Source organism: Oscillatoria sp. FACHB-1406, assembly GCF_014698145.1.
Lineage (GTDB): Bacteria > Cyanobacteriota > Cyanobacteriia > Cyanobacteriales > Spirulinaceae > FACHB-1406.
In genome coordinates this window covers 56,655-113,261 of sequence record NZ_JACJSM010000004.1, presented here as the reverse complement: position 1 = coordinate 113,261, position 56,607 = coordinate 56,655, and the positions used below count along the sequence as shown (strand labels likewise).

Genomic DNA, 56,607 nt, shown 5'->3' with positions numbered 1-56,607 from the left:
CGGAGATAGGCATCAGCTTAAAATCGGATTTCTGTCATCCTGCACTCTGTTTTTCGTCGCGAGCAACTCGCAATTTTTGGTACAGCAAAGAACTCTTTTCTTGACAGGATTGTTGCAGTCGCCGAAACTCAGCTTCACCTTCTGCCATATACGCATTAACAAACTCTCGATTGGCAAGATAGAAGGCGATCGCGCCATAAACTTGTTCGAGGGAAAGTAATGGAAAATCTCGGGCAATGCTTTCAGGGGATTCTCCGTTCAAAAATGAATACACAACCGAATCGAGAGAAATTCGAGCTTGCAAAAGAAATTTTGGCTTTCTGGCGAGGATTATTGAATTAGAATCTTGAAGAGATTTTTGATGTTTTGAAGAATTTACTACTTTGAATTTGTAGGAGGACAGTACAGAGCAGAATTGAGATAGCTGAAATGTCGAAATTGCAGAAGCTCAAATCCCAAAAGTCGCGCTCGCGTGCATCGAAACGCCTCATTCACATTGGCAATGCAGCGTTTATCCTGCTGTTCGTCTCGATCGCGCTTCTCTATTTGCTGCATCGTTTTACCGCGATTAGGGTTTTGCAGCTTCCTATTATCCCAATTGTTGCATTTTTGGGGGGCGGCGGACTGGTTTGCTGGCTCTGGGCGGAATGGGTAGAGAAACGCGGGCGTAAATTACTCGTTTCCGTTGTCTTAATCGGATTCTTGGGGATGAATGCGATCGCGTTTTTGGGGGCGTACTCGATGACGCATTTCCGTTCCTCGGAGCAGTGGAGTCTCGCTTCTCCTAAGCCAATAAATTATAAGCGTCCGAGCGACTTTGGATTGCCGTATGAGACGAAATATATCGCGATCGCTCGCCAGCAACGCTTGGAAACTTGGTGGATTCCCACGGCAAATGCGCCCTCACGAGGAACGATTCTCTTATTTCCTGGCAATCGCGGCAGTAAGAGTCAGGTTTTGCTGCCCGCGCGCGTTTTACACAATCTCGACTACGATACACTGCTGGTTGATTTTCGCGGAACGGGCGGTTCGAGTGGCAATACAACAACCTTGGGCGTGCGCGAGGGCGAAGATGTGGCGGCGGCGTTTCAGTGGGTTCGGCAGCAAGATGCGCGCCGTCCGATCGCGCTTTACGGCGTTTCGATGGGGACGGCAGCGATTTTACGCGCGATCTCCACCCAAAATATTGCGCCCGATGCGATTCTCCTCGAACTTCCTTATTCACACCTTTTGAATTCTGTCAAGCGTCGCTTGCGATTCTATAATATCCCTACCTTTCCTGCTGCCGAACTGATTGTATTTTGGGGCAGCATCCAGCACAAAATTAACGGTTTCGCCCACAATCCCGCAATTTATGCCAAACAAGTACGCTGTCCTACATTAATTTTGCAGGGCGATCGCGACAAATGGATCGATCGCGCCGAACTCAAACAGCTTGAGGACAACTTACCTTACTCTCACCACTATATTTCCTTCCCTAACGCCGGACATCAACTACTCATCACCGTCAATCCGAAGTTATGGCGGCAAAGCGTCCAACAGTTTCTTGATGGTATCGATTAATCGAGCAAATCGATCGCATCTTGCTCGAAATTCGCGATCGCAACATCGGCATAATCGAGCGTACCGCCTTTCCAACAAATTGCCACTGCGCCCGCTGCACCCGCCTGTTTCGCCATCAGCATATCCAAACTCGAATCCCCCACCATCAGCGTTTTTTCTGCTTCCACTTCCAACAGCGTGCAAGCTTCTAAAAAGAGGGCGGGATCGGGTTTAAATGGCCCTCGAGCGGTTACGCCCATTTCCAATTGAAAATAGCTCGAAAGTTCGTGACGGGCGACAAAACCGCGTACTCTCTCCGGTGCTGCTGCTGAAAGGATTCCGAGCTTCAAACCCGCCGCTTTTAAACGTTGCAAAAGTGCCAAAGTTCCGGGAAACAGCGCCGCATTATCGGAAGTGCGAATAAGTCGGCTATCTGCTTCTGTAATCGCTTCCTGCGCGATCGCAACAGATTTTTCCCAACTGAATCCCATTGGTACAATATAAGCCGCCGCCGCAATAATATTTTCCATGCGACTGCCCACCGCCATCAATCCTTGGCGCTCGAGCGTACCATCTTCTAATACGCCAAACATCGCCAATAAAGATTCGCCCGTACCCGGAACCCGTTCGTCAATTAAACGCGCTCTCAATTGCGCTAGCGCTAACCCAAAATTATTGGAATCTTCTATCGTACCGTCTTTATCAAAGATGACGGCTTGGAGATTAGAGAAAATTTTTTCTCCACAACGAATTGCAATCAAGTAAGATTCCTCTCTAGGCTTAAATTTAATTGTTAAATATTAGAGTATTCTCTAATATAATTAGAATACAACAACTTACCCATTTTTGGTGTTTAATTCTCTTTTCAATTCTTCCCAAAGGGGCGAATTTTCTAAAATTCTCAGAATACCTTGAGGCATAGAAGCTTGGCTTTTTGCGATCGCGGTTTTAACAATTCCCGAAACCACGCGATCGACTAAATCGCTGAGGACAACTCCGCCTATATTCTCCGGCGTAACATTATTGAGTTCCAGGGTTGAAACCGGGGGTAAATCGAGCGAGAGTGGTTTTGTGGCTGGGAAGGCAGCTAAATTGAGATGCGAAGTCACGTTATCAACGATCGCGCGCTCTAACAGGAACTTTTTCCCGCGATCGAGTAAATTGGCTTGTAAATTTCCCTTCCTTTGTTGTCTGGCATTCCCAAAAATAATCAAAAGATTATTTTTCGTAAGTTGTTGTTCGATATTAAAATCAATTCCCCGAATCTGAAAACTTTCTAATTCAGTCGTTTGTGTGAAAAAAGAAGCAGGTTTGGCACGAAGCATTAAACCCGTTGCACTCATAAAATAAGGCGTAGTAAATCCTTCCGGATTATCGAGAGTTAAACGTTCGACATCGAGTTGTCCGTTAAGGATGTTGTAGTGCAAGCGTTCGATGCGAACGGGAACGCCGAGAGAGGTAGCGATCGCACTGCGAAGATTGTGCGCGATCGCGCTATCCAACCGCAGCACAGCAATGCCCAAAACAAGCAGCAGTCCGAGCAGAATAAAGCCGATAATCCTGTAACGCAAGGAAATTTTTCGCATTCTACTATTTTAAGCTTGTTTTCGCTTCAAGTGAACCATTTCGGATAAGTTCTGGTCTAGCGATTGTTCTCGACTTAAATTTTTCGATCTTTTAAACTAAGCATCATAGCCTTTTAGATCGCTATCCAAAGACCAAATGAAAACACGCCGAGCGGGAAGCTTCTTTTTCATTTTCTTCCATTCTTTAATAATAGAAGTGTCGCCCATTCCTGCCCCGCGCATCGCTAAATCGGGAAATTCACTCAACCAATCCCCAATTTCTTCCACCGTCGGAACTTGCATAACCTGCCAAGGCGCGTCTCCTGCGATCGCCATTTGAACTTGCTCGACAAAAAATTCAGCACATCGTCGTCTATCGTAACCGTTACTGAGTTGAGCGATATGATTTCCAGTTTCATAAATAGCGGCCATTGGTAACAAAAGAGTTGTTCCATTTTTAATCAACATCTCTAACTCTTTAATGACTTTTTCTCGCTCTCCATTCCGATGAGGGATATCTAATATATTGCAAAAGATGGAGGTATCAACAATCGCTACAGTCACGGTCTAGCTATTCCCCCCGCAGTCAAAGATGCTAACCACTCCATTGCTTTCTCTTGCTTCTTTTCGGAGCCAACATACCGCTTAATTGAACGTTCTAACAGTCCCGATGTCATCAGATGTCCGAGAGTCCCTCTGGCAATTAATCCTGGATAATCGAGGAAATCTTTTAAACGAAGGAGTTGACTCGACCCATCCTCATTGCTGCGGTAGCAAAATACAGTTTCAGGAACGGCATCATCGGGTAAAGCATCTAGGAGAGCGGGGTTATGACTACTAATTAAAACGCGCAAATTTCGCTGCTTTGCGATTTTAGAAATTCTTGCTAATAAATTCGCTGCTCGACTGGGATGTACCCCATTATCGATTTCTTCAATGACGACCAAACTTTGTTCGGGTGCAGACAACAACATGGCGGCAGTCGAAAGCACTCGTAAGGTTCCATCGGAAAGCAAAGGTGCTTCATAAGGAGTTGAAATTCCCCCAAAAGTTTCAGTCAGCGTTAATAAAACTTCATCCCGTGGTGTTTCGATAAAGCCGATATCCTCAATATCTTGTTCGGGCAGACTGCGGATAAACTCTAAAATGGCTCGCTTAACTTCTGGCTCGCGACAAAGATTATAAAGAACCCCAGAAAGATTTTCGCCATGCTCCCTAAGAAAGCGATCGGTTTTATGACCGTAATCGCGCATGGTACTGGGTTCCAGTTCTAGAAATACAATACTACCGAGCCAGCGTACATATTGTTCTGCAACTTTAGGAATAATTTCTCTACTTTTAGTGTTATTGGGATGAAAGCGAATCTCGCTTAAAAGCTGTGTAAAAATTGCCATTTGACTGCTACAGACAATATTAGGCTTTTTTCCACCCCGAGCAAAATTGTTGTAGGTCACAAAAACGTCACTCCCCGCCCCTTGTGGCGCGCTCGATATTTCATAGAGCGGAACGGTTGAAGTTTGACTAGAAATTGTTTCCTTAATAACTCGGAGATCGCCATCCTTCCCAAGACTCAGATCGATGGAGAAGTCGTGCCATTTTTTAGCTGTCGTTACGCAAGAAAAACCGAAAGATCCGGAGCCTTTATGTCCAAGATTTTTGACTCCTCCCCTCAAGATATTGGTATTGGGTCGGTAAATGCTATTGAGAAATCCTAATCTTTCCCCTACTGCAATTCGGGTTAATAAGCGCAATGCTTCGATTGCATTACTTTTTCCCGATGCGTTAGCGCCAATCAATACAGTGAGGGGAGCGAGGTGCAGCGTTCCGGAGCGATAGCTTTTAAAATTTCTAAATTGTATTTGCGTCAACATGAACGGATTGACTCCACGCGCTCGATATATTGACTATAAACCGATCGTCAATAGCAAAGGAGTAGAACTAGCAACAGAAGTCATCCCGGCAACAAAGACTTGCCGAATGGCGCGATCGCCCCGACCATATTAAATAGCCCGTCTATCCTAATCTGCTGGGGCAGCAATCCGCTTCGCGAAGCCAATCGAGCGCGTCTGTCTCCCGCCCTCCCCCCAACAGCTTAGTCCGTCGCGCTACTTACCTTAAATTGTTCGATTGACTCTCGAGCCAACCATGAATTTAAAAACCGTTTCAACTCAACCCTTCTCCGACCAAAAACCGGGAACCTCGGGGCTGCGAAAATCCGTTCCCGACTTTCAAAAACCCCATTACCTCGAAAACTTCATTCAATCCATCTTTGACAGCATCGACTCCAAAGACGGTTCTACTCTCGTTGTCGGCGGCGACGGGCGCTACTACAACCGCCAAGCCATTCAAACCATCCTAAAAATGGCAGCAGCGAACGGTTTTGGGCGCGTTCTCGTGGGTTGCGACGGCATCCTTTCTACCCCCGCCGCCTCCTGCGTCATTCGCGAAAATCAAGCCATTGGCGGCATTATCCTGTCCGCTAGCCACAATCCGGGCGGCCCCGAAGGCGACTTCGGCGTAAAATTTAATACCAGTAACGGCGGCCCCGCACCGGAAAAGGTGACGGATGCGATTTATGCCCGCAGTAAGGAGATTAACGAGTACAAGATTCTCGAAGCTGCCGATATTAACCTCGATCGCGTCGGTTCCTTTAAACTGGGAACGATGGATGTAGAAGTCATCAACTCCGTAGACTCCTACGCCAAACTGATGGAATCGTTGTTCGATTTTCCCCGCATCCGCGAACTCTTCACCTCTGGTAACTTTCGGATGTGTATGGACTCCATGCACGCTGTCACCGGGCCTTACGCCCATGAAATCCTGGAAGGACGTTTGGGCGCGCCCGAGGGAACGGTGATGAACGGCAAACCCCTTGAAGATTTCGGCGGCGGACATCCGGATCCGAACTTGGTTTACGCGCACGATTTAGTCGAAATTCTCTTTGGTAGCGATGCGCCCGATTTTGGGGCAGCTTCCGATGGGGACGGCGATCGCAATATGATCTTAGGGCGCAACTTCTTCGTTACCCCCAGCGACAGTCTCGCCGTCCTCACCGCTAACGCTACCCTCGTCCCCGGCTACAAAAACGGCTTAAGCGGCGTAGCCCGTTCCATGCCGACATCCCAAGCCGTCGATCGTGTCGCACAACGTTTGGGGATAGACTGTTACGAAACCCCCACCGGCTGGAAATTCTTCGGAAACCTCCTCGATGCGGATAAAGCCACCCTTTGCGGCGAAGAAAGTTTCGGCACGGGTTCCAACCACGTCCGCGAAAAAGATGGTTTGTGGGCGGTATTTTTCTGGTTGAATGTTCTGGCGGTGCGCGGCGATTCCGTCGAAGAAATTGTTAAAGAACACTGGAAAACTTACGGACGTAACTATTACTCCCGCCACGATTATGAGGAAGTGGATAAGGAACGGGCAATGGATTTAATGGCTCACTTGCGATCGCAATTTCCCACCCTTCCCGGACAAAAACTCGGCAACTACGAAGTCGAATATGCCGATGACTTCAGCTATAGCGATCCCGTCGATGGTAGCATCAGCGAAAATCAAGGGTTGCGCATTGGTTTTACTGACGGTTCTCGCATCGTCTTCCGCTTATCGGGAACGGGGACTAAAGGTGCAACGCTGCGCATTTACCTGGAAAGTTACGAACCCGACAGCAGCAAGCACGATCTCGATCCCCAAGAAGCCCTCGCCCCGTTCATTGAAATTGCCGAAAAAATTGCTCAAATTCGTCAGTTTACCGAACGCAACGAACCGACGGTTATTACTTGAGGAAGCGTTTATTATCGCGAGTTAGTTGATGCTTGAATCGGTGGGCAATTTGCCCACCCTACCTCTCTAATATCGCCACAATCGCGCGAGCAGATATTATGTTAGCCGCTTCCAGCGAGTTCGAGCAACTTAAATTTTCGCGTCGTCAAACGATTGGAATTCCGGGGCGCGGCTTTCTTTACTTCGCATCTCCAGAGGATGTTATTCTCAATAAATTACTTTGGGGGCAAGCCAGCCAATCTGAAAAACAATGGCGCGACGTTTTAGGAATTTTGAAAATTCAAACAACTCATTTAGATGTTGATTACCTTTGCGACTGGGGCGAACGATTGGGGGTAAGTAGCAATTTGTTACAAGCTTTCGAGCAAGCAGGTCTTGCGGATTGAAGATAATGATGGGGCTGTTAGACAATCTTGAATATGGGAAGCTAATGCCTCTTCACCGCCACTTGTTTCAAAGCCAAGATTTATTCAGCTATGGAGGATTTTAATAAAGAAGTATAAGAATGGTAATTGAGCCGGAATTCTTTGTAAATCTAAATGTTTTTGTTATAATATAGCAATCCCAAATTGTTTGAAGTCTTTTGGGGCTGATATATCCTTGCTGCGTATGGCGTTCAGCGCTCGCAATTATCACAACCTATTTGGGATTGCTATAAATGAATCATTTTTAAGGAATGTTTGACCGACTTCATTTCACGGTATAGATATTTTACTTGTTGTCATTCTCCAGAAGTTTCTATTTATACCTGAGTTTTTATGCGCTTCTCGATCGGTAATTATTCTTAACATGAGTAACTTTCAGTCTTCTGAAGATTCTAGTATTGTTCCGCAGCAATCATCACAACTTATAGGACTTGATGAATTCAAGTCACTATTTTATCAACTAAATGCAAAACCAGATACCGAAATTCGATTGTTACGAGGTAAGAAAATTTTAGGCTTGCCAGACATTAGAAGTATCAATGAACGGATATCTAGTAAACTCCGCAATCACGAGTTGATTTCGGAAATTGCATCGATCAGTTTTATATTATCTAATAGAAGGATAAAAGATTACTCTACTTGGGCGGAATTTGAACGAGAGAAATGGGATACGGTTAATGAAATTGTTAGGGCTATTACTATTAAGTGGGATATTGCAGTAAAATTACCTCAGTACCAATTACCACAGAGACATTCTTTAAAGATAAGAATTGGGACTGAGATTCCCCCTAAAGATATTTTTCAACTAATTCTTACAAGTGACGACATCACAGAACTAATGGAGATACGAACACCAAGTATATGTAAAGTCGATTTTATAAATGAGATTCTTGCTACCGAGTTACTGAATATCGTTGTCGAATGGTACGAAGGGTTGCAGAATTTGCCTGAAGATAATCCTTTTAATAGTTTTCTTAATAAAAGAGGTGAGTTGCTGAGTGAGATAATTCGATATTCTTTACCAGTAATTTTACTTATAATATTTTATCAAAATTATGATTATTTATTGCCTCCTGCTAGCTTAGAAAATTTAGTTTCTTTGAAAAGTATAACTTTTCTTCTCATTGTAGTATTAGCTATATTTATAACTGGGAATTTTTTAGGTGTAAAACTTGAAAGATATATAGATGAACGTATTTCCCAGTTGGAAGAACATCCTAGATTTTCAATCACAAAAGGCGATTTTAAGGAAGTTGAAGAATTCAAAAAGCGAAACAAAACATTGAAAAATGAAATTTTATGGCGTTTATTCTGGGTGTTGTTTAGTTTGACTGTATCATCCTTAGCGAAGTTTATATTCCAAAATATACAGCAATCACCATCATAGATAATTCATAAGAGGGCATTGCATCGCAATGCCCCTACGAGAGTTTTTTACGAGCAACCTATCATCCCGCCAACTACGCGCCGCCGCGCAATTTATCGAGAACGGTGCGATCTTCCAAGGTTGAAGTATCGCCCGCAATCTCCTGTCCGGCAGCTAAATTACGCAATAAACGCCGCATGATTTTACCCGATCGCGTTTTCGGCATCGCATCGGTAAACCGGATTTCTCCCGGCCGCGCGATCGCCCCAATCTCATTAACGACGTGCTGTTTTAACTCCTTCTCCAACGCCTCGCTTTCCTCGTAATCGCCTTCTAAAGTCACAAAAGCGAAAACTTCCTCGCCCTTCAACTCGTCCGGTTTGCCCACGACTGCGGCTTCTGCCACCGCTGGATGCGACACCAACGCCGATTCGATTTCCATCGTCCCCAGGCGGTGTCCGGCGACGCTAATCACGTCATCCACGCGCCCCATCACCCAAAAATACCCCTCTTCATCCCGGCGCGCGCCATCGCCAGCAAAATAGAAGTATTGCCCGTCTTTCGGGGCGATATGTTCCCAATAAGTGCGACGGAAGCGCTCGTCGTCGCCGTATACTGTCCGCATCATACTCGGCCAAGGATGCTTGATGACCAAGTAACCGCCCTCATTATCAGCGGCGGGATTGCCGTCTAAATCGACCACTTCGGCGAGAATGCCGGGGAAGGGGAAGGTTGCCGAACCCGGTTTGGTGGGCGTTGCACCGGGGAGTGGAGTCAGCATGAAACCGCCCGTTTCTGTTTGCCACCAGGTATCGACAATCGGACAGCGTTCGTTGCCGATGATTTTGTGATACCACATCCAAGCTTCGGGGTTAATCGGTTCGCCGACGGTTCCAAGCAGGCGCAAACTTGACAAATTGCGCGCTTTGGGCAGGTGTTCGCCCATTTTAATGAAGGCGCGAATGGCGGTGGGGGCGGTGTAAAAGATGGTTACGCCGTATTTTTCAATGACATCCCAGAAGCAACCGGGATTGGAGGGACGGGGCGCGCCTTCGTACATTAAGGTCGTTGCGCCGTTGGAAAGGGGGCCATAAACAATGTAACTGTGGCCGGTAATCCAGCCGACATCGGCGGTACACCAGTAAACGTCGGTATCTTTGAGATCGAACGTCCACTTCGTCGTCATGTGGGTGTAGAGGTTGTAACCGGCGGTGGTGTGGACAACTCCTTTAGGTTTGCCGGTGCTACCGGAGGTGTAGAGGATGAAGAGGAGGTCTTCGCTGTCCATCGGTTCGGCGGGACAGTCGGCGGAGGCGTTTAATTTAAGATCGTGCCACCAATGGTCGCGTCCGGGTTCCATGTGGACTTTTTGCCCGGTACGCTGGACGACGAGGACGTTTTTAACGCTGGGGGCGTGGTTGTTGGCGATCGCGAGATCGACTTGTTCTTTGAGGGGAACGGCTTTATCTTTACGGTAGCCGCCGTCTGCGGTGATGACGAGTTTGGCTTCTGCGTCGTTGAGTCTGTCGCGCAGTGCTTCAGAACTAAAACCGCCAAACACGACGCTATGAGCCGCGCCAATTCTAGCACAGGCGAGCATCGCGATCGCGGCTTCGGGGATCATGGGCATATAGATGCCGACGACATCGCCTTTTTGTACGCCTAATTCTTTCAGCACGTTCGCCATTTGGCAAACTTCGCGATGCAGTTGCGCGTAAGTGAGGGTGCGCGAGTCGCCCGGTTCGCCTTCCCAAATGAGGGCGGCTTTGTTTTTGCGCCAAGTGGTGAGGTGGCGATCGAGGCAGTTGTAGGAAATATTCATTTTACCGCCGACAAACCATTTCGCGACGGGGGGCTGCCAATCGAGGACGGTATCCCATTTCTGGAACCAATGCAATTCTTTCTCGGCGAGTTCCGCCCAGAAGGCTTGGGGATCTGCTTTAGCTTTATCGTAGAGTTGTTGGTAATCTTCGAGAGATGCGATCGCGGCTTCCCGGCTGAATTCTTCTGGCGGCGGGAAAACGCGGTTTTCTTGGAGGATGGATTCAATCGTCGGTTGAGACATCGTACTAACTGAGGGTTCTTAAAAGACTGCTAAATCAACATTACACTCTAACTGTTTCCCAGAGCGCGATCGCGCAGGGATCCGCTTTGCGGTGCGCCTAATCTTTGCGTTTCTTTAAGACTGACATAAGCAAGAGTAAATCGCCTGTAGAGACGTTGTATACAACGTCTCTACAGAACCGCTAACTTTAACTCAGTGCCATTCATCCCTACCAAACTGGTACGGTTACAGTGTCGGATAAATAGAGTGTCGATATAGCGTTTTCCCCGCACGTGAGGTACGGCTCCAAAAATCCAACAGGTAGGGGCGAATGGTATTCGCCCTCTTGGGTGTGCCTCTGAAAAGTGTTTGGCGGCAAGCTCAAATCGAGCAGGAGGAATGATGCGCTATGCAGTTGTAATCGAGAAAGGTGCAAGTAGTTATGGTGCTTACGTTCCCGACTTGCCCGGGTGCGTTGCAGTGGGGGAAACTTTATCTGAAGTTCGGGAATTGATTCGCGAGGCGGTTGTGCTGCATTTAGAATTGTTAGCGGAAGAAGGCGAGAGCATTCCCGAACCCCTTTCGCTTTGCGAGTATATAGAGGCTTAATATAGTGGAAAATTGAGAATTGACAATGAACCCGAAAATTTGACGATGAATTAAACTTTCTTCGTTATCCATCGTCCATTATTAATTGTCAACTATTCATCAAGCCCTAGCTCAATCGTTCCGCCGCCACCGCGCTAATATTAAAGTGAGAATCGAGCGCCAACTGTTGCAGACTGGAAACCGGAGTGCTGACATTACGAGCAACGGTACACGCACTGAGTCATTGCTATCGCTGGCTAGTTGTACGAGCAGTTCGGCGGGAGTGCTGGAGTTGACAGCAACGGCATCACGAACAACGGGATTCTCATCTTTCGCTAACTGTTGCAGACTGGGAACTGGAGTTCTGACATTACGAGCAACGGTACAACGCACTGAGTCATCGCTATCGCTGGCTAGTTGTACGAGCAGTTCGGCGGGAGTGCTGGAGTTGACAGCAACGGCATCACGAACAACGGGATTCTCATCTTTCGCTAACTGTTGCAGAATTGGAATCGGAGTGCTTGCATTCCCAGCAATGGTACGACGGACTAAGACATCGCGATCGCTGGCTAGTTGGGCGAGAACTTGGGCGGGAGTGCTGGAGTTGCGAGCAACGGCATCACGAACAACGGGATTCTCATCTTTGGCCAACTGTTGCAGACTAGGAATCGGAGTGCTGACATTCTTGGCAACGGTACGACGGACTAAGACATCGCTATCGCTGGCTAGTTGGGCGAGAACTTGGGCGGGAATGCTAGAGTTGCGAGCAACGGCGTAACGAATTTTGCGGTTCTCATCTTTGGCTAACTGTTGCAGACTGGGAATCGGAGTGTTGACATTCTTGGCAACGTTCCAGCGGATTGAGACATAGCTATCGCTAGCTAGTTGGGCGAGAACTTGGGCGGGAATGCTGGAGTTGCGAGCAACGGCGTAACGAATTTCGAGGTTCTCATCTTTGGCTAACTGTTGCAGACTTGGAATTGGAGTGTTGACATTCTGGGCAATGGTATAACGGATGGAGGCATCGCGATCGCTAGCTAGTTGGGCGAGAACTTGGGCGGGAATGCTGGAGTTGCGAGCAACGGCGTAACGAATTTTGTGGTTCTCATCTTTGGCTAACTGTTGCAGACTTGGAATTGGAGTGTTGACATTCTTGGCAATGTTCCAGCGGATGGAGGCATCGCGATCGCTAGCTAGTTGGGCAAAAACTTGGGCGGGAATGCTGGAGTTGCGAGCAACGGCGTAACGAACAACGGGATTCTCATCTTTGGCTAACTGTTGCAGACTTGGAATCGGAGTGTTGAACTTATAGGCAATGGTACAACGGATTGAGACATCGCGATCGCTGGCTAGTCGTGCGAGAATCTGGGTAGGAGTGCTGGAGTTGCGAGCAACCGCATCACGAACAACGGGATTCTCATCTTTGGCTAACTGTTGCAGACTGGGAATTGGAGTGTTGACATTTTTGGCAACGGCACAACGAACAACGGGATTCTCATCTTTGGCTAACTGTTGCAGACTGGGAATTGGAGTGTTGACATTTTTGGCAACGGCACAACGAACTGAGTCATCGCTATCGCTGGCTAGTCGTGTGAGAATCTGGGCAGGAGTGCTGGAGTTGCCAGCAAGCGCAAGACGAATTTCGAGGTTCTCATCTTTGGCTAACTGTTGCAGACTGGGAATTGGAGTGTTGACATTTTTGGCAACGTGACAACGAACCCAGACATCGCGATCGCTAGCTAGTTGTGCAAGAATCTGGGCAGGAGTGCTGGAGTTGCCAGCAATCCCAACACGAATTGCGAGGTTCTCATCTTTCGCTAACTGCCGCAAGATTTCTAAGGGTATATTGGGATTTCCGGCGATAGCCCTTCTTATCCCATCATCATCAATTAAAAATAACTGTTCTAACGTTAGAGCCGAAGTATTTCGGTTGCTGGCTACCGAATGACAGATTCCAAGGCAGAACCTGCTCTGAGAATTATGGGGGATAATAGCAGAAGCAGAATCGCTAGCCACTTGTGCGAGAATCTGGGCAGGAGTGCTGGAGTTGCCAGCAAGCGCTTGACGAATTTCGAGGTTCTCATCTTTCGCTAACTGTTGCAGAATTGGAATCGGAGTGCTTGCATTCCTAGCAAGGTTCGAGCGGGCTGAGATATCGCGCTCGCTGGGTAGTTGTGCGAGAAGATCGGCGGGAGTTCTGGGGTTGCTTGCGAGCGCACGACAAATGTCGTAGTTCTTATCCTTCGCCAACTGTTGCAGAATTGGAATCGGAGTGCTTGCATTCCCAGCAACGTTACAACGAACCGAGACATCCCTATCGCTGGCTAGTTGTACGAGCAGTTCGGCTGGAGTGCTGGAGTTGCCAGCAATTGCATCACGAATTCTGTAACTCTCATCTTTCGCCAACTGTTGCAGAATTGGAATCGGAGTGCTTGCATTCCCAGCAACGTTACAACGAACCGAGACATCGCTATCGCTGGCTAGTTGTACGAGCAGTTCGGCGGGAGTGCTGGAGTTGCCAGCAATTGCATCACGAAGATCGCGATTTTCGCCGCGATCGCTCATTAATTTCCTCAGAATGCTCGGATGAGTGCAATTGTACCTTGCTACGTTCAGCATATTGAAACGGTTCTGGGGATTTAACAATGGTTGGTAGAAAAGAGCGCAATTCTCGCAAGAAAACAGTTTCAACAGGGTTTTTCTGGGAATTTGGGCGATGGGATCGAGAATTTCCAGGAACAGCAGCGGTAAAACCGGATTTTCTAATACTCGTTCGGGAAATTCAATCGCCAATTTCCATAAAGTATCGAGCGATGTATTCGGATTTCCTGCCACTTTTTCACGCACGAGCGCGTCTTTGCTTTGACTCAACGCTCTTAGCTCCTCCGCCGGTGTTAAAGGATTGCCAGCAATTTCTCGAGCAAGATCGAAGTTTTCCATCCCTTTGTAGTCACTCTGTTTTTCAATTGTAGGCGATACTTCGAGCCTAGTGTACGCTAGAGTTGCGTTTCTTTAAGGTCAAACGCAGCAGCATTCCCGAACCCACTTCACTTCTCTTAAAATCGCCCCTATGAAAAAATTCGACTATTCTTTGGATTTCAAAACCCTTAACTTTCGCGATCGCCCAGAACTTTATATTGTTGGCAAAGGCGAGCAAGGAGTTTTGCTGGTCGAGCCGTATAAAAGCGAGTTACTTCCGCACTGGCGATTTAAAACCCCCGAAATTGCCGAGATTTCGTCCAGCAAACTCTATGAAATGTATTTAGATTACAAACAACAAGGCGATTTCGTCGGTATGGATATGGCGAGAAAATTTATTCAAATGGGCTACACGAGGGCGCGAAGATACGCCAATCATCCAGGGGGACGAAAATACGATCAAGAAAGTAAGGAGTTAATTCCGATCGCGGAAATCGAGCCGGTTAAAGCCGAATCAGCACGAATTTTTAAACTCAAATGGGATGCGATTAGAAGCGATGAGATTTATCAGCAGATGAAACAAGAACATCGGCACAAATACGAGAGTTGAGCGAGCTAATATAAGGCGCATTTAAACTGAACCTACTCAATTCCTCCGTCCCCCGTGCGCTGAGCGAAGTCGAAGCGCTGCCTCCCGTTTCTACAGACTAACTCGGAAGCTACATCTTCCGGTTTCTCTTATTTATATAGCGTTTTTAAAATGGATGAGGTACAAAAATTGAAATTAGATGGGTAGGGGCGAATGGCATTCGCCCATGCGGTGTAACTCACGCAAACGAAAAATGCTATATCAATCGCGATCGCGGTTTACCATCCCTTGCTCGACAGTTTCCATCAATTTTTAGCAACTCGGTTTCTCAATTGTAGAATATCGACTCAAACACGTCTAAAGATTGAGCCGTTACCGCTTGAATCAGAAGCGTTCCTAAAACCTCTAAATCCTCAATTGCACCAATTCGTTCCCGCAATTGCCTCGGAACCTCATTAAAGCGAACTTCCAAGATGCGAAGAATATCTTCTTGTCTTTGCTTTCTCTGCCCTTCTTGAAGTCTTTTTTCCACCTCGGACTGCTCGGTTTCCGTCTCGACAGTCTCAACGACTTCCAAAAGCGCGGATTCAAACACCTCCAAAGATTGAGTTGTTACCGCTTGCACCAAAAGTGAAACACTTAGCCCGCCAGGAACTCAAGTTCCTGTCTAATAGCTGAAACCCGTTGAAACGGGTTGGATACATCTGAATTTCTCAGTCCTATAAAGAGGACTTGAGTTATTAGCGAGAAGAGAATCGATGGGTTTGTTGCGTAAACCTTGGCAATCTGAGGACTTTTTATCGAGGTTATATCGATACTTTACGGTGTACCCAAGCGCGATAAAAGCAAGACCCGAACTCAAATCGTGTAAACCGCATCCCGAATTGCGGTTTTCCCGACTGTCCCGAACTGAGAGCGCTTGGCATCATAAGAAGTGTAAGCAAGGTTAAACGAAACATTACAAGAAAAGGCAATCGGAGGGTTTATATAATGTTATTAGTTCGCCTGCAACCGACTCGAAGTGCTTCTACTGTTCGCCGCTACGTTCCCCAACCCAGACTACCTCAAACTATCGTTCGCAAACCGGCAGTGGAACTGGAAAATCGGGGGAACGAACTGATTTTACGCGCTGCGATTCCGGGGATGGACGCTAAAGATTTAGATATTCACGTGGCACGCCAAGCGGTGGCAATTTCGGGAGAGTATCGCAACGAACGCAGAATCGAGAGCGATCGCGTCCTGCACAGCGAGTTTCGTTATGGTAAACTCGAACGAGTTATCCGGCTTCCTTTTGCGATCGATAATACGCAAGTTAGCGCTGATTTTAGTAATGGTGTCCTCACTTTAACGCTACCGAAAGCAAGCGCGATCGCGAATCGAGCCGTTAAAGTTGAACTAACCCCAGCAACAGCAGAATCGCAACCCCAATTACCGGAAACCGAACTTCCCGAAGCTGTTGTTGAATCGCAGCCCCAGCCTCAAGAAGTCGAAGTTACCGAACCGGCTGCTGAAGCAAAATCTCAACCCATTAATGACGAAACCGGCGACGTTTGGGCGGTATAGCTTAAAAAATTAGGTTCTAAGCTTGGTTCGCTCTCCAACTTTTAATCGACATATTTCAAGGTGCAGTAATGCACCTTTTTTTGTTATATAGCAATCCCATTTTGGTTGCGATAAGTGGCGAGCCTACAACCCACGCCCCGTAAGGATGATAAATTTTGAAATTGCCACAACCTATTTGGGATTGCTATAGAATGAAATGTAGGGTGTGTTAGCGAAGCGTAACGCACCGTTATCCTGAGAATTTTGGAAAGTTGATTTTAGGCAACGCAATCTTAAATTGGTATTAGAGTTTAAGCTTAAAGTTGAGGACATTAATTTTTAAGCTAGGTATGTAAAATGGCATACAGCGATTTTAAACTCGGTGAAGTCATTCAAACTTTCGGATTGACGCTTCATGAAGTATCGGGATTGTTTGCAGATGTTCCTAAAGAAGATTGCGATAGTTTGCTTGAAACAATCCTTCAAGAAAACACCGACCTTACAGTAGCCATTAATACGGAGAAAGCACGCTCCGAAATGATAATCTCTCCGATATTACTAGCAGTCAGACGCAAGTTTAACAGCGAAATTGGCTTATTTTCGGGCATTGAATTTAATGTAGATAGCGCGCGCGGCTTGAATGGCTTCTGCGATTTTATTTTGAGTTTATCGAAAGAACAGCTTTTTCTACGCGCGCCCGTGGTGATATTGGTGGAAACGAAAAATGAAAATCTTAAGTTAGGTTTGGCGCAATGTTTGGCGGAAATGGTAGCCGCGCAAATTTTTAACGAACAGCAGGGCAATAGAATTAAATCGATTTACGGGGCAACAACGATTGGCACGATTTGGCAATTCATGAAGTTAGAGAATAACCAAGTTTATATCGATTTGAGCGAGTATTACATTAAGGATATTCGCAATATTTTAGGAATTTTATCAATGGCAATTCGAGATAATCAATCTTAAACATTTTTGCGAGGGCGGAAAATATGGGAATGGTCGGGATGATAAAGCCGCGATCTCGTTCCTCGATCGCTTTGCGATCGCGCGCCTTCCAACTCTTTCAAAGCAGGACTAATAACATACAAAGTCGTCCGAATCAAGTTTTTTTCAAGAGTAATGGCGGCCATTTTGTCAAGGGGAACGACCCAAATTTCTTCATCCGGCCAACCGAGGCGATAGCAAACGGCGACGGGGGTATCAGCGGGGTAATGTTGCAGCAGTTTCTCGCGAGCGCTTTCGACGTGGCGGGCGCTGAGGTAAAGGCAAAGACTAGCTTGGTGAGCGGCGAGAGTGGCAAGTTCTTCGCGTTCGGGGACGGGGGATGCTTGTCCGGAAGTGCGAGTGAGGATAATGGTTTGGACGAGTTCGGGAACGGTAAGTTCGATACCAAGTTTGGCGGCGGCATCTTGGTAGGCGCTCAATCCGGGAATCAGTTGATAGGGGATATCGGCGGCGGCAAAGGCTTGTATTTGTTCGCCGATCGCGCTATATAAACTCAAATCCCCGGAATGCAGGCGGACAACGGATTTCCCAGCTTTGACGCGCGCGATCGCGATTTCGACAATTTCTTCTAATACTTTATTCCCCGTCGGAATCAATTCGGCATCGTCGCGAACATCTTGCAAAATTTGTTGGGGAACTAAAGAATTTGCATACAAAATAACATCAGCTTTCGTCAAAATTTTGTACGCTTTAAGCGTGAGCAGTTCCGGATCTCCTGGGCCCGCACCGATAATGTAAACAGCAGGATTTAAATTCATAATTGATAACGAAGAGGGGGTAATTGATAATGGACAATGGATGAATGGCACTGAAATAAGAGTTGAAAAATCGCCCGTAGAGACGTTGACTTGCAACGTCTCTACAGATAATTTCGTAGGGTGGGCAGCGCCCACCAGCCTTAAGTTAGTGCCATTCGACAATGGATAATTGGTAACGAAGAGAAGAGCGTTAATCGAGGGTAGATAACGAAGATAAAAGGAGGCTGGGTTGCTTCAATTCATAGTTTCTCTTCCTTCCTCCTTTAAAAGTAACTGGCAACCGAGCGCAAAACATCGGGAATGGGCAGATCGTCGGGAAATTCGAGGGAAGTTTCGCGTTCGCCCAGATAGCCAGACTGAGCAAATGAGAGCAGCATTCTCGATAGGGCAACCCAAACTTCGCGATCGAATTCCCAATCGTTTCCTTTCGGGGCGTAACAAGAAATTGATTTCAACGCCCAGAAGTAACTATTGCGAACGATCGAGCCGCCTTTTTTGTACGTCGGCAGGTCTTCTTTACAAACGATTAGAATATCATCTTTGATAACAACTCGCATCAATTTAGTAATTTAGTGAATAATAATTTAAGGACATACTCCGGATTGTTAAAAGATTTATGCTGGTAAAAATTGGTTTGGGTCTGCTTTGGCTTGGATTTGTCGTTTACGCTTTCTTATTTGCCCCTCCTGATAGCCCCGATACTCTCGATCTCATTAAACGTCTCTCGGTTGGGGATATTGGAGGGATTAATCCTCTTATTGTAGCGTTGTTCAACCTTATGGGCGTTTGGCCGCTCGCTTATAGTTGCCTCCTTTTTGCTGATGGTAGAGGGCAAAAAATCCGTGCTTTTCCTTTCGTAATTGGCTCTTTTGCGTTGGGCGCTTTTGCTCTCCTTCCTTATCTGGCTTTGCGCGAACCTAACCCAACTTTCGTTGGAAAAAAAGATAAAGCGATTAGTGCTTTTGACTCGCGTTTGCTCGGCGTTTTATTGACTATTGCTGCTGTTGGGTTAGTCGCGTTCGGTTTGAGCCAAGGCAATTGGACGGACTTCGTGCAGCAGTGGAAAACAAGCCGTTTTATTCATGTTATGAGTCTGGATTTTTGCTTGCTGTGCGTGTTATTTCCGACTTTATTAGGAGATGATTTGGCGCGTCGCAATTTCAAAAAAGCTTGGGTTTTCTGGCTGGTTTGTCTCGTTCCTTTATTCGGTCCACTACTTTATCTCTGCTTGCGCCCGTCGTTAGAGGAGACGACTTCGCAAGAAGAAGCCAAGCGTTCTCCAGTTGCCACGAGTTAGGGGGATGCAATAAATCGTAATTGCCGACCTCCCAAAAATTCGGTAAGGTAGGGTCATAATGGATAATTGACAATTGATAATTGACAATTGAAGAAGGTGTTGGCGAACTCCGATCGCCTTACGGACTCAATTCTTAGCACGCTCCAGTAGACCTTGGTTGTTGGGGAAAAACGCTAGCTTCGTTAGATTCGACGCACGACGTTCGGAGAAAATATTGGGAGATGAAAAGCCATGAGGTACTTAAGTTCGATTTCAAGCTTAATGTCGTCGCCGGTTTCTCAGAGCGGTACAATTCGAGGTCTGGGGATCGTGTTCATCCTGGGTTGTCTGTGGATGGGACTTTCGGGATTGTTCGATCTCCTGCTCGGTCATTATACGTTAGGTGCGTCTTGGGATCGATTTTCGATTCACGTGCAAGCGCGTTTGGGACGGGTTTTAGTATTTGTGTTGCTGGTTGCGGCGATCGCGTCGGCAGCTTTCCTGCGCTGGGCATTCTAAAATAAGAAAATTCACCATTCCCCCTCAATTAGACCGATCGCGCTGCATCTCTGGCGTTGCGCCCCCTACCCCAAGTTTTAATGTAGGGACGTTCAATTGAACGTCCCTACAAAATTAGATCTTGACAAAATAGACGAATTGTGGTTTGAACGGTTAACTCACTTTCTCGCTACTCGTTACGCTTGTCCGGCGAAGACTTTAGCCGCCGCCGTAATGCCTGCGCCCGTTGCTGCGCCCGCGCTTCCCAATTCGACTAAAACCGCTTCAAGAGCGCCAATTGCAGCAAGGATATCGCGATCGCCAACAAACCCTAAATGACCGATGCGGAAAATCTGACCTTTGAGATGGTCTTGTCCGCCAGCGAGGGCAATATCAAAGCGTTTTTTCAGCAGCGAACGAATTTTCTCAGCATCCGCATCGCCGCCTAACACGGCTGTTACTGCCGTACTCGCCGCTTCGTCGGGGGCAAAGGGCTGTAAACCCAAGGCTTTAACGGCTGCGCGGGTTGCCGTTGTTAAGCGCTGGTGACGTGCAAAAATGCTTTCTAACCCTTCTGCTTTCATCATCCGCAGGGCTTCGCACAGCCCGAATACGAGATTGACGGGCGGGGTGAAGGGAGAACTATTGTCAGCGGTTGCTTTGCGATATTTACCCAAATCGAGGTAAAAACGCGGTAAGGTCGCCGTTTTGTAAGCTTCCCATGCTTTAGGGCCGACGGCTACAAATCCCAATCCGGGCGGAATCATGTAACCTTTTTGCGACCCAGAAGCGACGATATCGAGTCCCCAGTCATCGATGGGGATGTTGTAAGCGCCTAAACTGGTGACGGCATCGACGATAATTAAAGCTTCGCCGTGGGCTTTGACGTGCTTGTTGATGGTTTCGAGGTCGTTGAGCGCGCCGGTGGAGGTTTCGGAGTGGGTGAGAATGACGGCTTTAATCGTTTTTTCGGAATCGCTTTCTAGTTTTTCGCGAATTTGCTCGGTGTCGAGGGGTTTGCCCCATTCTGCGGTCACGATTTCCACGTTTAAGCCGTAAGCTTGGCACACTTTCACCCAGCGATCGCCAAATTTCCCATTCGAGCAGCATACAACGCGATCGCCCGCGCTCAAAACGTTGATAATCCCCGCTTCCATCGCTCCCGTACCGCTACTCACGAGCATTTGAACGTTATGCTGCGTTTGGTGGAGCCAATTGAGGTTTTCAGTAACTTCTGCTTGAATTTTGCTGTATTCCGAGGTGCGATGGCCGATGGGATGTTGCGCCATTGCTAACAGTACCCGCTCGGGAACCGGCGTTGGCCCCGGAATCATTAACATCTGCTTGCCATCCATAACTTCCACTTTTCTCCCTTTACAATATCGAGGCGATCCCGCAGGGATCGGCTTCGCGATGCGCATTCAGTCAGTCAACTGCAAATCGCCCCTTCGAGGTGAGGAACTATCTTGCTGCCTGCCGAACCGAAACGTTTGCAAACTCTCATCCTATTCTATTTGTTCGTTTTTTTGTATCTTCAAATTCCTTCTAAGAAGATTTAGGGAGTTTCGGCAGTCCGTTCGGAACAACACTAGACTGAACTGGGGGTTCGTTGAGAGACCAACGATACTCGTAAGGCATATTTAAGTGCGTGCAGGCGGTTTCAAGTTGTTTTTGTTGGGCGAGTGCTTTTCTCAGCGTCGCAATCGTTTGCCGCACTTGTTCTCGCAGAACCGGATTTTGATTGGCTGCAAATAACGTTTGCCTTTCTAGCAGTTGTAGAAGCAGTTCGTAATGAATATGGGAGGGGAGGGGGATTGGCTCCATGAAATGGCGATCGCTCGAACGAGAGAAGGGAAACTGAGTTTAACAAAAAGTTAACATTATGGCAGCGATTTAGGTCACAGGCTCGGCATACAAAGCAGCGATCGCGCTGCCGGGATCGGGCTGTTTAACGAGAGACTCGCCGATTAAAACGGCGGTTGCTCCTGCCGCACTGACCTGTTGCAAGTCGTCTGGGGTATGGAGTCCGGATTCGCTAACGACCGAAATCCTTAAAGCCTGAAGTCGATCGCGTCGTTTTTCCATCAATTCGCAAGTCGTTGCTAAATCGACAGAAAAATCTTCTAAGTTACGATTGTTTATTCCTACTAAGGTAACATTTTCTAAGGCTAAAATGCGATCGAGTTCGGCTAAACTATGAACTTCAATTAAGACGCTCATCCCCAAACTGCGAGCAATCTTGAGAAAGTAACCCAAGTCGCGATCGTCGAGAATTGCTGCAATCAATAGGATGGCATCCGCACCGCGCGCCCGAGCCAGATAAATTTGATACGGAGAAATAATAAATTCCTTACACAAAATCGGAATTTCAACCGCCGAACGAACTAAGGCGAGATTTTCAAAACTGCCTTGAAAGAATTTGCGATCGGTGAGGACGGAAAGACAACTCGCTCCAGCGGAAGCATAGGAACGCGCGATCGCAACGGGATCGAAGTTTTCTCGAATAATTCCCTTACTCGGCGATGCTTTTTTGACCTCAGCAATGAGGGCGGGTTTTAGGGTTGAATTCCGCAGTGCGGCGACAAAATCTAAAGGCGGTGCGGCGCTAGCGACTTGTTTGCGAAGTTCGACGAGGGGGACGCGATCGCGAAATACTTCGACTTCCCGATCTTTATACCAAACAATTTCCTCGAGAATATTGCGCGGTTCTGCATCCGGATGCGGGACTTGATAGCGGACAACATCGAGATTTACGGCTGGACTGGGGGGTCTTCTGCGGATTTGCATTGTTGAATTAGGGAAGAGTGAAAAGCACTGACAACGCCGACAAGGAACCTAAAATTGGGGAGGAACAGGGGGAAAATAGAGAGGCGAACCTTTCACCCAAGGCTCCCTCTACGTTGTCAATTGTCAATTGTCAATTGTCAATTATTAAACCGTTCTTTTATAGGCTTCGTCGAGAACTTCTGAAAGCGTTGGATGGGTGTGAACGTTAAAGGCAAGACTTTGGACGGGCTGACGGGATGCGATCGCGTTTGCTGCTTCTTGAATCAGATCCGAAGCGTGCAAACCCATGATATGAACCCCCAATAATTCCCCCGTATCTTGACGATAAATAACCTTCGCCAATCCCTCCGTTTCACCTTCGGCTAAGGCTTTAGAATTGCCCTTGAAGTAAGTTTTCGCCGTCTTAACCTCAAAACCTTCGTTTTGCCCTAACTCGCGCGCGGCTGGCTCGGTAAGCCCCACGTAGGCAATCTCCGGATGGGTGAAAGCAGCAGCGGGAATGCTGCGATAATCGATTTCTTTTTCCCGCCCGCACATATTTTCCACTGCGACAACGCCTTGAGCGGAAGCTGCATGAGCGAGCATCATTTTGCCCGTTGCATCGCCGATCGCCCACAGATGGGGGACGGGTTTCCCATCGATCAATACTTGCATTTTATCGTTAACGGCGATGAAGCCCCGGCGATCGGTTTCCAGCCCCACAGTTTCGAGTCCTAAATCCTTAGTGGCGGGGATGCGTCCGGTTGCAACCAAACAAGCATCGACTTCCAGCACCTCTATCGTTTCTTTCGTTTTCATATCCGCCAGTTCGATGACGACGGGCGAACCGGGTGTAATTTTTTTAGCGAGCGTACCCGTATAAGTTTCGATATCGCGCGGCGAAATTAAGATTCGTTCTGCCATTTTCGCAATTTCTGGGTCGAATCCCGGCATTAAAACATCGAGCGCTTCAATAACAGTGATTTCTGCGCCCAGCGCCGAGTAAACATCGGAAAATTCCAATCCGATGTAACCGCTGCCGATAATGGCAATCCAATCGGGAACGCTATCGAGGCGTACCGCATCGTCGCTGGTGAAAACGGTTTTGCCGTCGAGTTCGATTCCGGGGGGAACGAAAGGAATTGAACCCGTAGAGAGGATAATTTCGCGAGCGGTAATTGTTTTTTCGCCGCTGTCGGTGCGAACTGAAACTTTTTGCGCGCCAGCAATTTTACCCCAGCCGCGAATCGTTTCCACGCCCAAGCGTTTGAGACTATTGGTAAGATCGCCGCGAATTTTTTCGACTAAATTGGTAGCATGGTTGGAGATGGCGGCGCGATCGTAACTGACTCCATCGACGCGAACGCCCATTGCATTGAGATGCTTGCGATCGCTCAATTCTCGTACTCTTCCCGAAGCAGCAAGGAGTGCTTTTGAGGGAATGCAGCCTCGATTGACGCAGGTTCCGCCCATATCTCCCGCTTCAATAATCGCCGTTTTCAGCCCGCATTTGACTGCGTGCAGCGCCGCACCGTGTCCCCCAACACCTGCCCCAACAATCGCTAAGTCGTAATCAAAATCCATTGTTTGTTCGTCGTCTCTACAGTACTGTTTTGTGTTGTCCCGTGTGGCGGGAACGATTCAGCTATCCATTATCTCAAACTTGGGACTGAGGCGTTAAGCACCGGAGGGAGGTAGGAGTCTTTTACCTCCTCCTTGTGGCAGTGGCTAAAGCGTTCGGGCAATTTCCCGGATATTTTGCTTTTTGGGTTGAGTTAGGATCTAAGAAGTCTACGGGAAGGACGGAACTGCGATCGCTGGATTTCGTTTGGCTCGAGAACCTTCAATCTCTGGTAAGAGGCAAAATGCAACGCTGTTCGCTGACAATAGGCTTATTATGAACGATCGCTCCTTAGATACTCGCCATGCTGCCAAAGAAGCATTTGAAGATTCTCTCGAACAGTTGAAGTCTTTGTTTGAAGTGTTGGACGCTGAGGAAACAGCCGCAAGCAGCGAACCCGTAGAAGAAGATGAGCTAACCTGGGATGATGTGGCGCGGGATTTGGATTTACATTTTCAATCTCAGCCGCCACGGAAGGAGTAGTCTTTTTTCCCGATCGGAAGAACAGAATTTTACCGCTGTCGATCGCGCCCCATCTCCGGGAAAGGTAAATTGAAGCGATGCGGAAAATTCCCGTATTTAGCGATCGCGCCGATTGAGAATAATAATACCCCAGCCAGCAGCAGCGCCATCGTCCAAGGCTGCTTTGTAGCGCGCACTGAAGGCTTAGTAACGGCGGGTTCCGGGCGCTCTTTCGGCGTGCTGAAGGTATCCCAAAAAGAAGGCTGTTCGGAGGCAATGCGATCGATCTGTCGTAAAATAATCGCAGTATTGTGGGGGCGATCGCTCGTTTGCGGAGCCATCATCTTATCGATTAAAGCAATCAGAGCGGGCGAATAACCTTCAGCGCGCGATTGCCAAAGCAATTTTCCCGTCGTCGCTTCTTCGGAAAACTCGCTCGGCGGACTGCCCGTAAGGAGATAAACAAAGGTACGTCCCAAAGCAAAAAAATCGGATTGGGGAACGCTTTTTCCTTGCGCTTGCTCTTGCGGTGCGTAACCGGGAGAAGGAGAAATCGGTTCGTCGCTGCTGTCGATTCCGGAAAGCAGCGAGCGTCGAGCAAAGGCTAAATAGGCGATCGCGACTTCTTTAACGCTGGCAAAATTAACTAGAACGAGCGTCCCATCCGCGCGCAGGAGAATATTCGCCGGTTGAATATCTCGGTGGAAATACAGATTTTGGTGCAAGCGATGAAGCGTTTCTGCCAGTTGCTTTAACCAGTCGAGGGCAACTGTCGGAGAAATTGGCTGACAATTCTGGTGTTGAAACCATTCCTCCAAAGAAATTCCGGCGATTTTTTCCATCATCAATCCGTGCAATTGTTCCTCGCTATTCGGGGGAGAGAGCGAAAGGTAAGCATCGGGTTCGACTTTGGGAACCCCCGGATGTTCGATGCGCGCCAGAACTTTGGCTTGTTGTTGCAGCAGGGCGATGGCGCGGGGATGTTCTAGGGAAAGGATTTGCAACACTCGTTGCTGTCCCGTGGCGCTTTCGAGCGCATAAAGCTTGCTAAAGTCGTTTTCTTGTAGGAGGCGCGTCGCCCGAAATCCGTTACCGAATTCTAGGGGATAATTGCAGTGCAAACAGCGATCGCGTCTGGCATTCAGCGGATCGTCAGCGTGGGAACAATTCGGATTCACGCACAACTTCATAGCAGATCGAAGGGGGCGCAAGGCAACTTCTCCAAAAGTTTTCACTCTTTCTACTATGCCATTTTTAGCAGCAAGATTGGGGAGTTAAACTGCCCCACAAACAAGGGGATGAGGTTTATCCCGGCAAACCTTATCAAAGCAGGGACGTTGTACCAACATCCCTACCGTTCGATATCCCAATACCCCTTAACCCGAAACGACGGGATGGAAGAAAAAGGCAAAACTCAAAACCATATAAGTTGCTAGCAGTAAACCGCCTTCGAGCCAATTCGACTTGCCATCGGCACAAATCGAGTTAACAATCAGTACCGACACGGCAACGGAAACCAATTCAAAGGGATTGAAATCTAAATCCATCGGCTGTCCGATTAACCAACCGGCAATCACTAACACGGGCGCGACAAATAGCGCGATTTGCATACTCGAACCGACAGCAACGGATACCGATAAATCCATTTTATTTTTGATCGCGACGGTAACGGCGGTTGCGTGTTCGGCGGCGTTACCGATAATCGGCAGTAAAATTACCCCCGTGAAAAGCGCGGGCAATCCCAAACTTTCCGTCGCGGCTTCAAATGCTTCCACCAGCAGTTCGGATTCGATCGCAACGCCTAGGGTAACGGCTAAGAGAACGCCCGTCCACAAGGCAATATTGGGTTTTGCCGATTCGGATGTCTCTTCATCCACTTCTAAATCCGCAACGCCAACATCGAAAAGATAAGCGTGGGTTTTCATGGAAAAAAGCAGCGTCAAACCGTAGACAATAATCAGAATGACCGCTACTGCAACGGAAAGTCTTTGGATGGTTTGTTCGCCAATGCCACTGGAGGTATATTCGACAGCGGTGGGAACTAAAAGCGAGATGACGGCGAGGTTCATCAGCGAACTATTCGTCAGGGCGACGGTGGGTTGGAAGGTTTGCTCTTTGAATCGCAATCCGCCCAATAGCATCGAAAATCCCAGTACCAGCAAAAGGTTACTGATAATCGAGCCGGTAATGGTTGCTTTCACTACGCCAATCAGACCGCTTTTAAGGGCGATAAAGGCTAAAATCAATTCTGTCGCGTTGCCGAAGGTGGCATTGAGGAGTCCGCCGAGGTTCGGCCCGACGACGATCGCAATTTCTTCGGTTGCTGTCCCCATGAACGCAGCTAAGGGGATAATCGCTAATCCGGCAGTGACGAAGACGATGGTTTCTTCCCAATGGAGAAAGTGAGCGGCGATCGAAATAGGGATGAACAGGAGCATCCCGAGAAAGATTTTGTTCATAAGCTGTCGTGATACGGGTTTCCTTGGTAGGTCGCGATCGACACAGCTTACAGCATAAGCGCTCTGGTCTAGAAGGAGCAATGTCTTGCGCTGCGATCGCTCTGAATGTTCGGACTCACGACAATTGCAGCCCTCCAAGGGAGCGATTAAAACTAACTCCCAGCAGAAATCGCGCGAATTTCCACTTCTAAATCCGAGCCAACGCTGAGAATGCTCCCTTCGGGACAGGTTTTCCAATCGCCAGGAAAAAGCCTTTCTGAGGCTAGGATAACCGCATTGGGGAATAAAGGATCGTCGCGCAGCCAGTAGAGAGGGGGTGGCACGTCGTAGGTGCTGTGGCGCGAAGCAATGAGACGATTGCCGGTCGCGATGATGAGGTTGGCGGCAACGCGGACTTGCCAGGTGCTAGCGAGCGCTTGGATTTGCGCGATCGCGTTTTCTAAGGCAGATTCTACGGCTAAATCGGGGGCTTTATACAGTTCGTTGAGGATCAGCGCGCACAGATGTTCTGAGTCTGTCGAACCCTCAATCCACTGATAAATCTCATCTTCAAGCAGATTGCACAGGGGGCGGTACAGGGTTTTACGAAACTTTTCGATTAAACCATTGTGAATGAAGGAAAGGCGATCGCGCACAAAAGGCTGACAATTACTCAAATCCACCGCTAAACCCGCCGTTGCGCTGCGGACATACCCTAAAATACAGTCCGATTCCACATAACGGCTCAACTGTGGCAAGTTAATATCGTTCCAAATCGGCTGAGTGCTTTTATAAGTGTAGGGATTTTCGACTTTTTCGGGATGATACCAACTCACGCCAAACCCGTCGGCATTGAGAATCGCTTCCTGCATTTCCTGGGGCTTATAGCTTTGAACGATGAGAGAATGTTCGGGTTTGTAGAGAATGCGATCGAGTTGAATGGAGGGACCAAGATAAGCTAAGAGACGACACATTGGTAATTGATAATTGATAATGGATAATTGATAACGGATAAGACCCAGATTAATGTGAAGTTGCATTGAATGAAAAGTAGGGTGTGTTAGCGAAGCGTAACGCCCCGTTATCCTGAAAATTTATGAGAGTTAATTCTAGGCAAAGTCATCTTAAATTGGTATCAGCCAACTACTTGGGACTTATCTTGCACATCGAGATGCTTTAGTAAAGTTATAAACGATCGGTTATAACTGACATTTCGCTAATCCTAAAAATCGAACTCCTAGCGGTGAAATTTCAAAACGATAAGGTAAAACTTCAACCCCTTTCGCTACGGCTTCCCGTAAGAGTTGCCCGTAACGAGGATCGGCAGCATCTCCCGGCGCAAAAATCGGGCAATCACCGCGATTAATAAAGTATAACATCACTGCTTCTGCCTCGGGCAAAACTTTCATTAAACCTTCCAGGTGTTTTTGCCCCCTCGTCGTTACGGTATCGGGAAATAAAACCGTTTCTCCTTGCGCCCAAGTCGTACTTTTAACCTCTAAATAAATCGGTGGTTTATCTCCTTCGCTACTCAAGAGAAAATCCATTCGACTCTTCTTATCTTCTCCGAGAGGAGCTTCGGGACGAATTTGAGTATATCTGCCGGAAAGTTCGGGTAAAATTTGCTGTTCTAACGCTAATTTTATGACGCGATTGGGAAGTGATGTATTTGTGCCAACCCAAGTTTTATCGAGTTGAATCATTTCCCAGGTGTAAGGCAGTTTGCGCTTAGGATTATCGCTCTTAGAAACTTGTACTAAGTTTCCCGGTTGATAAATTCCAATCATTGGCCCAGTGTTAGGGCAGTGCGCGGTAATAATTTCGCCCGATGTTAATTCAATATCGGCAAAAAATCGTTTATAACGCTTTAGTAAAATGCCGGCTTCTAGAGGCGGATAGCAGTAGATAAAAGGAGAGTTCATACCAATTAAAAATTAAAAATTAAGAAACCTAGATATATTAGGGGTTTCACCCTCAAGATGTGTCGTCCGAACTCGGAGAATTGGTATCGCGAGGAAAAAGAAGGGGAGTAATTGAGCGAGGAAGAATGACAGGTCAAATCAAAAAGAACAAATGCCTAGAAACCCGATATTTTGCAGACTAGGTAGCGCCTGCCCGCCGGAAGTCAGCATCCTTCCAGAATGAAAGGTAAGTTGGTTAAGCGCTAAAGGTTTCGCGTCTGTACGCGCGATCGCGAGTATACTCTCCAAGGCGGTACAGCGGACGAACCGAGCAGAAAATCATGGGAGCGATTCGAGCGGTGAGTGGAATATCGAGCGAAAGTGTTAGAGAATAAGGATAAAGGTTAACGTTTGTTAAAATCCGAGGTAGGAATTCGTCGCGTTGAGCGCTTTACTTGCAGTCCCCAGAATTTCTGTCGCATTACCGCGTCTATCCCCTCCAAGAGATAACATTTAGTTTCTCACTCAATACCGTCCAGACAATTTATCAATATCGTCCCTCATGGCTACCGAAACCCTCACCCTTCTTTCCGCTCGGGAAATCTCTAAAATGCGCGACGCAGGACGTTTAGCCGCAGAACTGCTCGATTACCTTGCGCCTAAAGTCAAACCTGGAGTCAGCACCCAAGAGTTAAACGACGTAGCAGAAAGCTGGACGCAAAAGCGCGGGGCAAAAAGCGCCCCTCTCGGTTACAACGGGTTTCCTAAGTCAATTTGTACTAGCGTCAATGAAGTAATTTGTCACGGCATCCCCAATTCTCGACAAATCCTCAAAGAGGGGGACATTATCAACATTGACGTTACGCCCATTGTTGATGGCTATCACGGCGACACCTCGCGCACGTTCTTCGTCGGAACGCCCTCGCCTTTAGCCCAGCAATTGGTAGAGGTGACTGAAGAATGTCTGCGGCGCGGGATTGCCGCCGTTAATCCCGGCGGGCGTATTGGCGATATTGGTGCGGCGATTCAGGAGTATGCGGAGTCTTTTGGGTTTTCCGTCGTGCGCGATTTCGTCGGACATGGGGTGAATACAACCTTCCACACCGCCCCACAAATTCCGCATTACGGAACGCGGGATAAAGGAAAACGCCTGCGTAAAGGGATGGTTTTCACAATCGAACCGATGATTAATGAGGGAACTTGGGAAGCGGTAATTCTCGATGATGGTTGGACGGCTGTAACGAAAGATGGGAAATTATCGGCGCAATTCGAGCATACGGTAGCTGTTACCGATGAAGGCGTGGAGATTCTGACGCTGCGCGATTGAGAGGAGAGCTATTCAGCAAGAATGCCTCTGTGAGAAGATGGAGAAATAATTGTAAAGTGTCGGACACAGACCGCAGGAATTATGGCTAGTATCGAATTTTCTCGAGGAATCGTTGAAGAAATCGTCCCCGATGTGAGAGTAACTCGCTCTCGCAACGGCAAGGGCGGAACTGCTACGTTCCGCTTCGACGACCCCAATGTTCTGAAAAAGGATAGAACTGATGAAGTGACGGGGATGTATTTAATTGACAATGAAGGCGAAATTGTTACGCGGGAGGTGAAAGGAATTTTTGTTAACGGTCAGCCCCGCGCTCTCGAGGCAGTTCATATTATGAGAAGCGAAGAAGAATGGGAACGCTTTTTACGCTTCATGCAAGCCTATGCTGAAGAGAAAGGGTTAGGGTTCACGGGTTCGGAACCCCAAGCGGAGTAATCACTTTCTTTGGCCAGTAATAGGGGCGGACAGGATTTCGCCCCCTACAGGAATTTAATGGGGTTTTTCTGGCTTGCGATTGTTATCCTTCAGTAAAAGAGGGGCAATCTTTCTGAGAGGATTGACAAGCAAAAAGGGCATGGCGTTAATGTTTATTTCGATAGGATAATAGACTTTAAAATCTTAGGTTTAAAGTTTCGCGATCGCAAATTGCAATTTATAGCCATAGACACATCGGTGAGGACAATCCGAGCAGTCGAAAACCGGGCGAATGCCATTTGCCCCTAGCAAAATTTGTCATCACTGCCTTGGCGATCGCTATAAAACGTAAAGATAACGTGCAGTTTCGATTCGGTCGTTCGCAATCCGTAAGATTGCAACTTTTTTTAGGAAACCGAGTCAGGGGCAATGTAGAGAAAATACAGAGACGCGATCGGAGACCGAGCCGATGAAACCTGCCAAAACTCTTTACCTAAGCTTAGCAGCCATCTCTTTTGGCTCTCTAGTATTTTGCAACCCCATAGGGCGCGCTGTTTTTGCATCTTCGAGCGATTCAACCTCAAATACTCAATCCCTTGGCGCTAACCTTACTGCTGCCGATCTTTGCCTTGCAGAAGCCAAACGCCACAAAATTAATCGCGCGGTCGTAGGAGTAGATTACAGTACAACCCGAGGCTTTGTCGAAATCGATACGGCGGATGATGTCTTCATTTGTCGTACCGTTGGGGGACGAGTGGTTCGTTTTTCTCGCGATCGCTAGCGGCGTAAATTCCGAGGATCCAAAGCATCGCGCAGCCCGTCGCCCAAAACGTTAAACGCTAAAACCGAGAGAATAATCAGCAGTGCGGGCGGCCAAATCAACCAAGGTTGCAAGACCAAAATCGAAGCATTTGTCGCGATTGACAGCAAATTTCCCCAGGAGGGATCGGGTTCGGAAATTCCCAAACCGATCAAACTCAACACCGATTCGGCAACGATAAAGCCCGGTACGGCAAGCGTTGCCGAAATAATAATATAGGTCGCTGTTTGCGGCAGGACGTGGCGCACGACGATATAAAGGGGATTAGCGCCAATCGATCGCGCCGCATCGACAAACTCCCGTTCCTTAATCGATAGCACTTGACCGCGAATCACGCGCGCTAAACCCGCCCAACTCACAAACGAAGTAATCGTCACGATTAACAAAAATCGCTGCGTGCTGGTCAATCCCGGCGGTAAGACAGCAGCAAGTGCCACTAATAGGTAAATCGTCGGAATCGTCATCAGCACTTCCACAAAGCGCATCAGCACTGCATCCGTCCAGCCGCCAAAATAACCGGAAATTCCCCCGACTAACATTCCCAGCGGGAAGGAAATCGCGATCCCCACCAAACCGATACTCAGACTGATACGTCCGCCGAATACCAAGCGACTGAAGAGATCGCGCCCCTGTTCGTCCATTCCTAAGAGGTTAATTCTCCCGTCGCCCACCGCCCCAAAGAGATGGCGATCGCACGGAATTCCCGGAAATACGGTTATTTCCTCAAACCTAGGCCCTAACGGCCAACTCAGCTTCAATAATTGATAGGGCGCGCCCTTGACAAACAAGCGCAGGGGCGAGGGTTTGGAGAAATCGACGGTTAGGACGCGATCGCCGGTTTCCAGTTGTGTTGGCCCTTGCGTCGTCGGATAGACGTGCGGGCCGAGAAATTCCCCCGTTTTTTGGTTTTTCCAATAAATCCGAGTTGGTGGCAATAGGGAACCGCCTTCGAGAGTGGCGTAGCGATCGTCAGCAGGATTGGCCGGATCGTCGTAAGCGGGATAAGGCGCGACAAAATCGGCCGCTAACACCGCTAAATAAAGGACGAGTAGGACGATCGCGCCAAAACGAGCTAACGGATTCTTTTTTAAGTTTCGCCACCAGTTCATTGTCTGTCGGGGTTGAAGGTCGAGATAGGGAAAGGCAGGCTTTTAGGGACTTAATTCTCGCGATCGGGGTTCCAGTAATTAAATAGAACGCGGGGAAGGCGGGTTTTGATTTCTAGATCGCTCTCATAACAATAGTTTCAGCCAAACCCGCCCCTACAAGTCTTGTTGACTTTTTTAAGAACTCGGCGTTAGTTCAGAGTTAAATTCATTCACCGTGCGTCGCTTCAATTCTTTTGACTCGGTACGCGGCACTAAATTAAACACTTCTCGCAAGACATCATCCATTTTCTCGTAAGGGACTTGTCCTTTCTCATCAAACACAACTTTCCCTTTAGCGTCGAATATTACAGTCTGCGGCACGAAGCCCTTGTAGTAATATCCCACTTCGTTGGGCTGGAACTGCGCTTTTACCGGCATGGTATCAATTGCGATGGGAATAATGCTGGCGGCGCGTCCGTAAAAGTCTTGCAAGCGAGAAACGACGATGGAATATTGCTTGCAATCGCTGCTATCGTCGGCGTAGAACGCGACAACGGCGGGTTTGTGCGCCGCAAGCGATTCAGCGAGGCTGACTTTTGAGGGGACGAGGGAACCGTTACCCGCATAAATCATGTAAATATTTCCATCGTAGCGATCGTCGGTTAAGGTGGCGAAAGCGGGCGGAACGAAGAACGAAAGGCTTATCAGTCCTGCGAATAGGAGGGCAAGCCAAGGGCGTTTATATGAGGATTGCCAGTATTTTTTTAAGTTAAACCAGTGCATGAATCTCGAATTTTTAACGGTTCGGTGCCGCGTGGTGTCTCTATCGGTCTCTATCTAATGTACATGGAGATGGCGCTTCGGCTTCGCTCTGGGGATGTGGTGAGGGGGGTGTGAATTATGAATTATGAATTATGAATGCTGAAAGGAAGAGGGGGATAAATTATGAATGCTGAATGCTGAATTATGAATTACAAATAATGACTCAATTTTGCCTTCAGAGATTATAATCTACGATTAATCGGAGATTTCTCGCGCTTGCTTCTCTTTATTCGATTTATCGTGGAATGTTATATATCTCTGAAACCCGTATTCTGTCGTCGAATCCACCGGCCGCCTCTCCCTGTAACGGTTTGAAAGGGGTCAAGCTACTGCTTATTGAGAAATAATATCGATTATTCGGCTCCGATTTGCTATCCCAGGAAAAAGTGCTGTAGAATCAAGTCAGCGTAAGGGTTTTAGAAGGTAGCCTGTTTCCTTCGGGGAAAAGCGAATGAATGGAAACCCCAATAGAGGACGTAGCCAATACGCCCTTATTTTTTTAAACTGAAACTTCTCTGCACGTCCTTTGTAGGACTTTGGCGAGTAAGACTAAGAACGGTATCAGTTCGCTCGTTCGGATCTGCTCAACGAGTGGTGTGATGTAACGAAAAAAGACTAGACCTCAACAGAGCAATTAACGGATCCGAACGTTGTCCATTGTCCATTGTCCATTATTAACGTTGTCAATTATCCATTGTCAATTATCAATTATCCTCGCCGCCCTCCTCGATTACCTCATCGGCGATCCCTGGGGATGGCCGCATCCGGTGCGCGCAATGGGTTATGCGATCGCGCGGGTTTCCGATTTCATCCTGCGCCAACGTTGGAACCCCCAACAGCAACGCTTTGCCGGAGTTATTTTGGGGGTGGGGATTATCGGCGGCAGTGGGTTGGTTGCATGGCTCGCAATCTTGGCAGCAAAGGCAATACATCCTATTGTTGGGGTAGGAGTTAGCGCGATCGCGCTAGCGAGTTGTTTCGCCGGACGCAGTTTGCGCGATGCGGCTTTCGATGTTTTACAACCCTTGGAGAGTGGCGATTTAGAAAGCGCCCGCCTCCGACTAAGTTTATATGTCGGCCGCGACACCGAGCATTTATCGGAAGCAGAAATCCTGCGCGCCGTGCTGGAAACCGTCGCAGAAAATGCGGTTGATGGCGTAACCGCTCCCCTTTTTTATGCGATTATCGGAATGCTGGTTCCTGGCGTGGGAAGCGTGCCGTTAGCGATCGCGTATAAAGCCGCTAGCACCCTCGATTCGATGGTGGGGTACAAAAAAGACCCTTATACTCATTTAGGCTGGTTTAGCGCCCGATTTGAAGATTATTTGACCTGGTGGCCTTGTCGGTTTACGGTCGCCGCGATCGCGTTACTTTCTGGCAAGCCCGGGCGAGTTTGGCAATTGTGCCGTCGGGATGCAAACCAAGACCCCAGCCCGAATTCCGGTTGGAGTGAGTGCGCTTATGCTGCTGCTTTGGGCGTACAATTGGGCGGCAGGAATGTTTATGGGGGCGTGGTGAAGGATAAGCCACTTTTAGGAAACCGCGATCGCGCCATTTCCCCTCAAGTTATTAAGGACGCATTGAAGTTAACGCGCCATTGCTTTTTGCTGGGTTTAGCGATCGGCTCGCTCTTAATACTAAATTGATTGTGAAACTGCATACAATCAAAAGTAGGGTGTGTTAGCGAAGCGTAACGCACCATTATCTTAGCCAAAGATTGAGGGAAGTCAATTCTGTGCAACGTCATATTCAACTGGTATAACTTGTAATTCGTAGTCTCTCATCCCCTTTCTAGGCATTCAAAAGTCTAGCGTTACTTGAAATGTGAATGTACATTTCTAAACACACGAAAGCCTTGACTGGTGGGCGCTGCCCACCCTACCTAATCCCCGTTATCAATTATCCATTTCCCATTATCAATTATTAACCGGATGTTGACCGTAAAACGGTATAGCTTCCGACCAATGAGGGCGCAAACCAGCTTCCCAATCCCGTAGTGCTAAATCAAGGATGCTAGTAACAGTATCGCCTAAGTCTTCTGACGCTTCAATGAGGCGATATTCTCCTAAAGCGTTCAACTTTTCTTGCCAAGTATCGAGCTTAGTTGCAGTATCGGGTAAAAGCGTTTTTAAGCGCTCTTTTTCTTTTTGATAAATTCCAACAAAAATTTGTTCGCGACGGGCGGGAAGTTGTACGGCAAGGGGAGTGGAAACATCGGACGAGTTCAACTCAGCAACGGCGGCGAGGTTAGAAATTGCGAAGAGGGGAATTTCGAGTTGTTGGGCGAGGGTGCGCGCGGCAACGACACCAATGCGCGTGCTGGTGAAGCTACCGGGGCCTTTGGCAACGGCAATAAATTTGAAATCGTGCCAAGTTTTTGGTTTGACAAATTCAATTAAATGTGTATGCAGTTGTTGGGAAAGGTCTCGCCCCAAATCCCAGGTTTGACTGCGGGTAGCACCACCAAAATCGGCGATCGCGAGTCCGAGTTGCGCGCCGGTTGCATGGATAGCTAAGGCAGACGACTGAGAAGAAGAGGCAAACATTGTGAATTATGAATTATGAGTGATGAATGATGAATGGGGGAATTATGAATGATGAGTGATGAATTACGAACTACGAACTACGAATTACGAATTACGAATTACGAATTACGAACTACGAACTACGAACTACGAATTACGAACTACGAATTACGAACTACGAACTACGAACTACGAATTACGAACTACGAATTACGAACTACGAACTACGAATTACGAACTACGAATTAATTAAAATTCCCACATGACGGGATTGCTATCGAGGGAATCGGTGACAGTACGCCCGATCGCGTCGATTGCTTGCAACTCTTCGGCGGATAGTTCAACTTCAGCCGCTTTAACATTAGCGAGGGCTTGTTCGGCATTCCTTGCGCCCACGATCGCGTTAGCTTGGGGTTGGGTGATAAGCCATGCAAGGGCGAGTTGGGCGAGGGTACAGCCTTTCCGTTCTGCGATCGGCTGCAATTGCGCTAATGCAGCTTGTACCCGTTCGTAGTTCTCCGGTTTAAACAGCTTATTTTTGGCGCGATGATCCCCTTCAGCAAATTGGGGATTCGGCCCGAACTTCCCTGCAAGGATGCCTTGGGCGAGGGAAGAATAAGCGAGGATAGAAATATTTTGTTCGATGCAGTAGGGCATAGTATCCGCTTCCACCTGCCGCCAGAAGAGGGAGTAGGGCGGTTGCAGGCTATCAATGCGCCCGTATTGCATGGCTTCTTCGAGTTGGGCGCGAGAAAAGTTGGATACGCCGATCGCGCGGATTTTCCCTTGTTCCTTGAGATGATTGAGGGCGCGCATCGTTTCTTCAATCGGGACGATTTCGCTTTGCCAGGTTCCCGATGGCCAATGAATTTGGTAAAGATCGAGGTAGTCAGTTTCGAGATTTGTTAAGGATCGATCGCACGCTTCCAAAACTTGCTCGTATTTGAGATGATTGGCAAACACTTTAGTGGCGTAGACGACGCGATCGCGGATATCTGCAACGGCTTTGGCGATCGTGCGTTCTGAATGCCCGCTCCCGTACACTTCTGCGGTATCGATTGTCGTCATTCCTGCTTCGACAGCAGCACGTATCGCCTTAATGACTTCCTCATCCTCAATCCCCGCCCACATTGCCTTCCCAGCTTGCCAGGTTCCTACTATCAGGGGTGTAATTTGAACTGATGAGTTTCCGAGTTGTCGCGTTTCCATTTCTGAGTTCCTAACTTAGCTTCTCTTAACTGTAGTTAGAATGAGCGCGATTTTGCAGTGATACGGGAAAGATTAAACCCTTCCGCAATAGATCTTAAATTTTGATGACTTCGATGCGTCCTTTGATTGCGCCTCTCAGCAAGCGGTTTATTGCGCGCTGTTCTTCTTCGCTTAAAGTTTCGTCGAGTAGGGCTGCCATAATGCCGTAACGATCGCCTAACGTCAAAACTTGGGTTTCAGAGACAGAGGCAAAGAGTTCGGAAATGGCACCGGGAATAAGTTGGACTGGGCTAGACATGGCGTTCACCTCGCTTTCTATGTTTCTATTATTCGTGTTTTATCGGAGAACCGATGTGACTTATCTGCTGGAGGATCTGTGAATTTTATCCCATTGCCGGGGGGAGTTGCAGCACCGCAAGTCGGAGATCTGTCCGTGTTTTTAATGCGATCGCGATCGCAGCTTGGGGGATAATAATGCCGATTCGCGCGATCGCCGAATCAATTTCAGGTGAATCCCACCGTCGCTCAATAATCAGAATCGCAAAAAAACCAAAGTTTTTATAAAAATAAATTATTTTTGCGAGGGAAGCGAAATGCGCCCGACCTCAGTCTGAGTCAACTATCCCTCACCGATCTCCCTTCGCTGCAACCCCCTCGAGAAAGCATCGGAAAATACAAAAAACTTTACACTTCGGGTTAGAATATCAAGTTATTAACAAACCCCTTCAATACAGATTTAGCAACTGATGTCAACCCTATTAAGCGCACGTCCTTTAATAAACTCCGATCGTCAAAGTACCTCTAATGGCGGACGCTTGTCAGCCCGAGGTGCTTCTGTTGCGCCGACTTTAGAAAACCCCAATCTGACTAAACTGATGCAATCCTACCAAGCCGACCAGCAATTAAAATATCTTCACCTCCAAGCCGAGGTAGAAGTCTTGCTTCAGCAACTCCAAACTTTAAAGCAACGGCGTTTGGCTGAGACTCCGAGCCAAACCGAGCGTTAAGCCAAACAATATATTTAACCCGAGTTAGGACGTTCGCTAAACGTTAAAGCGTCCTAACTTCAATGTGAAACTCATCCGCGATCGAGATTCTCGATTGTTAGTTCTTTACAAAAAATGATTGTCATTGGCGGCGGTATTATTGGCTTGTCCGTTGCAATCGAATTGCGATTGCGCGGAGTCTCTGTCACTGTACTCAGCCACGATGCGAGAGAGGCTGCGGGTTTTGTAGCGGCGGGAATGATTGCCCCCCAAGCCGAACGCATCCCGCCTAGTCCGATGCTAGAGTTGTGTCTTCGCAGTCGCGCGATGTACGCGGACTGGATCCGGAAATTAGAAGCAATAGCGGGGTTGGATGCGGGATACTGGCCCTGCGGCATCTTAGCGCCCGTTTACGCCCCAGTGGAGGGAATCGCAGTCGAGAATTCTATTAACCAATGGTGCGATCGCGAAACGATTCGGCAACTGCAACCCGGTTTGGGCGATGATGTTATTGGAGGATGGTGGTATCCGCAGGATGCCCAAGTCGATAACCGCCGTGCTTTGATGCAGTGCTTGCAGGTTGCAGCGCGAGAACTCGGCGTTGAGGTTATCGAGGGCGTGACGGTGGAAGAAATCGAGCGCGACGCAAAGCGAGTCAGAGTTTTAAAAACTAGCCACGGCGAGATGACGAGCGATCGCTATATTCTTGCAGCCGGAGCGCGATCGGGTCAATTTTTCTCGCTACCGGTTTATCCGATTAAAGGACAAATGCTCTCCCTGCGCGTTCCTCCTAGCGCTCGAGACTTACCCCTGCAACGAGTTTTATTCGGCGAAGAAATTTATATTGTTCCCCGACGCGACGGTTTGATTGTTTTGGGTGCAACAGTAGAAGATGTTGGCTTTACCCCAGGGACAACCCCCGAAGGAAAAGCGACGTTACTCGAGAATGCAATCCGTTTGTTTCCGATTCTTCGGGATTTTCCGGTCGAAGAGTCTTGGTGGGGCTACCGTCCTGCTACACCCGACGAAAACCCAATTTTAGGAGACAGTCCTTACTCGAATTTAACCCTAGCTACGGGTCACTATCGCAATGGAATTTTACTCGCTCCCGTCACAGCGACTTTAATCGCCGATGCCGTTTTAGAGGAAAGATACGATCCCCTATTCGAGCATTTTTGTTGGGATCGGTTTTTGAATCAGTAGCGATAAGTGAAGTGCCAGCAGTGAAGAGTTTGAAATTAGATAGCGATCGCATTAAAGAAGAAGCCCGACGCTTAGACTTTCATTTAGTCGGAATTACCGCCGCAGAACCGACACCCAGCGATCGCTTAAAAAGTTGGTTGGCCCTCGGTTATCATGCAGATATGGCTTGGATGGACAACCCCAAACGCTTGGATATTCAGGCTTGTTGGCCCCAGGCGCGTTCTTTGGTTTGCGTCGCACTCAACTATTACACTCCTCACCAACGCCCCAACAGCCCCGACATTGCTAAAATTTCCCGTTATGCCTGGGGGCGCGATTATCATAAAGTCTTGCACAAAAAGTTAAAAGCCTTAGCTCGGTGGATCGAAAGTCAAGAGGAAGGGATCGAAACGCGCTACTATGCCGATACCGGGCCGGTACAGGATAAAGTTTGGGCAGAACGGGCGGGTTTGGGATGGATTGCTAAAAATGGCAACCTCATTACGCGAGAGTACGGCAGTTGGGTTTTTTTAGGGGAAGTCTTAACCAATTTAGAATTAAGTCCGGATCTGCCTCATAGTCAACATTGCGGGACTTGCACGCGCTGTCTGGAAGCTTGTCCGACACAGGCGATTACTCAGCCTTTTGTTGTCGATGCCAACCGCTGTATTGCTTACCACACCATCGAAAATCGTGCCGATACCCTTCCGGACGCGATCGCTTCCCACCTGGAAAATTGGGTTGCAGGATGCGACATTTGTCAAGACGTTTGTCCTTGGAATCAACGTTTTGCTCGCGAGACAGATGTTCCAGAGTTTCAACCTTACCCGGAAAATCTCGCGCCCGCGATCGCCGAACTCGCTGAAATTTCCGATGAAGAATGGGATCGGCGCTTCACCGCTTCCGCTTTGCGACGGATCAAACCGAAGATGCTGAGACGAAACGCTTATGCTAATCTTAAAGCACAACAGAGCGCTCCCACTTCTTAGCGATTTATATTTCAATGACTGTACAGTTAATTGTTTTCGATTTTGACGGTACAATTGCTGATACTCATAGTGCTTTTGTGAACATTGTCAATCGTTTATCGAGGCAATTTGGCTATCAACCGATTGGTGAAGCTGAAGTCGCTAGAATGCGACATTTAAGCTCCAGAGAGATTGTGAATGAAGCGCGAGTACCGCTCTGGAAACTTCCGTTTTTACTTCGGAAGGTGACAACGGAATTAGGTACTGAGATCGCGAATGTCCTTCCGATTCAAGGCATTGATTTGGCCTTAATCGACCTCAAAAAATATGGGTATCGATTGGGGATTTTAACTTCAAATTCAAAAAAAAATGTTCTATTTTTTCTTGAAAAGAATAATCTAACCGATTTGTTTGATTTTATTGATTCTGGGACTGGGATTTTTCAAAAAGATAAAGCCATAAAGGCCGTCTTAAAGCGGCATAACTTAAAAGCTCACCAATTTGTCTATGTTGGCGACGAAACCAGGGATATAGAGGCAGCAAAAAAAATAAATGTCCCAGTTGTTGCGGTCAGTTGGGGATTTAATTCCCCAGAGGTATTAGCTAAATATCAGCCCAGTTTTTTAGTTAGCACTCCCCAAGAGTTGGTCGCCGCGCTCGCAACACTCCGCTCGCAGTGAACGAGCTTATCATTTGTCAGCCCTCTATAGTACAATTGGGTGACATTAAACATTAAAAAATAGTTCAGAGTAGGTTTAAGCGATTTTGAACGGTAGCCCTATCGCGTGCCTAGAAAAATCGCTTTAAAAGTAACTATGAGTCTTCATATCCCTGAATCTATAGACTAAAAGCGATCGGGAATGCTTAGAGCTAAAACCTATCTGAATCAGTCACTCTGGCACTTTTGACTCGCGATCGCACAGCAAACCAGCGATCTAGATCGCTAGATATTGTGCCACTAACGCTCGATATGAAACAACCGTATATGTTAAACCTAAAGCCATAGAAATCGATTTTCTTCCTATGAAGATATCTTTCTTTGGTTGTTTCCCTTACTTTTAGGTCAACATGGAAAGACCTTATTTAGTGCCAATTGAACCCGCCCTTAGTTCGCCACAAGCGTTGATCTTTATAGATGGCTTCTGCTCCGAACGGCTTTATCGTCAAGACGATCGCACTCAGTGGCGGGAAGCAATTCGGCAAGTCGGTTGGCAGGGTTCTATTTATTATCTTTGGTGGGATGCGTCAGACTCCGAAGTATCGCTGGAGTCTTTTGCGGAGTTGGGGATAGGGGGAATTTCGCACTGGCAAAAGCATAAAAGCTATGCCAAGCGTGTTGGTAAAAGCTTCCTCCCCAAACTAACTTGCGATCTCGAAGAAGAATCTGTTTCTTTCTTAGGATTTGGGCTTGGGGCTTACATTGCTTACTACGCAATGCACGATTGGTATAAGGCCTGCCTAGAACTGCAAAATGTTATTCTTCTAGCAGCGACTATACGGCGCGATCGCACCAAGGAGTGGGGAAAGTCTGCCTCTCGGCTCTCGGGTAAGTTAATCAATGTCTACAATTATGAAGACTTGATCCTCAAACGTTTCTGTCAAATCTTAGATTGGGAGAGCAGTCCTTGCGGCATAAAACCGATTAGCGAAGAACACGCGCAGATTATTAACTTTAACGCGACGGATCTCATGCTAACAGCGAAACATTCCAAGGAAAACTTTATGCTGGCGCTCAAGGAGATTATCGCGCAGCAGCTTTGGGCGTTTTAATCGCTACCGCGCGCGGCAAAACCGCCTTGGGAAATTACCCTTTGCCGCAACCTTTAAATACAGCGGGGCTTTCCTATCCCACAGCTAGTGGAGGGGCAAATTTTTTACGCCCTCCTCGGATTTGCCATCCCCATTGCTTCGGGCAGATAAAATTGGGGGTTGAAATCGCCGAATTCACCTCCAATCGACCTGCCCTAAGCGCCTGTAACTTTGTCCGTCTAGTTTAGTATTTTTCTGATTTTAAACGAGATGCACTTAAACGTCGAAATTAAAGGTCAAGGCTTTCCCATCCTTTGCCTGCACGGGCATCCCGGCTCGAGCCGCACGATGTCTGTTTTTACGGATTCCCTAAGCCAACACTTCCAAACGATCGCGCCAGATTTACGAGGCTATGGAAATAGCCGCTGTCAAGGCGAGTTTGAAATGGAAGATCATCTTGACGATATCGAGCAATTACTCGATCGCCTGCAAATCGATCGCTGCTTGATTCTCGGTTGGTCGTTGGGCGGAATTTTAGCGATCGAACTCGCCCTAAGAGCGGCGCAACGCTACACCGGCTTAATTTTGATCGCGACGGCAGCCCGTCCTTGGAGCGACCATCCGAAAATCAATGCTATCGACTTACTTTACACGGGGATCGCTGGGATCGTAAACTGGATCGTACCGGGCTGGCAGTGGAACATTGACACCTTCGGTCGGCGATCCCTTTTCCGCTACTTGCTCGGGCAGCAAGTCCCCAGTGCTTATCGTTATATCGCTTCTGATGCTGTAACAGCTTACCTGCAAACCTCGAAGTTTGCTCAGCAGGCTTTAGATCGCGCGATGGCGCGAGGTTACAGCCGTATTTCCGATCTCGCTCTTATCCAAAACCCTTGTCTTGTTTTGGCCGGAGAACGAGATCGACACATCAACGTGCAATCCTCTCGGGAGACAGCGCAGCATCTCCCTAACTGCTGTTGGCACAGCTACGCGAACGTAGCGCACCTGTTTCCTTGGGAAATCCCCCAAACTGTCCTTCAAGATATTAAAGGATGGCTTGAAGCGTATCCCGAAGTGGTTGCTCGAACCAGTGCGAATTGGCATTAAAAAGCGTTTCCCTTAGCGGAGTCGGGTTTCCGGCTCTGGCATTAAACCGACGGACGGGGCAGTTGACCGCCGAACGCCGGGACGCGATCGCGGTCAAAAGTCTCCCCCAAGTCATCGGCAATCGTCAGTTCGTCTGGCTTCATGCGACTGACTCTCAGGGATATCCCGCTTGCGCCTTCCTGTTTCAAATCGTCTATATAACCCAAGCTTGCAGTATCTGCCTCGCTCTTTTCTAAAAATGGGCCGAAGTAGTAGGTGCAACGGGGGCTATCCGTAACAATCTCTACCCACCAGGCCAATCCGAAAAATTCCAAAATCTTAATCAGCATTTCCTTCATGGTTGTCCCCAGTATGCAAACGTCAACTTGACACAATCGTGCCTTGCTTTACATTAATTTATATTTTCGGCGATTCCCTCTCATTTATACTCTGTCTTCTCGTTTTTTTAAAGTCTGTTGCGAACAAATTTCTAGATAAAGCGCGTTGGCGTGACGCTGGCGGTAAACCTCGTAAAGTGCGATCGCCGCAGCCACCGAAGCGTTTAAGCTGGGCGTTTTTCCCATTAGCGGAATCGAAACGAGAAAGTCGCACTGGGATTGCGTCAGCAGGTTCAAGCCCTTACCTTCCGAACCGACTACCAGAGCGATCGGTCCGCTGAAATCCACAGCGGGTAAAGACTTCTCGCCGCTGGCTGCCAAGCCATAAATCCAAAATCCCGCTTCCTTCAACTCTTCGAGGGCTGCCCGGATATTAACCACCCGCGCTACAGGAAAATGTTCCAATGCCCCCGCCGCCGCTTTCATCACCGTCGAAGCGATCCCCACGGCGCGCCGTTGCGGGATCGCTAGTCCTTGCGCGCCAATGGCTTCGGCGGTGCGGATAATCGCCCCCAAATTGTGGGGATCGGAAATTCCCTCAGCGACAACGATAACGGGCTGTTCGCTGCTGGCTTTAGCGCGATCGATCAAATCGCCTAATTCCAAGTAGGTGTAGGGCGAAACTTGCGCCGCAACCCCTTGATGATTGCTACCTTGGGTAATTTGTCCCAAGCGGCGAGAATCCACTTCATCGACGACGCAACCTTTAGCCTTTGCTTGCTCGATTAAGGAATAAAATCGGGGATTGTAACGTAATGTTGAGAGAATCCAAATACGGTTAAATTGGCGATCGCTCTCTAACGCTGTTAGCACCGGATGACGACCGAAAATCAAATCTCCCTCCTCTTGTTCCGGAGACGAGGGAGATGAATCGCTGGGTTTGGGTTTGGAGCGAACCGGCGATTCAATTTTCAGGGAATTCGCGGGGCGGCGCTTCATCCGACTGCCGCGATCGAACCCTTCAAACTTATCGCCACGGCGAGAGTGAAGGCGAGGTTTTTGCTGTCTTGGCCGCTCGGACATAATTAATTGATAGCTAATAGCTGATAATTGATCACTAAATCTCAGGGGAATCCAAATCCAAATATTCCCACAACTGGTGCAAGCGTTGAGGATCTTTCAGGTAAAGGTATCCGATGAGCGTCTCCAAACTGGTTGCTTGCTGATAAATCTCGCGAGGGAGGCGGTTAGGACAGCGGGTTGCCGCATTCCGACCGCGACGTACCATCATTTGTTCTTCCTCGCTCAAATGCGCTTCGAGCGATCGCAACTGACGAGCCTGACTTTCTGCGCGGACTTGCGCCACAACCTTTTGATGATAAACAGAAATCCGTTTGGGCGGCAACAAATAGCGCGTTCGCATATAAAGCTCGTACACCGCATCGCCCACATAAGCGAGGGCTGTTGGTGACAGTCGGTCGATCTCAGAACCAGAAGTCTCCCTCAAAGCCGAATCTTTAACGCTCTCAATCTGCTGTTGCTCCAAGATGCCCCACACTGTACGCTCTGTCATTCGCCTCAATTGCCTTGCAGCTTAACTTCAGCAAGCACCTTCACCAGCCCGCTTACCGCTCGATTGTAGCGCTTCAGCGCACTTTCAGTGAAAACAGCCACCCAGTAAAAGACCGGATAGCTGGTATCTTTCTCAAACATCAAAAGCTCGGAAATTAAGAACTTTCGATGTTTTTTAACGCCTCATCAACCGAGGGTTGTAAGGACAGAAATTTCTCGAGGCGAACGAGCTTTACAGTCTGGGTTACGCGAGGATTGGTAACAATTTGCAGCGTTCCTCCTTTACTTTGCGCTTTCTTAACAAGCTGCACGAGAGCGCCCAATCCAGAGCTATCGACAAAATCAATTTGGGCTAGCACCAAAATCACATTGTGAGGTCCCTCATCAATGTAATTGTCGATCGTGCGACGAAACGTCGGTTCGGAAAAGGCATCTAGCAAACCCGTCAGGCGAAAAATTTGACAGTTTTCCCTGACCTCGCGAGTTCCTCTCAAGCTGACGGTTAGGGTAATTGGATCAGGAATAGCTCCCTCCTAAGCTTTGTAGGGTTTTCGAGAACGATGTTCTAGTATACCGTTATTGCGTTACGGTTACGATTTTGCCAAAAGGAATATCGGAAGTCAGCGAAAAACACAGATTGCTTCTTGATGACGAGGCTAGCCTCTTAAGACTTTGAAGTCCGCATCAGCTTGACAAATTCCTCAAATAAGTAATCCGCATCATGGGGACCCGGACTGGCTTCTGGATGGTACTGCACGGAAAATAGAGGCAACGTTTGATGTCGAAGCCCCGCCACAGTGCGGTCGTTGAGATTGAGGTGAGTAATTTCTACCTCCGGCGCTAAGGAATCTTCGCTGACGGCAAAACCGTGATTTTGACTGGTAATTTCGACCTGCTGCTTCAAACCTGCCGGTTGATTCAAGCCCCGGTGTCCGAATTTGAGTTTGAAGGTTTCTGCGCCCAAAGACAGACCTAAAATTTGATGTCCCATACAAATCCCAAACATCGGCTTTTGAGCTTCCAATAAGGCTTTTACCGTCGCAATCCCTTCGCTCACTGCCGCCGGATCTCCCGGACCATTGGAGAGGAAAATACCATCGGGATTATGTTGCAGAATCGCTTCGGGGGGACTGTCTGCGGGCATCACAATAACCCGACAGCCGTAACTCGCCAAGCGCTTGAGAATATTGCGCTTTACGCCAAAATCGAGCGCAACAACCGTCAGAGGGTCTTCTGCGGTGGCATTGCCCTCTGCCCGGAATTCCCACTCTTTTTCGGTAGGTTCGACCCATTCGTAGGTTTCTCGCGTTGTGACTTCTTTAACCAAATTCAAGCCTGCCATACTCGGCGCTGCTTTGACTTGGCGCAAGAGTTCTTCGGGATCGAGAATTTGGGTAGAAATGCCCCCGTTCATTGCTCCAACGGAGCGAATTTTTCGGGTTAAGGCGCGAGTATCCAAGCCATAAATTCCTGGAATGCGATGCTGTTTGAGGTAATCGGGCAACGATTGGGTAGAGCGCCAGTTGCTCGGACGATGGCAGATATTGCGGGCGATAATTGCTTTGACTTGGGGGACGTTTGATTCTTCGTCTTCCAGGTTAACGCCGGTATTACCTAATTCGGGATAAGTGAAAATAACAATCTGACCGCAATAACTCGGATCTGTCATCACTTCTTGATATCCCGTCATTCCCGTATTGAAAACGACTTCACCAATAGCGGTTTCCATTGCACCGACCGACCAACCTCGGTAGGTGCTGCCGTCGGCTAAGACTAACAGGGCAGGCGTAGCATCAGATACTAGCATAAGCTTTCGGGGATTTTTTCAACTCAACAGACTACTCTAGCAGCGATCGCGGAAGTCGCCGGAAAACTTCTGATTTTTCTCTGCCTCAAAAATATCAGGAATCACCGGGGGCCGTGATGAAGATAGCATTATGCCTTTGACCAACGTCACTCCTCCTAAAGATAGAGATGCTTATACTCAAACGTAGAGGTCAAACCATTGTCTAACGCGCCTCGGAAACATCGCTTGGCAGCCTTGATTCTAGGTTATTGGGTTATTTATTACGGTCAACAGATTTCAGTAAAAGTGGGGATGAGTTGAAGCCTTTGGCTTCTTCTCTCTGCCCGGGGGTGTATTTCGATTAACCCATCTTCTACGCTCTAGCCCTGTCGTCACCCGTCGAATTTCAGATATTAAATTTATTATGCCAGCTACATCTTTTCACATCGAGACCCACGACGAACGCGCTCAGTTCTCTGAAAGTTTTGAAGCAACCGATCCGAACGAATTAAGCGATTTGGTAGGACAACTGGAGCCAGATCTGAGTGACTTGGAGATCGCCAATTTAGGATATCCCGACAAAGAGCGAGTCTTGAAACCGATCGGGCGCACGAGTACCGATTTGGTGCGTATGTACTTGAGCGAGATCGGTCGCGTGCCGCTCCTCGGTCGCGATGAAGAGGTATCCGAGGCCCAGCAAATTCAGCGCTACATGAACTTGCTGGAATTGCGGCGTAAAGCGGCGAAGAAGGGCGACGAGGTTATGGGGCAGTTTGTCGGCGCGATTGAGGTTCACGACCGTCTCGCATCTCAGCTGGGCCACCGTCCTTCTTGGGAACGCTGGGCAATGGCTTTGGGAATAGAGGTCTCTGAACTCAAGCAGGCATTGAGCAGTGGCAAGCAACGTTGGGCAGAACTGGCAGGGTTGAGCGCTAGCGAAATCGAGCGCGTGCAAAGACAAGGCGCTTGCGCTAAAGAGCATATGATCAAAGCGAATCTGCGCTTGGTCGTTTCGGTGGCGAAGAAGTATCAAAATCGGGGTTTGGAACTGCTGGATTTAATCCAAGAAGGAACCCTCGGCTTGGAACGAGCGGTTGATAAATTCGACCCGACGAAGGGATATCGGTTCAGTACCTATGCGTATTGGTGGATTCGCCAGGGGATCACGCGGGCAATTGCTACCCAAAGCCGCACGATTCGCCTTCCAGTTCACGTGACTGAGAAGTTAAATAAGATTAAGAAGGCGCAACGTAAGATTGCTCAGGAAAAGGGACGTACTGCGAAAACGGAAGATATTGCCAAAGAATTGGATATGACTCCGGATCAGGTACGGGAAATTTTACTGAGAGTGCCGCGATCGGTTTCTTTGGAAATTAAAGTCGGTAAGGAGCAAGATACTGAGTTAGGAGATTTGCTGGAAACTAAAGGCATTTCTCCGGAAGATGCACTGATGCGCGAAGCTTTGGTGCGCGAACTCCGACACCTGCTGGCCGATTTGACTTCTCGGGAGCGCGATGTCATCCAAATGCGCTACGGTCTTGAAAATGGAACGCCCTATTCGCTGGCTGAAATCGGGCGCGCCCTGGAACTGTCGCGCGAACGAGTTCGCCAAATTGAAGCAAAGGCGCTGCAAAAACTGCGTCAGCCCAAACGCCGCAACCGCGTTCGCGATTATCTCGAATCGTTGACCTAAAATCTTAATCGCTTGGAAGCGAACCAAGCGTTAACAGTTTAATCAATTCAAAATCAAGGGGAGTTAAAAGATTTAACTCCCCTTGATTTTATAGCAATTTTATGGTATCGCTCTGGCTAAGGAAGTTAGGACATAATTGGGGTGGGAGCGAATACCATTCGCCCGGTTTTCGAGCGATCGCGCCTCACCAATATCTCTGTTGCTGTATTGGCTATTGAGAGATATCGGCTCTACTCACGCCGTAGGTTTGTTGGGCTTTTTCTAATGCGGTTTGCGTAGCAGGTCCCCATAAGCCATCCAAGGGGCCTCGATAAAACCCTAATTGCTGCAATCGCTGTTGCAATTCTCTAACTCGTTCTGGAGCCAGAGCGGTAGGATTAGCAGAGGTTTGTGCCGGGGCGTTGGCTCTGGTTCCGGCAGCGGCATTGCCAAGGGCTGCAAAGGTTTGTTCCCCAACGATACCATCGGGGGGCAAGCCGCGATCGCGCTGGAAGCGAATAACAGCGTCTTTGGTGCCTGCCTCGAAACTACCATCGATCGCGCCACGATAGTAACCCAGGGAGCGCAAGCGTTGTTGGAGCGATCGCACCCGAGTTCCCTGGCTTCCCATTGCTAGGAGCGCAGTCGGGTTAGGAGCAGGTGCGGGAGGACGGGCTTGAATAATTAAGCCGAGCGTTCGCGGGCCGACAATACCATCGGGGGCTACGCCTTGCGCGCGCTGAAAGCCGATGACTGCTTCTTTCGTGGCGGCATCGAAGTTGCCGTTAATAACACCGCGATAGTAACCGAGGACTTGCAATTTTTGCTGAAGCGCTGCTACTGCTTCTCCTTGACTGCCTTGAACGAGGTAGGAGTCAGCGTTTTGAACAATTTGAGCGGGCGTGCCAAGGTCTTGGGGCAAGCTAACCCTTGCGGGCTGCGATATTTCGGTCAGGGCGAGGGTAAGCGCTAGGGGAAAATAAACCAACCCGATCATATTTTATTCTTCGGTACAGTGAGTCTGGCTCGGTTGCTGGGCGGGGGGAAGAGCGATCGCTCAATTTAAGAGGGCGATCGCTCCCCCACTTAACGATAAAATCGAGTCAGGAGCGCCTCGATACTGTCAAAATTAAGAATTGCGAATCTTCCGAGGATAGAGGCGCTGGGAGGGTTCGGGATGGGCAGAATTTAGCGCTTCCAGGGTTTGCGCTCCGGCAATGCCATCCACTTCTAAACCGCGCGCGCGTTGAAAAGCGATCGCCGCTTTTTTCGTTTGCTGGCCGTAAACGCCATCAATTTCGCCGGGATCGTAACCTGCATCCTGCAACTTTTCTTGAAATTCCTTAACCCGTTCGCCGCGCGCGCCGACTTTCAGCAGTTCGGTCGCGTCTTGAGTTGCTGCTGCTGCCGGAGCAGGATGAGGACGCTGAATTTTAGCGTCCGTATTTCCCTTTACGGTTCCTGTCGGCGGTTCGAGCGTTTCGCTTAAAAAGCTTTCTTGGGGTGCGGTGGCTTCGGGTAACACTCGGGCCGACGGTCGAACAATCGGACGGCGAATTTTGCGTCCGTCCAAGTATCGGGAAGATTTGCTACGACCTTTATTAGCGGCTGGGTTTTCGTTACTGCTTAAAAAACTGTCTGAATTGAAGGGATTGTCGCTCTGAGTTCCTCGACCGAAAAGAGCGGCTTCTGTTTCTTTGCCAACAATACCATCAGCAGTGATACCGCGATCGCGTTGAAATTTCTTCACCGCCTCTACGGTCACTTCTCCGTAATATCCGGTTGGTTCATCGCTGAAAAATCTTAACTCTTGTAACCGCTTTTGGACGCGAGTCACTTGAGTATTTTGGTCGCCTTTCGTCGCGATCGCAAAGGCATAAGGAGCGCTATAAATCAGTCCGACAGCCGTTCCCAGCGCTAAGAGACAGTATTGACCGCGCTTCGCGAACGTCCTTCCCTTGGCGGCCAGAAACCAGCGACCGGAAACGGGGGTTGTTTCGTTAGTCCGGACGGGTTCTTCGTAGGTCAGAGCTAAATGAAGATAAGCGAGCGTATCCATAGTCCTTGTAGTAGTGATAGCCGATGCGATCGACATTGTTGACGATCCCGCCTAAATTTTATCAGAGAGCATTGTTTGGTGATTAATCTTTTAAAATTTAGACAAAGAAACACAACTCCGGGCGCGTAACAGTTTTTTCTAAAGTTTTAGAATTGTTTCGACTCGAAATCAAGGGTTGTGGGCAACCCGCGCATCAAATCCAAGTCCTCGCAAACGGGCAGCCAGACTTTCTGCTTCCTGACGGCTGGAAAACTGACCGGCGTTGACAAAATTGCCCCGTCTGGAACTTTGCAAGCGAGCGTTAGAGAGACCACTGCGATTTTGAACTGTATAAAGCACATTGGTATCGCCCGGAATCACAACCACATAGCCGCGAGCGTTACTACCGCCAAGCTCGGAGAGTCCTAACGCTTCTAACGTTCTCTCTCCCACAACACCATCCGGCCAAAGATTTCTGTCGCTTTGAAACCGCGTTACCGCACTGGTGAGGTTTGAGCCGTAAACACCGTCAAGGCTGTCGTAATAGTAACCGAGTTCCCTCAGCCGCCGCTGAATAATGCGAACATCTTCGCCGCGAGAACCCGCTTTAAACAAGCGCGAAGTCAAAAGGGGTCGCTCTGGCTGGAAGTCGGTAGATGGTGCGGGCGTTTCGTTGCGGAATGGCTCTGGAAATTGTGGGAGCGTGGAGGAAATATTTGCGCCTTCGGGAGGAAAGGAAAAAGCAGAAAGGCTGTCGCCATTAGAAGCAGCGCTATTCCTGAAGGAATCTTCGGCTGCGTTACCAAATAAAATGGGACGAGTTGTACGACCGACGACCCCATCGACCTGCAACCCATTTTTCTGCTGAAAATCCATGACGGCGGCTTGCGTATTTAAATCGTAGAAGCCTGTCGGTTGTACGTTTTCATAGCCGAGAACTTGCAATCGAAATTGGAGGCGTTGTACTTCATCGCCACTGTCCCAAAGCGATTGTGCGTAAGTTGGGTTTGCGCCTACCCAACCCCCGATAAACAGGGTTGCTGCCAGCAAGACGGCTGACTTTGATAGCGCTTTTGCGGGAACGCTTGTTGTGGGGGAAGATGCCTCGTTAAGCTCGCAAAGCTGAAGATAAACCAAACTTTCCATCATACTCGTTCGATTTAAGGGGTAATGGGTCGAGCGCAGGCTATGATGCGGTGCGCTTTAGAAAAGTTTGGCTTTGTAACAGGCGATCGCAAACCCAGCGGCGATCGCGGTGATAGCCAGTGCGACCAGGGGATGTTGCCCTTGGCTAACAGCAAAGGAAGTTACGATTCCTGCCCCTAAAGCGGCGGTTAAAGCTGCATTTAAGAGGTCGCGATCGGTGTCTTTATTATACATAGGGTCTGGTTAATTGATAATTGACAATGGACAATTGATAATGAAGTCCCTTATAATCGCCTGCTTTCCGGCGGATTTCAGGGTGCTTCGATAAGGGTGTTTTTTTAATAGCGTGTAGCAACATTAACACTGCCTTTTTAGGAAGTTAAGCAATCCTTTGAAAATTGCAATTAAGATTTAAATTCAGCTAAGTTTCTTAACATAAGGGGATCGGGCGGGCAGAGACCTTAGAAATAGCAACTTTATAGACCCGATTGAAGGGGAGAACGCTTGGCAGCTAAGATAAGGGGGAGTTGAGGAAAATACCCAAGAGGGGATCTGTAAGGAGTGCAATGAAAAACAGGGCAAAAGGAGTGGCAGTTCTCGCTGCAAGTTGCGGAATTTTGGGGTTAGCCGCGATCGCAGCGCCACAACCGTCGATGGCTCAAAGCCTCCAAGGACAATGCCGTCAAGTTAACCAAGATACCTTTATTTATCGGACGCGATCGCAAACCGACCCGCTCAGCGCCCTAGCTCAAAACGAGCGCGTTACCCTAGCCGAAGAGACAGGTAGAGATGGATGGATTGCCGTTACTTCGCCATCCACGGGTTTTGTCCGCACGCAACTGCTGGCAATTTGTGTCGCAGCACCGCTATCCATGCCCCCAGAACCTCCCATCCCGCCGCCACCCGCTCGAAATACCGTCGTAACTCCATCGCAATTCCCCACCCTACCGCCCCCCACTCGAGCCGCAACTCCTGTCCGACAATCTCCCTATCTTTGTCGCCGCGTCAACTATCCAGAACCTGAAGGAATGGCGGTTCGTTCCGGTCCGGGCTTGAGTTTTGCCCGAGTCGGCGGAATTTTTTACAACGATATCGTCACGATCGAACCGAGTGCGACTCAACTCGATGGGGAAGGGCGGCAATGGCTTAGACTACTATCGCCTGTGAGTGGTTGGAGTGCGAATGGGTTTCCAACGCTTAATGAAGGAAATTTTGCAAGTTGTCCTTAATAGGTTGTTACGAATCCCGATTGTTTCCAAAGAGCAATCCAGTAAATATTTCTCTTTCGTCACTTTTTGAAATTAATCTTTAGCTTGAATTTAAGTTTATCGATCGGAAACATCAAATTGGTTGACGCTGGCAGTCGGTTCATGCAATCCTTAGCACAGCTTTAATGTTAGGAAAAAATTCCGATCGCGGGCTGATTCTGCACAGCACGATCGTCGGTTAGAGGGTTAACCTTAGAGAGATTAGTGAGTGCTTTTTCTAACCTCACAAACTATCGGTTAGCCCTAACTTGATATTGAAGCGTAGTTGCGTTTATTTAAGTCCAATCGTTCACATCATCTACTAACGAATTAAGTTATGGCTACTCTTACGGTTACGAATAGCAACGATAGCGGTACAGACTCTTTACGGGCAGCGATCGCGGCAGCCAAAGCCGGAGACACGCTGCAATTTTCTTCCACCCTAGCTGGCCAAACGATTACCCTCACCAGCGGTCAATTGCTTATCGACAAAAACTTAACCATCGATGCAACGGCGGCTTCCGGTTTAACCATCAGCGCTAATAACGCCTCCCGCGTCATCGATATCGCCTCCAACCTTAATGTCACCTTGCGCGGTCTTACCATTGCCAATGGAAAAACTACCGGAGTTGCGATAGATGGTGCGGGCGGAGGCATTCGCACGGGTACGGGCGTGACGCTAAATCTGCAAAATAGCGTCGTCCGCAACAATTTCGCTAATGGCGACGGCGGCGGTGGACTCTGGGCGAGCAATGATAGCAATGTCACCGTCACCAAGACCCGCTTTGAGTCTAACAGCACCAACGGCTATCAGGCCCAGGGTAGTGTTGGCGAACGGGGCGGCGGCGCGATCGCGATCGGAAGTAACAGCAGCCTCAACGTCAGCGACAGCACCTTTACCGGCAACACCGGGATTAATGGCGGTGCGATTAATACCGTCCTCAGCACCCTCACCGTCAGCACTTCCACCTTCAAAGGCAACGACACAACTAAAGGCGGTACATTCGGTCCGGATACGCGAGGCTACGGCGGTGCGATCTATACCGATGGCGGCAAAAAAGGGATCGACGATACCATGTCAATTACGAACAGTCGCTTTGACGGCAATAAAGGTGCCGGACAAGGCGGCGCGCTATTCCTGTATGCCTACCCCGGAGGCGATAGTATTACCCTCCAAAACAGCACGATTATTAGCAGTTACGTTGCTAAAGATACCCAAAACCTATCCCTCGGGGGGGGAATTCGTATCGGTGGCGGCGGCAGTTTCACGATGACCAATACCACCGTTGCCAATAACCGCGCTCTCGACCAAGGGGGCGGACTGTATGTATCGGAAGGTTCGCCAGTTACAATTAACAACAGTACGTTTTGTGGAAACGCTGCCAACTCTTTCGATGGTAAATCGGGTTTAGGCGGTGCAATGCTCCTATCGAACGATCCCAAAACTTCGATTGTTAATAGCACGATTGCCAACAACTACGCCGGATTCCAAGGTGGCGCTTTTTGGGGCGGCGGCTCGAATACCACGCTCAAGAATACCTTAGTGAGCGGGAACAAGGCTTACAATGGTGGCAACAACTGGAATGTGAATCACGACACGGGGACGACTTTTATTAATGGCGGCGGTAACGTCGGTTATAATCCCCACAATGCCAACGATACGAAAGTGGTTCCCAGCATAACCGTTAGCGATCCGCTCCTCTGTGCTTTTGTGGATAACGGGACAGCTTTGCAAACTCCATTAAAACCGGGCAATACCCAAGTGACGGCGGGGGCAACTCCGGCGAGCTAACCAATCAGGCTGAATGACTATTACCGTTCGCTATTGACAAAACTGTCTTTGTAGGCATTGCCGATCTTTTGCGCTTTTTCTAAGCTTTCACTCCAGAACGGCAATGCCCACCCTAATTCTACTTTCAATTTCTACTCGCAAAACTCAACGGCTATTGCCCGTTTTGTTTGTCCTCTGTTTTTTCGTCAATCTTTTCTATATTTCCCGATTTGATCCACCCTTCGGTATTACTGCTGGGAATGCGAACTTTTTGCCATTTTCCGTCATCGCTGTCTTTAATCACAATCAGTTCTTCTTTAAAAGCAACACCACCAACTCGATTTCCATCTGTCGTTGGTTCGTCTCGCAAGCTCAGCCCTTCCGACCAAGTGACGCGGGCCTTATACGCTCCGGGTTCGAGTTCTTCAGGGGGTTTAGGAGAAACTTCTTGGCTCGGTTGAGGAGTTGGCGTGGTTTTTTCAGTTTTGGATGCAGGCTTTGCTGCTTTTGGAGCGGTTTTTTTCGGTAATTCTTCGCTAAATACGGGTTTGGGCGGAGTATCTGTTAAGCGGGTGAGAAAGTAATAGGCGGCGGCGGCACTCGCACCCGCTAAAATTACGATACCGATAATAAAGCCGAAAAAGATTTGGAAAATACGGGAAGCTCGGGACATTTTTGTGAATTGTAAATCGTTAATCGTTAAGAATATTCTTCGCGAATTACCCCACCCAAATCGAGGATGGGGGATTTCCGGACAATCTTGTTAAAGATAAGAATTTAGCTTACAACTCATCGTTCAAGGGTTCGATAGGGCTGCCAAGCCGTTGACTCCGGGAAGCGAGGCGCGCTCTGCCAGAAGCCGCCCAGCTTTGTAGGAATTGAATTTGTTCGGTGGCGGTTCGTGCGAGAGGGACGATTTGACTAGCGGCTTCTAAGATATCGTCGTTGGTGAAATCGCGATTTTGACTAAAGCCGATGTGCATGGCTTCGACGAGGGTTTCTTCGATTTCTGCGCCGGAGAAGTCGGGAGTTTCGTAGGCGAGGCGATCGATGTCGTAGTTTTTCAGGCTGTGAGGCCGCAATCGGGATAAGTGTACCTCAAAAATTGCTTTGCGTTCTTCTTGGGAGGGCAAGCCGACGAAGAAGATTTCGTCGAAGCGTCCTTTGCGCAACATTTCGGGGGGGAGTTCGCGGACATTGTTGGCGGTGGCGACGACAAATACGGGCGATCGCTTTTCAGAGAGCCAGGTGATGAAGGTTCCGAAGACGCGGCTACTCGTACCGGAGTCGCCTTTACCGTCGAATCCAGCGAAGGCTTTGTCGATTTCGTCAATCCAGAGGATACAAGGGGCGAGGGCTTCGGCGAGGGTGATGGTTTGGCGCGTGCGGGATTCGGATTCGCCGACGAGGTTGCCGAATAAGCGCCCGACATCGAGGCGGAGAAGGGGGAGATGCCAGTGATGGGCGATCGCTTTTGCAGTTAGTGATTTGCCCGTCCCTTGAATTCCAGCGAGGAGTAAGCCGCGCGGGTGGGGGATTCCGTAGGTGCGGGCGCGATCGCTAAATGCGCCGCCGCGCCGCAGCAGCCAATCTTTGAGGTTATCGAGTCCGCCGATATCAGAAATTTGTTCGGTGGCGGGGTAGAAGTCGAGGATTTGCGTCTGGCGGATGGTTTGCCGTTTTTCTTCGAGGACGAGTTCGACATCTTCGGGTTCGAGGTAGCCTCGAGTTGCGATCGCTTTAGTTAAAACTCGTCGAATCCGTTCTAAAGATAAGCCG

General features: G+C 48.5%; 59 protein-coding genes (1 of these 59 cut by a window edge). 24 read left to right on the top strand and 35 right to left on the bottom strand.

Annotation, left to right across the window (positions count from 1 at the left end):
- Positions 1–34 precede the first annotated feature (34 nt).
- Positions 35–304, bottom strand: coding sequence for a DUF433 domain-containing protein (locus H6G50_RS06270; RefSeq protein WP_199302734.1), 270 nt, complete (start codon positions 302–304; stop codon positions 35–37).
- 125 nt (positions 305–429) lie between these two features.
- Here H6G50_RS06270 and H6G50_RS06265 point away from each other — a divergent pair, with 125 nt between their 5' ends.
- Positions 430–1,563: an alpha/beta hydrolase gene (locus H6G50_RS06265; RefSeq protein ID WP_199302733.1), complete on the top strand. Its 1,134-nt coding sequence runs from the start codon at positions 430–432 to the stop codon at positions 1,561–1,563.
- Here the strand turns inward: H6G50_RS06265 and H6G50_RS06260 are convergent.
- The 4 genes from H6G50_RS06260 to H6G50_RS06245 form a co-directional block, all read right to left on the bottom strand.
- The gene (locus H6G50_RS06260; protein WP_190714361.1) at positions 1,560–2,303 is read right to left on the bottom strand and encodes an HAD family hydrolase; all 744 of its coding nucleotides are present in this window, start codon (positions 2,301–2,303) and stop codon (positions 1,560–1,562) included. The two genes, H6G50_RS06265 and H6G50_RS06260, sit on opposite strands and share 4 nt — an antisense overlap.
- Positions 2,304–2,378: 75 nt before the next feature.
- A complete protein-coding gene (locus tag H6G50_RS06255; protein WP_190714359.1) occupies positions 2,379–3,128 on the bottom strand; it encodes a hypothetical protein in 750 nt (249 codons plus the stop codon).
- Positions 3,129–3,224: 96 nt separating this feature from the next.
- A complete protein-coding gene (locus H6G50_RS06250) occupies positions 3,225–3,671 on the bottom strand; it encodes a hypothetical protein (RefSeq protein WP_190714357.1) in 447 nt (148 codons plus the stop codon).
- Positions 3,668–4,978: an ATP-binding protein gene (locus H6G50_RS06245; protein WP_190714355.1), complete on the bottom strand. Its 1,311-nt coding sequence runs from the start codon at positions 4,976–4,978 to the stop codon at positions 3,668–3,670. The genes H6G50_RS06250 and H6G50_RS06245 overlap by 4 nt, the downstream gene beginning before the upstream one ends.
- 274 nt (positions 4,979–5,252) lie before the next feature.
- Here H6G50_RS06245 and H6G50_RS06240 point away from each other — a divergent pair, with 274 nt between their 5' ends.
- From H6G50_RS06240 to H6G50_RS06230, 3 genes are all read left to right on the top strand, one after another.
- Complete coding sequence (locus H6G50_RS06240) at positions 5,253–6,887, top strand: alpha-D-glucose phosphate-specific phosphoglucomutase (protein ID WP_190714353.1); 1,635 nt, start codon at positions 5,253–5,255, stop codon at positions 6,885–6,887.
- Between the two features lie 98 nt (positions 6,888–6,985).
- Positions 6,986–7,273 carry a hypothetical protein gene (locus tag H6G50_RS06235; RefSeq protein WP_190714351.1) on the top strand — a complete coding sequence of 96 codons (288 nt, stop codon included), beginning with the start codon at positions 6,986–6,988 and terminating at the stop codon, positions 7,271–7,273.
- A 403-nt stretch (positions 7,274–7,676) separates the two neighbouring features.
- A complete protein-coding gene (locus H6G50_RS06230; RefSeq protein ID WP_190714349.1) occupies positions 7,677–8,699 on the top strand; it encodes a hypothetical protein in 1,023 nt (340 codons plus the stop codon).
- Between the two features lie 73 nt (positions 8,700–8,772).
- On the opposite strand, the gene acs is transcribed toward H6G50_RS06230, so the two are convergent.
- Entirely contained in the window at positions 8,773–10,743 is a 1,971-nt protein-coding gene (acs, locus tag H6G50_RS06225) for an acetate--CoA ligase (protein ID WP_190714347.1), read from the bottom strand.
- A gap of 378 nt (positions 10,744–11,121) precedes the next feature.
- Between acs and H6G50_RS06220 the strand changes: the two genes are divergently transcribed.
- A complete protein-coding gene (locus tag H6G50_RS06220) occupies positions 11,122–11,331 on the top strand; it encodes a type II toxin-antitoxin system HicB family antitoxin (RefSeq protein WP_347239887.1) in 210 nt (69 codons plus the stop codon).
- A gap of 111 nt (positions 11,332–11,442) precedes the next feature.
- Here the strand turns inward: H6G50_RS06220 and H6G50_RS06215 are convergent, their stop codons facing one another.
- Positions 11,443–14,250: a HEAT repeat domain-containing protein gene (locus tag H6G50_RS06215; protein WP_190714345.1), complete on the bottom strand. Its 2,808-nt coding sequence runs from the start codon at positions 14,248–14,250 to the stop codon at positions 11,443–11,445.
- 130 nt (positions 14,251–14,380) lie between these two features.
- On the opposite strand from H6G50_RS06215, the gene H6G50_RS06210 reads away from it, so the two are divergent.
- A complete protein-coding gene (locus tag H6G50_RS06210; RefSeq protein WP_190714343.1) occupies positions 14,381–14,839 on the top strand; it encodes a DUF4385 domain-containing protein in 459 nt (152 codons plus the stop codon).
- 307 nt (positions 14,840–15,146) lie between these two features.
- On the opposite strand, the gene H6G50_RS06205 is transcribed toward H6G50_RS06210, so the two are convergent.
- A complete protein-coding gene (locus tag H6G50_RS06205) occupies positions 15,147–15,446 on the bottom strand; it encodes a hypothetical protein (protein ID WP_190714341.1) in 300 nt (99 codons plus the stop codon).
- A gap of 362 nt (positions 15,447–15,808) precedes the next feature.
- Here H6G50_RS06205 and H6G50_RS06200 point away from each other — a divergent pair, with 362 nt between their 5' ends.
- A complete protein-coding gene (locus H6G50_RS06200; protein ID WP_190714339.1) occupies positions 15,809–16,381 on the top strand; it encodes an Hsp20/alpha crystallin family protein in 573 nt (190 codons plus the stop codon).
- A 336-nt stretch (positions 16,382–16,717) separates the two neighbouring features.
- On the top strand, positions 16,718–17,326 hold the full coding sequence (locus H6G50_RS06195; protein WP_190714337.1) for a hypothetical protein: 609 nt from the start codon (positions 16,718–16,720) through the stop codon (positions 17,324–17,326).
- Here H6G50_RS06195 and cobM read toward each other — a convergent pair.
- Together cobM and H6G50_RS06185 are read right to left on the bottom strand one after the other, a co-directional pair.
- Positions 17,323–18,123 (bottom strand): precorrin-4 C(11)-methyltransferase, encoded by an 801-nt coding sequence (gene cobM / locus H6G50_RS06190; RefSeq protein WP_190714335.1) that lies wholly within the window; start codon positions 18,121–18,123, stop codon positions 17,323–17,325. The two genes, H6G50_RS06195 and cobM, sit on opposite strands and share 4 nt — an antisense overlap.
- A 263-nt stretch (positions 18,124–18,386) precedes the next feature.
- Positions 18,387–18,680 (bottom strand): hypothetical protein, encoded by a 294-nt coding sequence (locus H6G50_RS06185; protein WP_190714601.1) that lies wholly within the window; start codon positions 18,678–18,680, stop codon positions 18,387–18,389.
- Positions 18,681–18,739: 59 nt separating this feature from the next.
- Here H6G50_RS06185 and H6G50_RS06180 point away from each other — a divergent pair, with 59 nt between their 5' ends.
- Entirely contained in the window at positions 18,740–19,420 is a 681-nt protein-coding gene (locus H6G50_RS06180; RefSeq protein ID WP_190714333.1) for a DUF2834 domain-containing protein, read from the top strand.
- A gap of 231 nt (positions 19,421–19,651) precedes the next feature.
- Positions 19,652–19,918, top strand: a complete 267-nt coding sequence (locus H6G50_RS06175) for a hypothetical protein (protein ID WP_190714331.1) — start codon at positions 19,652–19,654, stop codon at positions 19,916–19,918.
- A 176-nt stretch (positions 19,919–20,094) separates the two neighbouring features.
- On the opposite strand, the gene H6G50_RS06170 is transcribed toward H6G50_RS06175, so the two are convergent.
- The 4 genes from H6G50_RS06170 to lpdA all read right to left on the bottom strand — a co-directional run bounded on the left by H6G50_RS06170 (position 20,095) and on the right by lpdA (position 24,247).
- Entirely contained in the window at positions 20,095–21,252 is a 1,158-nt protein-coding gene (locus H6G50_RS06170) for an alanine--glyoxylate aminotransferase family protein (protein ID WP_190714599.1), read from the bottom strand.
- Positions 21,253–21,442: 190 nt separating this feature from the next.
- Positions 21,443–21,721, bottom strand: a complete 279-nt coding sequence (locus H6G50_RS06165; RefSeq protein WP_190714329.1) for a DUF5340 domain-containing protein — start codon at positions 21,719–21,721, stop codon at positions 21,443–21,445.
- A gap of 69 nt (positions 21,722–21,790) precedes the next feature.
- Positions 21,791–22,684: an indole-3-glycerol phosphate synthase TrpC gene (gene trpC, locus H6G50_RS06160; protein ID WP_190714327.1), complete on the bottom strand. Its 894-nt coding sequence runs from the start codon at positions 22,682–22,684 to the stop codon at positions 21,791–21,793.
- A 144-nt stretch (positions 22,685–22,828) separates the two neighbouring features.
- Complete coding sequence (gene lpdA / locus H6G50_RS06155; RefSeq protein ID WP_190714325.1) at positions 22,829–24,247, bottom strand: dihydrolipoyl dehydrogenase; 1,419 nt, start codon at positions 24,245–24,247, stop codon at positions 22,829–22,831.
- A 313-nt stretch (positions 24,248–24,560) separates the two neighbouring features.
- Here lpdA and H6G50_RS06150 point away from each other — a divergent pair, with 313 nt between their 5' ends.
- Positions 24,561–24,767, top strand: a complete 207-nt coding sequence (locus H6G50_RS06150; protein ID WP_190714323.1) for a hypothetical protein — start codon at positions 24,561–24,563, stop codon at positions 24,765–24,767.
- 29 nt (positions 24,768–24,796) lie between these two features.
- On the opposite strand, the gene H6G50_RS06145 is transcribed toward H6G50_RS06150, so the two are convergent.
- The 4 genes from H6G50_RS06145 to sfsA all read right to left on the bottom strand — a co-directional run bounded on the left by H6G50_RS06145 (position 24,797) and on the right by sfsA (position 29,106).
- Positions 24,797–25,981 carry a protein kinase gene (locus H6G50_RS06145; RefSeq protein ID WP_190714319.1) on the bottom strand — a complete coding sequence of 395 codons (1,185 nt, stop codon included), beginning with the start codon at positions 25,979–25,981 and terminating at the stop codon, positions 24,797–24,799.
- Between the two features lie 141 nt (positions 25,982–26,122).
- A complete protein-coding gene (gene cax, locus H6G50_RS06140; protein ID WP_190714317.1) occupies positions 26,123–27,205 on the bottom strand; it encodes a calcium/proton exchanger in 1,083 nt (360 codons plus the stop codon).
- A gap of 152 nt (positions 27,206–27,357) precedes the next feature.
- Positions 27,358–28,158 carry an ergothioneine biosynthesis protein EgtC gene (gene egtC / locus H6G50_RS06135; RefSeq protein ID WP_190714314.1) on the bottom strand — a complete coding sequence of 267 codons (801 nt, stop codon included), beginning with the start codon at positions 28,156–28,158 and terminating at the stop codon, positions 27,358–27,360.
- 225 nt (positions 28,159–28,383) lie between these two features.
- Positions 28,384–29,106, bottom strand: coding sequence for a DNA/RNA nuclease SfsA (gene sfsA, locus H6G50_RS06130; protein ID WP_190714312.1), 723 nt, complete (start codon positions 29,104–29,106; stop codon positions 28,384–28,386).
- A 541-nt stretch (positions 29,107–29,647) separates the two neighbouring features.
- Between sfsA and map the strand changes: the two genes are divergently transcribed.
- The 3 genes from map to H6G50_RS06115 all read left to right on the top strand — a co-directional run bounded on the left by map (position 29,648) and on the right by H6G50_RS06115 (position 31,604).
- A complete protein-coding gene (gene map / locus H6G50_RS06125; protein WP_190714310.1) occupies positions 29,648–30,412 on the top strand; it encodes a type I methionyl aminopeptidase in 765 nt (254 codons plus the stop codon).
- Positions 30,413–30,493: 81 nt separating this feature from the next.
- Positions 30,494–30,844 (top strand): photosystem II reaction center protein Psb28, encoded by a 351-nt coding sequence (gene psb28, locus H6G50_RS06120; RefSeq protein WP_190714308.1) that lies wholly within the window; start codon positions 30,494–30,496, stop codon positions 30,842–30,844.
- A gap of 448 nt (positions 30,845–31,292) precedes the next feature.
- Positions 31,293–31,604: a hypothetical protein gene (locus H6G50_RS06115; RefSeq protein WP_190714306.1), complete on the top strand. Its 312-nt coding sequence runs from the start codon at positions 31,293–31,295 to the stop codon at positions 31,602–31,604.
- On the opposite strand, the gene H6G50_RS06110 is transcribed toward H6G50_RS06115, so the two are convergent.
- Together H6G50_RS06110 and H6G50_RS06105 are read right to left on the bottom strand one after the other, a co-directional pair.
- Positions 31,601–32,752, bottom strand: coding sequence for an ABC transporter permease (locus H6G50_RS06110; protein ID WP_190714305.1), 1,152 nt, complete (start codon positions 32,750–32,752; stop codon positions 31,601–31,603). The two genes, H6G50_RS06115 and H6G50_RS06110, sit on opposite strands and share 4 nt — an antisense overlap.
- Before the next feature lie 174 nt (positions 32,753–32,926).
- Positions 32,927–33,514, bottom strand: a complete 588-nt coding sequence (locus tag H6G50_RS06105; protein WP_190714303.1) for a thylakoid membrane photosystem I accumulation factor — start codon at positions 33,512–33,514, stop codon at positions 32,927–32,929.
- Between the two features lie 719 nt (positions 33,515–34,233).
- Here H6G50_RS06105 and cbiB point away from each other — a divergent pair.
- A complete protein-coding gene (gene cbiB / locus H6G50_RS06100) occupies positions 34,234–35,199 on the top strand; it encodes an adenosylcobinamide-phosphate synthase CbiB (protein WP_199302732.1) in 966 nt (321 codons plus the stop codon).
- A 270-nt stretch (positions 35,200–35,469) separates the two neighbouring features.
- On the opposite strand, the gene tsaB is transcribed toward cbiB, so the two are convergent.
- The 3 genes from tsaB to H6G50_RS06085 form a co-directional block, all read right to left on the bottom strand.
- Complete coding sequence (gene tsaB / locus H6G50_RS06095) at positions 35,470–36,099, bottom strand: tRNA (adenosine(37)-N6)-threonylcarbamoyltransferase complex dimerization subunit type 1 TsaB (RefSeq protein WP_190714301.1); 630 nt, start codon at positions 36,097–36,099, stop codon at positions 35,470–35,472.
- Positions 36,100–36,327: 228 nt separating this feature from the next.
- On the bottom strand, positions 36,328–37,287 hold the full coding sequence (locus H6G50_RS06090) for an aldo/keto reductase (RefSeq protein WP_190714298.1): 960 nt from the start codon (positions 37,285–37,287) through the stop codon (positions 36,328–36,330).
- Positions 37,288–37,381: 94 nt separating this feature from the next.
- On the bottom strand, positions 37,382–37,585 hold the full coding sequence (locus tag H6G50_RS06085) for a hypothetical protein (RefSeq protein WP_190714297.1): 204 nt from the start codon (positions 37,583–37,585) through the stop codon (positions 37,382–37,384).
- A 448-nt stretch (positions 37,586–38,033) separates the two neighbouring features.
- Between H6G50_RS06085 and H6G50_RS06080 the strand changes: the two genes are divergently transcribed.
- The 6 genes from H6G50_RS06080 (at position 38,034) to H6G50_RS06055 (ending at position 43,279) form a co-directional block, all read left to right on the top strand.
- Positions 38,034–38,294 (top strand): hypothetical protein, encoded by a 261-nt coding sequence (locus tag H6G50_RS06080; RefSeq protein ID WP_190714628.1) that lies wholly within the window; start codon positions 38,034–38,036, stop codon positions 38,292–38,294.
- Between the two features lie 114 nt (positions 38,295–38,408).
- On the top strand, positions 38,409–39,476 hold the full coding sequence (gene thiO / locus H6G50_RS06075; RefSeq protein ID WP_190714296.1) for a glycine oxidase ThiO: 1,068 nt from the start codon (positions 38,409–38,411) through the stop codon (positions 39,474–39,476).
- A 20-nt stretch (positions 39,477–39,496) separates the two neighbouring features.
- Complete coding sequence (gene queG / locus H6G50_RS06070) at positions 39,497–40,444, top strand: tRNA epoxyqueuosine(34) reductase QueG (RefSeq protein WP_347239886.1); 948 nt, start codon at positions 39,497–39,499, stop codon at positions 40,442–40,444.
- 14 nt (positions 40,445–40,458) lie between these two features.
- Positions 40,459–41,103 carry an HAD-IA family hydrolase gene (locus H6G50_RS06065; RefSeq protein WP_190714295.1) on the top strand — a complete coding sequence of 215 codons (645 nt, stop codon included), beginning with the start codon at positions 40,459–40,461 and terminating at the stop codon, positions 41,101–41,103.
- A 388-nt stretch (positions 41,104–41,491) separates the two neighbouring features.
- The gene (locus H6G50_RS06060; protein WP_190714294.1) at positions 41,492–42,193 is read left to right on the top strand and encodes a DUF726 domain-containing protein; all 702 of its coding nucleotides are present in this window, start codon (positions 41,492–41,494) and stop codon (positions 42,191–42,193) included.
- Between the two features lie 249 nt (positions 42,194–42,442).
- Complete coding sequence (locus H6G50_RS06055; RefSeq protein WP_190714293.1) at positions 42,443–43,279, top strand: alpha/beta hydrolase; 837 nt, start codon at positions 42,443–42,445, stop codon at positions 43,277–43,279.
- 41 nt (positions 43,280–43,320) lie between these two features.
- On the opposite strand, the gene H6G50_RS06050 is transcribed toward H6G50_RS06055, so the two are convergent.
- From H6G50_RS06050 to carA, 6 genes are all read right to left on the bottom strand, one after another.
- Complete coding sequence (locus H6G50_RS06050; protein WP_190714292.1) at positions 43,321–43,617, bottom strand: DUF1816 domain-containing protein; 297 nt, start codon at positions 43,615–43,617, stop codon at positions 43,321–43,323.
- An 84-nt stretch (positions 43,618–43,701) separates the two neighbouring features.
- Positions 43,702–44,679 carry a 23S rRNA (guanosine(2251)-2'-O)-methyltransferase RlmB gene (rlmB, locus tag H6G50_RS06045; RefSeq protein WP_190714289.1) on the bottom strand — a complete coding sequence of 326 codons (978 nt, stop codon included), beginning with the start codon at positions 44,677–44,679 and terminating at the stop codon, positions 43,702–43,704.
- A 34-nt stretch (positions 44,680–44,713) separates the two neighbouring features.
- Positions 44,714–45,169: a ribonuclease III domain-containing protein gene (locus tag H6G50_RS06040; protein ID WP_190714287.1), complete on the bottom strand. Its 456-nt coding sequence runs from the start codon at positions 45,167–45,169 to the stop codon at positions 44,714–44,716.
- Between the two features lie 5 nt (positions 45,170–45,174).
- Positions 45,175–45,309, bottom strand: coding sequence for a hypothetical protein (locus H6G50_RS24380; protein WP_277882669.1), 135 nt, complete (start codon positions 45,307–45,309; stop codon positions 45,175–45,177).
- A gap of 14 nt (positions 45,310–45,323) precedes the next feature.
- On the bottom strand, positions 45,324–45,680 hold the full coding sequence (locus tag H6G50_RS06035; RefSeq protein ID WP_347239894.1) for an STAS domain-containing protein: 357 nt from the start codon (positions 45,678–45,680) through the stop codon (positions 45,324–45,326).
- A 152-nt stretch (positions 45,681–45,832) separates the two neighbouring features.
- A complete protein-coding gene (gene carA / locus H6G50_RS06030; RefSeq protein ID WP_190714285.1) occupies positions 45,833–46,975 on the bottom strand; it encodes a glutamine-hydrolyzing carbamoyl-phosphate synthase small subunit in 1,143 nt (380 codons plus the stop codon).
- A gap of 403 nt (positions 46,976–47,378) precedes the next feature.
- On the opposite strand from carA, the gene sigC reads away from it, so the two are divergent.
- Positions 47,379–48,647 (top strand): RNA polymerase sigma factor SigC, encoded by a 1,269-nt coding sequence (gene sigC / locus H6G50_RS06025; protein WP_199302730.1) that lies wholly within the window; start codon positions 47,379–47,381, stop codon positions 48,645–48,647.
- A 211-nt stretch (positions 48,648–48,858) separates the two neighbouring features.
- Here the strand turns inward: sigC and H6G50_RS06020 are convergent, their stop codons facing one another.
- From H6G50_RS06020 to H6G50_RS06005, 4 genes are all read right to left on the bottom strand, one after another.
- A complete protein-coding gene (locus H6G50_RS06020) occupies positions 48,859–49,623 on the bottom strand; it encodes a peptidoglycan-binding protein (RefSeq protein ID WP_190714283.1) in 765 nt (254 codons plus the stop codon).
- 132 nt (positions 49,624–49,755) lie between these two features.
- Positions 49,756–50,685: a peptidoglycan-binding protein gene (locus H6G50_RS06015; protein ID WP_190714282.1), complete on the bottom strand. Its 930-nt coding sequence runs from the start codon at positions 50,683–50,685 to the stop codon at positions 49,756–49,758.
- Between the two features lie 168 nt (positions 50,686–50,853).
- Positions 50,854–51,813, bottom strand: a complete 960-nt coding sequence (locus H6G50_RS06010) for a peptidoglycan-binding protein (protein WP_190714280.1) — start codon at positions 51,811–51,813, stop codon at positions 50,854–50,856.
- Between the two features lie 54 nt (positions 51,814–51,867).
- Positions 51,868–52,044, bottom strand: coding sequence for a hypothetical protein (locus H6G50_RS06005; protein ID WP_190714278.1), 177 nt, complete (start codon positions 52,042–52,044; stop codon positions 51,868–51,870).
- Between the two features lie 332 nt (positions 52,045–52,376).
- On the opposite strand from H6G50_RS06005, the gene H6G50_RS06000 reads away from it, so the two are divergent.
- A complete protein-coding gene (locus tag H6G50_RS06000) occupies positions 52,377–53,039 on the top strand; it encodes an SH3 domain-containing protein (protein WP_190714276.1) in 663 nt (220 codons plus the stop codon).
- A 355-nt stretch (positions 53,040–53,394) separates the two neighbouring features.
- Positions 53,395–54,849: a right-handed parallel beta-helix repeat-containing protein gene (locus H6G50_RS05995; RefSeq protein ID WP_190714274.1), complete on the top strand. Its 1,455-nt coding sequence runs from the start codon at positions 53,395–53,397 to the stop codon at positions 54,847–54,849.
- A gap of 151 nt (positions 54,850–55,000) precedes the next feature.
- Here the strand turns inward: H6G50_RS05995 and H6G50_RS05990 are convergent, their stop codons facing one another.
- Both H6G50_RS05990 and H6G50_RS05985 read right to left on the bottom strand, forming a co-directional pair.
- Positions 55,001–55,501, bottom strand: coding sequence for an SH3 domain-containing protein (locus tag H6G50_RS05990; protein WP_190714271.1), 501 nt, complete (start codon positions 55,499–55,501; stop codon positions 55,001–55,003).
- 109 nt (positions 55,502–55,610) lie between these two features.
- On the bottom strand, positions 55,611–56,607 hold the 3' portion of the coding sequence (locus H6G50_RS05985) for an AAA family ATPase (protein ID WP_190714269.1). 524 nt of this gene lie beyond the right edge of the window; 997 of the gene's 1,521 nt are visible here — the last part of the coding sequence; the start codon falls outside the window, past its right edge — the gene reads right to left on this strand; its stop codon occupies positions 55,611–55,613.

Bases quoted from the DNA above. Each gene is read 5' to 3' on its own strand.
- H6G50_RS06175 (WP_190714331.1), top strand. From the start codon at position 19,652: ATGAGGTACTTAAGTTCGATTTCAAGCTTAATGTCGTCGCCGGTTTCT.
- H6G50_RS06185 (WP_190714601.1), bottom strand. From the start codon at position 18,680: ATGCGAGTTGTTATCAAAGATGATATTCTAATCGTTTGTAAAGAAGAC.
- map (WP_190714310.1), top strand. From the start codon at position 29,648: ATGGCTACCGAAACCCTCACCCTTCTTTCCGCTCGGGAAATCTCTAAA.
- H6G50_RS06020 (WP_190714283.1), bottom strand. From the start codon at position 49,623: ATGATCGGGTTGGTTTATTTTCCCCTAGCGCTTACCCTCGCCCTGACC.
- H6G50_RS06180 (WP_190714333.1), top strand. From the start codon at position 18,740: ATGCTGGTAAAAATTGGTTTGGGTCTGCTTTGGCTTGGATTTGTCGTT.
- H6G50_RS06000 (WP_190714276.1), top strand. From the start codon at position 52,377: ATGAAAAACAGGGCAAAAGGAGTGGCAGTTCTCGCTGCAAGTTGCGGA.
- H6G50_RS06060 (WP_190714294.1), top strand. From the start codon at position 41,492: ATGGAAAGACCTTATTTAGTGCCAATTGAACCCGCCCTTAGTTCGCCA.
- acs (WP_190714347.1), bottom strand. From the start codon at position 10,743: ATGTCTCAACCGACGATTGAATCCATCCTCCAAGAAAACCGCGTTTTC.
- H6G50_RS06165 (WP_190714329.1), bottom strand. From the start codon at position 21,721: ATGGAGCCAATCCCCCTCCCCTCCCATATTCATTACGAACTGCTTCTA.
- trpC (WP_190714327.1), bottom strand. From the start codon at position 22,684: ATGCAAATCCGCAGAAGACCCCCCAGTCCAGCCGTAAATCTCGATGTT.
- tsaB (WP_190714301.1), bottom strand. From the start codon at position 36,099: ATGTTTGCCTCTTCTTCTCAGTCGTCTGCCTTAGCTATCCATGCAACC.
- H6G50_RS06235 (WP_190714351.1), top strand. From the start codon at position 6,986: ATGTTAGCCGCTTCCAGCGAGTTCGAGCAACTTAAATTTTCGCGTCGT.
- H6G50_RS06105 (WP_190714303.1), bottom strand. From the start codon at position 33,514: ATGCACTGGTTTAACTTAAAAAAATACTGGCAATCCTCATATAAACGC.
- H6G50_RS06215 (WP_190714345.1), bottom strand. From the start codon at position 14,250: ATGGAAAACTTCGATCTTGCTCGAGAAATTGCTGGCAATCCTTTAACA.
- sigC (WP_199302730.1), top strand. From the start codon at position 47,379: ATGCCAGCTACATCTTTTCACATCGAGACCCACGACGAACGCGCTCAG.
- H6G50_RS06010 (WP_190714280.1), bottom strand. From the start codon at position 51,813: ATGATGGAAAGTTTGGTTTATCTTCAGCTTTGCGAGCTTAACGAGGCA.
- H6G50_RS06090 (WP_190714298.1), bottom strand. From the start codon at position 37,287: ATGGAAACGCGACAACTCGGAAACTCATCAGTTCAAATTACACCCCTG.
- H6G50_RS06050 (WP_190714292.1), bottom strand. From the start codon at position 43,617: ATGAAGGAAATGCTGATTAAGATTTTGGAATTTTTCGGATTGGCCTGG.
- egtC (WP_190714314.1), bottom strand. From the start codon at position 28,158: ATGTGTCGTCTCTTAGCTTATCTTGGTCCCTCCATTCAACTCGATCGC.
- H6G50_RS06055 (WP_190714293.1), top strand. From the start codon at position 42,443: ATGCACTTAAACGTCGAAATTAAAGGTCAAGGCTTTCCCATCCTTTGC.
- H6G50_RS06265 (WP_199302733.1), top strand. From the start codon at position 430: ATGTCGAAATTGCAGAAGCTCAAATCCCAAAAGTCGCGCTCGCGTGCA.
- thiO (WP_190714296.1), top strand. From the start codon at position 38,409: ATGATTGTCATTGGCGGCGGTATTATTGGCTTGTCCGTTGCAATCGAA.
- lpdA (WP_190714325.1), bottom strand. From the start codon at position 24,247: ATGGATTTTGATTACGACTTAGCGATTGTTGGGGCAGGTGTTGGGGGA.
- H6G50_RS06220 (WP_347239887.1), top strand. From the start codon at position 11,122: ATGATGCGCTATGCAGTTGTAATCGAGAAAGGTGCAAGTAGTTATGGT.
- H6G50_RS05995 (WP_190714274.1), top strand. From the start codon at position 53,395: ATGGCTACTCTTACGGTTACGAATAGCAACGATAGCGGTACAGACTCT.
- H6G50_RS06065 (WP_190714295.1), top strand. From the start codon at position 40,459: ATGACTGTACAGTTAATTGTTTTCGATTTTGACGGTACAATTGCTGAT.
- H6G50_RS24380 (WP_277882669.1), bottom strand. From the start codon at position 45,309: ATGTTTGAGAAAGATACCAGCTATCCGGTCTTTTACTGGGTGGCTGTT.
- H6G50_RS06170 (WP_190714599.1), bottom strand. From the start codon at position 21,252: ATGGATGGCAAGCAGATGTTAATGATTCCGGGGCCAACGCCGGTTCCC.
- H6G50_RS06255 (WP_190714359.1), bottom strand. From the start codon at position 3,128: ATGCGAAAAATTTCCTTGCGTTACAGGATTATCGGCTTTATTCTGCTC.
- H6G50_RS06195 (WP_190714337.1), top strand. From the start codon at position 16,718: ATGGCATACAGCGATTTTAAACTCGGTGAAGTCATTCAAACTTTCGGA.
- H6G50_RS06115 (WP_190714306.1), top strand. From the start codon at position 31,293: ATGAAACCTGCCAAAACTCTTTACCTAAGCTTAGCAGCCATCTCTTTT.
- H6G50_RS06110 (WP_190714305.1), bottom strand. From the start codon at position 32,752: ATGAACTGGTGGCGAAACTTAAAAAAGAATCCGTTAGCTCGTTTTGGC.
- H6G50_RS06245 (WP_190714355.1), bottom strand. From the start codon at position 4,978: ATGTTGACGCAAATACAATTTAGAAATTTTAAAAGCTATCGCTCCGGA.
- H6G50_RS06210 (WP_190714343.1), top strand. From the start codon at position 14,381: ATGAAAAAATTCGACTATTCTTTGGATTTCAAAACCCTTAACTTTCGC.
- H6G50_RS06040 (WP_190714287.1), bottom strand. From the start codon at position 45,169: ATGACAGAGCGTACAGTGTGGGGCATCTTGGAGCAACAGCAGATTGAG.
- H6G50_RS06005 (WP_190714278.1), bottom strand. From the start codon at position 52,044: ATGTATAATAAAGACACCGATCGCGACCTCTTAAATGCAGCTTTAACC.
- H6G50_RS06085 (WP_190714297.1), bottom strand. From the start codon at position 37,585: ATGTCTAGCCCAGTCCAACTTATTCCCGGTGCCATTTCCGAACTCTTT.
- cobM (WP_190714335.1), bottom strand. From the start codon at position 18,123: ATGAATTTAAATCCTGCTGTTTACATTATCGGTGCGGGCCCAGGAGAT.
- H6G50_RS06240 (WP_190714353.1), top strand. From the start codon at position 5,253: ATGAATTTAAAAACCGTTTCAACTCAACCCTTCTCCGACCAAAAACCG.
- psb28 (WP_190714308.1), top strand. From the start codon at position 30,494: ATGGCTAGTATCGAATTTTCTCGAGGAATCGTTGAAGAAATCGTCCCC.
- sfsA (WP_190714312.1), bottom strand. From the start codon at position 29,106: ATGAACTCTCCTTTTATCTACTGCTATCCGCCTCTAGAAGCCGGCATT.
- cax (WP_190714317.1), bottom strand. From the start codon at position 27,205: ATGAACAAAATCTTTCTCGGGATGCTCCTGTTCATCCCTATTTCGATC.
- H6G50_RS06150 (WP_190714323.1), top strand. From the start codon at position 24,561: ATGAACGATCGCTCCTTAGATACTCGCCATGCTGCCAAAGAAGCATTT.
- H6G50_RS06015 (WP_190714282.1), bottom strand. From the start codon at position 50,685: ATGGATACGCTCGCTTATCTTCATTTAGCTCTGACCTACGAAGAACCC.
- H6G50_RS06230 (WP_190714349.1), top strand. From the start codon at position 7,677: ATGAGTAACTTTCAGTCTTCTGAAGATTCTAGTATTGTTCCGCAGCAA.
- rlmB (WP_190714289.1), bottom strand. From the start codon at position 44,679: ATGTCCGAGCGGCCAAGACAGCAAAAACCTCGCCTTCACTCTCGCCGT.
- H6G50_RS05990 (WP_190714271.1), bottom strand. From the start codon at position 55,501: ATGTCCCGAGCTTCCCGTATTTTCCAAATCTTTTTCGGCTTTATTATC.
- H6G50_RS06200 (WP_190714339.1), top strand. From the start codon at position 15,809: ATGTTATTAGTTCGCCTGCAACCGACTCGAAGTGCTTCTACTGTTCGC.
- carA (WP_190714285.1), bottom strand. From the start codon at position 46,975: ATGCTAGTATCTGATGCTACGCCTGCCCTGTTAGTCTTAGCCGACGGC.
- H6G50_RS06080 (WP_190714628.1), top strand. From the start codon at position 38,034: ATGTCAACCCTATTAAGCGCACGTCCTTTAATAAACTCCGATCGTCAA.